Source organism: Mameliella sp. MMSF_3455, from assembly GCF_030733205.1.
Classification (GTDB): Bacteria; Pseudomonadota; Alphaproteobacteria; order Rhodobacterales; family Rhodobacteraceae; genus Antarctobacter.
This window is the reverse complement of sequence record NZ_JASHJL010000013.1, coordinates 56622-113187: the sequence shown is the minus strand read 5'-3', so window position 1 is coordinate 113187 and position 56566 is coordinate 56622. Positions and strand designations below refer to the sequence as shown.

The 56566-nt window shown below is 64.4% G+C and carries 52 protein-coding genes (2 of these 52 only partly in view); 19 read left to right on the top strand and 33 right to left on the bottom strand.

Translation table 11 applies throughout. The features are described from left to right. The 3 genes from RBB42_RS11905 to RBB42_RS11895 all read right to left on the bottom strand — a co-directional run. On the bottom strand, positions 1–202 hold the 5' portion of the coding sequence (locus RBB42_RS11905; protein ID WP_305967675.1) for an ABC transporter ATP-binding protein. 527 nt of this gene lie to the left of the window's left edge; 202 of the gene's 729 nt are visible here — the first part of the coding sequence; the start codon lies at positions 200–202; its stop codon lies beyond the left edge, outside the window. A 120-nt stretch (positions 203–322) separates the two neighbouring features. Next, positions 323–1411, bottom strand: coding sequence for a Gfo/Idh/MocA family protein (locus RBB42_RS11900; RefSeq protein ID WP_305967674.1), 1089 nt, complete (start codon positions 1409–1411; stop codon positions 323–325). After that, positions 1408–2124, bottom strand: coding sequence for a GntR family transcriptional regulator (locus tag RBB42_RS11895; RefSeq protein ID WP_305967673.1), 717 nt, complete (start codon positions 2122–2124; stop codon positions 1408–1410). The genes RBB42_RS11900 and RBB42_RS11895 overlap by 4 nt, the downstream gene beginning before the upstream one ends. 129 nt (positions 2125–2253) lie before the next feature. Here RBB42_RS11895 and RBB42_RS11890 point away from each other — a divergent pair, with 129 nt between their 5' ends. The 7 genes from RBB42_RS11890 to RBB42_RS11860 all read left to right on the top strand — a co-directional run bounded on the left by RBB42_RS11890 (position 2254) and on the right by RBB42_RS11860 (position 9156). Beyond that, positions 2254–3408 (top strand): LLM class flavin-dependent oxidoreductase, encoded by a 1155-nt coding sequence (locus tag RBB42_RS11890; RefSeq protein WP_305967672.1) that lies wholly within the window; start codon positions 2254–2256, stop codon positions 3406–3408. Next, positions 3408–4292 (top strand): aldo/keto reductase, encoded by an 885-nt coding sequence (locus RBB42_RS11885; RefSeq protein WP_305967671.1) that lies wholly within the window; start codon positions 3408–3410, stop codon positions 4290–4292. Before RBB42_RS11890 ends, RBB42_RS11885 begins: the two co-directional genes overlap by 1 nt. Further along, the gene (locus RBB42_RS11880) at positions 4292–4801 is read left to right on the top strand and encodes a flavin reductase family protein (RefSeq protein WP_371931724.1); all 510 of its coding nucleotides are present in this window, start codon (positions 4292–4294) and stop codon (positions 4799–4801) included. Before RBB42_RS11885 ends, RBB42_RS11880 begins: the two co-directional genes overlap by 1 nt. A gap of 77 nt (positions 4802–4878) precedes the next feature. Then, a complete protein-coding gene (locus RBB42_RS11875; RefSeq protein ID WP_305967670.1) occupies positions 4879–5475 on the top strand; it encodes a TRAP transporter small permease in 597 nt (198 codons plus the stop codon). A 1-nt stretch (position 5476) separates the two neighbouring features. Further along, complete coding sequence (locus RBB42_RS11870; RefSeq protein ID WP_305967669.1) at positions 5477–6994, top strand: TRAP transporter large permease; 1518 nt, start codon at positions 5477–5479, stop codon at positions 6992–6994. Positions 6995–7024: 30 nt separating this feature from the next. Then, positions 7025–8083 carry a TRAP transporter substrate-binding protein gene (locus RBB42_RS11865; protein WP_305967668.1) on the top strand — a complete coding sequence of 353 codons (1059 nt, stop codon included), beginning with the start codon at positions 7025–7027 and terminating at the stop codon, positions 8081–8083. Between the two features lie 170 nt (positions 8084–8253). Continuing rightward, positions 8254–9156: a diguanylate cyclase gene (locus RBB42_RS11860; protein WP_305967667.1), complete on the top strand. Its 903-nt coding sequence runs from the start codon at positions 8254–8256 to the stop codon at positions 9154–9156. Here RBB42_RS11860 and RBB42_RS11855 read toward each other — a convergent pair. The 4 genes from RBB42_RS11855 to leuS are packed head-to-tail and all read right to left on the bottom strand — an operon-like array spanning position 9153 to position 13815. Beyond that, positions 9153–9740 (bottom strand): glutathione S-transferase family protein, encoded by a 588-nt coding sequence (locus RBB42_RS11855; RefSeq protein ID WP_305967666.1) that lies wholly within the window; start codon positions 9738–9740, stop codon positions 9153–9155. The two genes, RBB42_RS11860 and RBB42_RS11855, sit on opposite strands and share 4 nt — an antisense overlap. 22 nt (positions 9741–9762) lie before the next feature. Then, entirely contained in the window at positions 9763–10788 is a 1026-nt protein-coding gene (gene holA, locus RBB42_RS11850) for a DNA polymerase III subunit delta (protein WP_305967665.1), read from the bottom strand. Beyond that, entirely contained in the window at positions 10785–11252 is a 468-nt protein-coding gene (gene lptE / locus RBB42_RS11845) for an LPS assembly lipoprotein LptE (RefSeq protein ID WP_305967664.1), read from the bottom strand. Before lptE ends, holA begins: the two co-directional genes overlap by 4 nt. A 7-nt stretch (positions 11253–11259) precedes the next feature. Next, entirely contained in the window at positions 11260–13815 is a 2556-nt protein-coding gene (leuS, locus tag RBB42_RS11840) for a leucine--tRNA ligase (RefSeq protein WP_306043689.1), read from the bottom strand. A gap of 182 nt (positions 13816–13997) precedes the next feature. Between leuS and RBB42_RS11835 the strand changes: the two genes are divergently transcribed. Then, the gene (locus RBB42_RS11835) at positions 13998–15257 is read left to right on the top strand and encodes a glycosyltransferase (RefSeq protein ID WP_305967662.1); all 1260 of its coding nucleotides are present in this window, start codon (positions 13998–14000) and stop codon (positions 15255–15257) included. A gap of 97 nt (positions 15258–15354) precedes the next feature. Here RBB42_RS11835 and RBB42_RS11830 read toward each other — a convergent pair whose 3' ends face one another. Then, complete coding sequence (locus RBB42_RS11830; protein WP_305967661.1) at positions 15355–15867, bottom strand: DUF3576 domain-containing protein; 513 nt, start codon at positions 15865–15867, stop codon at positions 15355–15357. Positions 15868–16157: 290 nt separating this feature from the next. On the opposite strand from RBB42_RS11830, the gene RBB42_RS11825 reads away from it, so the two are divergent. From RBB42_RS11825 to pdxR, 4 genes are all read left to right on the top strand, one after another. Continuing rightward, entirely contained in the window at positions 16158–17138 is a 981-nt protein-coding gene (locus RBB42_RS11825; RefSeq protein ID WP_305967660.1) for a porin, read from the top strand. Between the two features lie 94 nt (positions 17139–17232). After that, positions 17233–18693: a tetratricopeptide repeat-containing sulfotransferase family protein gene (locus RBB42_RS11820; protein ID WP_305967659.1), complete on the top strand. Its 1461-nt coding sequence runs from the start codon at positions 17233–17235 to the stop codon at positions 18691–18693. Continuing rightward, complete coding sequence (locus RBB42_RS11815) at positions 18684–19337, top strand: YggS family pyridoxal phosphate-dependent enzyme (protein WP_305967658.1); 654 nt, start codon at positions 18684–18686, stop codon at positions 19335–19337. Before RBB42_RS11820 ends, RBB42_RS11815 begins: the two co-directional genes overlap by 10 nt. A gap of 211 nt (positions 19338–19548) precedes the next feature. Continuing rightward, on the top strand, positions 19549–21024 hold the full coding sequence (gene pdxR / locus RBB42_RS11810) for a MocR-like pyridoxine biosynthesis transcription factor PdxR (RefSeq protein WP_305967657.1): 1476 nt from the start codon (positions 19549–19551) through the stop codon (positions 21022–21024). Here the strand turns inward: pdxR and RBB42_RS11805 are convergent. Further along, positions 21017–21514, bottom strand: coding sequence for a tetratricopeptide repeat protein (locus RBB42_RS11805; protein WP_305967656.1), 498 nt, complete (start codon positions 21512–21514; stop codon positions 21017–21019). The two genes, pdxR and RBB42_RS11805, sit on opposite strands and share 8 nt — an antisense overlap. Here RBB42_RS11805 and RBB42_RS11800 point away from each other — a divergent pair. Next, the gene (locus RBB42_RS11800) at positions 21488–22801 is read left to right on the top strand and encodes a cytochrome-c peroxidase (RefSeq protein WP_305967655.1); all 1314 of its coding nucleotides are present in this window, start codon (positions 21488–21490) and stop codon (positions 22799–22801) included. The genes RBB42_RS11805 and RBB42_RS11800 overlap by 27 nt on opposite strands. A gap of 58 nt (positions 22802–22859) precedes the next feature. On the opposite strand, the gene fcl is transcribed toward RBB42_RS11800, so the two are convergent. Continuing rightward, positions 22860–23831: a GDP-L-fucose synthase gene (fcl, locus tag RBB42_RS11795; RefSeq protein WP_305967654.1), complete on the bottom strand. Its 972-nt coding sequence runs from the start codon at positions 23829–23831 to the stop codon at positions 22860–22862. Between the two features lie 43 nt (positions 23832–23874). Then, on the bottom strand, positions 23875–24996 hold the full coding sequence (gene gmd, locus RBB42_RS11790; protein ID WP_305967653.1) for a GDP-mannose 4,6-dehydratase: 1122 nt from the start codon (positions 24994–24996) through the stop codon (positions 23875–23877). A gap of 579 nt (positions 24997–25575) precedes the next feature. On the opposite strand from gmd, the gene RBB42_RS11785 reads away from it, so the two are divergent. Next, positions 25576–28173 carry a glycosyl hydrolase family 28-related protein gene (locus RBB42_RS11785; protein WP_305967652.1) on the top strand — a complete coding sequence of 866 codons (2598 nt, stop codon included), beginning with the start codon at positions 25576–25578 and terminating at the stop codon, positions 28171–28173. Between the two features lie 13 nt (positions 28174–28186). On the opposite strand, the gene RBB42_RS11780 is transcribed toward RBB42_RS11785, so the two are convergent. From RBB42_RS11780 to RBB42_RS11725, 12 genes are all read right to left on the bottom strand, one after another. Beyond that, positions 28187–29005 (bottom strand): YdcF family protein, encoded by an 819-nt coding sequence (locus RBB42_RS11780; RefSeq protein ID WP_305967651.1) that lies wholly within the window; start codon positions 29003–29005, stop codon positions 28187–28189. A gap of 75 nt (positions 29006–29080) precedes the next feature. After that, a complete protein-coding gene (locus RBB42_RS11775; protein ID WP_305967650.1) occupies positions 29081–29821 on the bottom strand; it encodes a glycosyltransferase family 2 protein in 741 nt (246 codons plus the stop codon). 6 nt (positions 29822–29827) lie between these two features. Beyond that, on the bottom strand, positions 29828–31174 hold the full coding sequence (locus RBB42_RS11770) for a UDP-glucose dehydrogenase family protein (RefSeq protein WP_305967649.1): 1347 nt from the start codon (positions 31172–31174) through the stop codon (positions 29828–29830). A gap of 21 nt (positions 31175–31195) precedes the next feature. Beyond that, a complete protein-coding gene (locus RBB42_RS11765; RefSeq protein ID WP_305967648.1) occupies positions 31196–32167 on the bottom strand; it encodes a UDP-glucuronic acid decarboxylase family protein in 972 nt (323 codons plus the stop codon). Positions 32168–32278: 111 nt separating this feature from the next. Further along, positions 32279–33097, bottom strand: coding sequence for a glycosyltransferase family 2 protein (locus RBB42_RS11760; protein ID WP_305967647.1), 819 nt, complete (start codon positions 33095–33097; stop codon positions 32279–32281). 241 nt (positions 33098–33338) lie between these two features. Then, positions 33339–33893 carry an LbetaH domain-containing protein gene (locus tag RBB42_RS11755; RefSeq protein WP_305967646.1) on the bottom strand — a complete coding sequence of 185 codons (555 nt, stop codon included), beginning with the start codon at positions 33891–33893 and terminating at the stop codon, positions 33339–33341. Beyond that, on the bottom strand, positions 33890–35038 hold the full coding sequence (locus RBB42_RS11750; RefSeq protein ID WP_305967645.1) for a glycosyltransferase: 1149 nt from the start codon (positions 35036–35038) through the stop codon (positions 33890–33892). Before RBB42_RS11750 ends, RBB42_RS11755 begins: the two co-directional genes overlap by 4 nt. Further along, a complete protein-coding gene (locus RBB42_RS11745) occupies positions 35035–36087 on the bottom strand; it encodes a glycosyltransferase family 4 protein (RefSeq protein WP_305967644.1) in 1053 nt (350 codons plus the stop codon). Before RBB42_RS11745 ends, RBB42_RS11750 begins: the two co-directional genes overlap by 4 nt. Beyond that, positions 36084–37358 (bottom strand): glycosyltransferase, encoded by a 1275-nt coding sequence (locus RBB42_RS11740; protein ID WP_305967643.1) that lies wholly within the window; start codon positions 37356–37358, stop codon positions 36084–36086. Before RBB42_RS11740 ends, RBB42_RS11745 begins: the two co-directional genes overlap by 4 nt. Beyond that, the gene (locus tag RBB42_RS11735; protein WP_305967642.1) at positions 37334–38623 is read right to left on the bottom strand and encodes a hypothetical protein; all 1290 of its coding nucleotides are present in this window, start codon (positions 38621–38623) and stop codon (positions 37334–37336) included. The genes RBB42_RS11740 and RBB42_RS11735 overlap by 25 nt, the downstream gene beginning before the upstream one ends. Further along, positions 38623–39510 carry a hypothetical protein gene (locus tag RBB42_RS11730; RefSeq protein ID WP_305967641.1) on the bottom strand — a complete coding sequence of 296 codons (888 nt, stop codon included), beginning with the start codon at positions 39508–39510 and terminating at the stop codon, positions 38623–38625. Before RBB42_RS11730 ends, RBB42_RS11735 begins: the two co-directional genes overlap by 1 nt. Then, positions 39507–40667, bottom strand: a complete 1161-nt coding sequence (locus RBB42_RS11725; RefSeq protein ID WP_305967640.1) for a glycosyltransferase family 4 protein — start codon at positions 40665–40667, stop codon at positions 39507–39509. Before RBB42_RS11725 ends, RBB42_RS11730 begins: the two co-directional genes overlap by 4 nt. Before the next feature lie 350 nt (positions 40668–41017). Here RBB42_RS11725 and RBB42_RS11720 point away from each other — a divergent pair, with 350 nt between their 5' ends. From RBB42_RS11720 to RBB42_RS11705, 4 genes are all read left to right on the top strand, one after another. Then, positions 41018–41692 (top strand): CatB-related O-acetyltransferase, encoded by a 675-nt coding sequence (locus RBB42_RS11720; RefSeq protein ID WP_305967639.1) that lies wholly within the window; start codon positions 41018–41020, stop codon positions 41690–41692. Beyond that, positions 41689–42342: an acyltransferase gene (locus RBB42_RS11715; RefSeq protein WP_305967638.1), complete on the top strand. Its 654-nt coding sequence runs from the start codon at positions 41689–41691 to the stop codon at positions 42340–42342. The genes RBB42_RS11720 and RBB42_RS11715 overlap by 4 nt, the downstream gene beginning before the upstream one ends. A 78-nt stretch (positions 42343–42420) precedes the next feature. Beyond that, complete coding sequence (locus RBB42_RS11710; protein WP_305967637.1) at positions 42421–43122, top strand: sulfotransferase family 2 domain-containing protein; 702 nt, start codon at positions 42421–42423, stop codon at positions 43120–43122. Between the two features lie 9 nt (positions 43123–43131). After that, positions 43132–44457, top strand: a complete 1326-nt coding sequence (locus RBB42_RS11705) for a lipopolysaccharide biosynthesis protein (protein WP_305967636.1) — start codon at positions 43132–43134, stop codon at positions 44455–44457. Positions 44458–44463: 6 nt separating this feature from the next. On the opposite strand, the gene RBB42_RS11700 is transcribed toward RBB42_RS11705, so the two are convergent. Further along, positions 44464–46629 (bottom strand): polysaccharide biosynthesis tyrosine autokinase, encoded by a 2166-nt coding sequence (locus RBB42_RS11700; RefSeq protein ID WP_305967635.1) that lies wholly within the window; start codon positions 46627–46629, stop codon positions 44464–44466. 601 nt (positions 46630–47230) lie between these two features. On the opposite strand from RBB42_RS11700, the gene RBB42_RS11695 reads away from it, so the two are divergent. Continuing rightward, positions 47231–48004, top strand: coding sequence for a hypothetical protein (locus RBB42_RS11695; RefSeq protein WP_305967634.1), 774 nt, complete (start codon positions 47231–47233; stop codon positions 48002–48004). 195 nt (positions 48005–48199) lie between these two features. On the opposite strand, the gene RBB42_RS11690 is transcribed toward RBB42_RS11695, so the two are convergent. The 9 genes from RBB42_RS11690 to RBB42_RS11650 all read right to left on the bottom strand — a co-directional run. Next, positions 48200–48619, bottom strand: coding sequence for a lasso peptide biosynthesis B2 protein (locus RBB42_RS11690; protein ID WP_305967633.1), 420 nt, complete (start codon positions 48617–48619; stop codon positions 48200–48202). 2 nt (positions 48620–48621) lie between these two features. After that, entirely contained in the window at positions 48622–48900 is a 279-nt protein-coding gene (locus RBB42_RS11685; RefSeq protein WP_305967632.1) for a PqqD family protein, read from the bottom strand. 113 nt (positions 48901–49013) lie between these two features. Beyond that, positions 49014–50168, bottom strand: a complete 1155-nt coding sequence (locus tag RBB42_RS11680; RefSeq protein WP_305967631.1) for a 50S ribosomal protein L11 methyltransferase — start codon at positions 50166–50168, stop codon at positions 49014–49016. Positions 50169–50173: 5 nt separating this feature from the next. Then, a complete protein-coding gene (locus tag RBB42_RS11675) occupies positions 50174–50953 on the bottom strand; it encodes a hypothetical protein (RefSeq protein ID WP_305967630.1) in 780 nt (259 codons plus the stop codon). Positions 50954–51164: 211 nt separating this feature from the next. Further along, positions 51165–51326 (bottom strand): hypothetical protein, encoded by a 162-nt coding sequence (locus RBB42_RS11670; protein WP_305967629.1) that lies wholly within the window; start codon positions 51324–51326, stop codon positions 51165–51167. Positions 51327–51405: 79 nt separating this feature from the next. Then, positions 51406–53289, bottom strand: coding sequence for an asparagine synthase-related protein (locus RBB42_RS11665; RefSeq protein ID WP_305967628.1), 1884 nt, complete (start codon positions 53287–53289; stop codon positions 51406–51408). Then, a complete protein-coding gene (locus tag RBB42_RS11660; RefSeq protein ID WP_305967627.1) occupies positions 53286–54956 on the bottom strand; it encodes an ABC transporter ATP-binding protein in 1671 nt (556 codons plus the stop codon). The genes RBB42_RS11665 and RBB42_RS11660 overlap by 4 nt, the downstream gene beginning before the upstream one ends. Continuing rightward, the gene (locus RBB42_RS11655; RefSeq protein WP_305967626.1) at positions 54953–56125 is read right to left on the bottom strand and encodes a nucleotidyltransferase domain-containing protein; all 1173 of its coding nucleotides are present in this window, start codon (positions 56123–56125) and stop codon (positions 54953–54955) included. The genes RBB42_RS11660 and RBB42_RS11655 overlap by 4 nt, the downstream gene beginning before the upstream one ends. Positions 56126–56523: 398 nt before the next feature. Then, on the bottom strand, positions 56524–56566 hold the end of the coding sequence (locus tag RBB42_RS11650; protein WP_305967625.1) for a polysaccharide biosynthesis/export family protein. Its footprint extends 1316 nt past the window's final position; 43 of the gene's 1359 nt are visible here — the last part of the coding sequence; its start codon lies beyond the right edge, outside the window — the gene reads right to left on this strand; the stop codon is at positions 56524–56526.

The following is a 56566-nucleotide window of genomic DNA, read 5'->3' as shown; positions in this document are numbered from 1 at the left end:
GCCGGTCCAGCCCTCCGAGAATGTTGAGCAGGGTCGACTTGCCAGAGCCTGACGGCCCCAGCAGCACGGTCAGTTCCGACCCGTATAACTCAAGGTCCACACCCGCGAGCGCATGTACCTGCACCTCGCCGGTGGCATAGGTCTTGGTCAGACCCTGGGTACGAAACACCACCTCGCGGGTCCTGTCCTCGAATCGTGCCATGAGCCTCTCCGCGTGTCCCGTGCAAACTGCGCGGGACGCGTCATTGGCGTCATGATCCGTATCAAGGTCTGGCAAAAAATCCTGCCAGACGGCAACGCGGTGCCCGTTGCAATGCCGCCGCTACAGCAGCACCGCCTGCCCGGTCCGCGCGCTTTCCTGCGCTGCCAGCCCGATCCGCACGGCGGCCATGCCGTCGGACAGCGTCACCTCAGGCTCTCCCTCGCCACGCACCACGGCGTTGAACCCTTCATGCTGGTAGAAGGTCGACCCGTTGTGATCGCCCGCGGCCAGCAACTCGGCCTCCACCGGCACCTCGATCACGCGCGGCCCCTTGGGCACGCGCGGAGAGACGATGACCTGAGGCACCGGCGCCTCGCCCAGATGCCCGGGCCAGAACCGTCCCGGTCCGGGCACCAGCGCCTCGATCTTGCCACGGGGGCCAACGGCGCAGATCTCTTCCTGGTAGCGCGATCCTTCGGCGAACATGCAGAGTTCCAGCATCGCCCGCGCGCCGCCCGCGAAATCGAGGATCACATAGCCGTTGTCCCAAATGTCCGGCGCGCGCCCGTCATAGGTTTCATCCTTGTGGTTCACCGCCTGCCCGGCGCTGGCCATGACGCGCACAGGCTCGTCCCGCAGGATCAGACGCATGAGATCGAAGAAATGACAGCACTTCTCGACAAGGGTGCCGCCGCTGCGCGCGTTGAACCGGTTCCAGGCGCCAACCTTGGGCAGAAAGGGGAAACGGTGTTCGCGGATCGACAACATGGAAATCCCGCCCGTCGCCTCGGTCACCTCCTGGCGCAACAATGCCACGGGCGGCATGTAGCGATATTCCATCGCCACCCAGACCGGCGCCGGATAGCTGCGCGCGAACTCGGCCAGGAAAGCCTCGTCTTCCGGCGTGGTATACAGCGGCTTTTCGCAAAGAACCGGCAACGGACGCGCCGCCGCGATCTGGCGCAACTGCGGGACGTGGCAATCGTTCGGGCTGACCACCACCAGAGCGTCGAGTCCCTCAAGCGCCAGCAACTCGTCCAGCGTGGCGCAGACCTGTGCGCCACCCGCCAGGTCTGCGGCGCTCTGCGCCAGGTCCGTGACCGGGTCAAAGACCGCGACCACCCTGCCCTGGGGCAAGAGGTTGATGTTCTGGATATGCTCGCGGCCCATCATGCCACAGCCGATCACGCCATATCTGACCACACTCATCCCCTGCCGATCCTGTTGATATAAGTGACGGTTTCCGCGTCGAACCATGTGCGCGAGTATTCGACCGGCGCACCAGACTTTTCCCAGGCGATACGCTCGACATAGCCCGCGGTATCGCCCGCCCGGGGTGGAAACCGGGTGTCGCGCCATTCGGGCACCGGCGCAAAGCCGACCCTGTCCTCTGCCGAAAGGATCACCAGCCCCAACCGCTCTCGGTAGAACAGGTACAGCGATTCCAGAACGTCCTCGGCCGCGACACGGGCCGCCTGCGCCCCGTCCAGCCAGATCTCTTCCATGGCCGCCGGTACGCCGCCCAGGAACCGCAGCCGTCGAAACCGCCACCCTTCGGCAGAAGGTCCGAAAGCTGGCGCATCTGCCGGCTTCGCCAACCGCTCGACTCCCAAAAGCTCCGCTGTCGGCAACCCGCCCCCGGCCTTCAGCTCCAGCCGCAGCATGGAATAGATCGAAGCGACGCCGTCACGCGCGCGAACATAATTGCCAGAGCCCTGAACACGGTCCAGCAACCCCTTGTTGGCCAGCGCCTCCAGCGCCTTGCGCAACGTGCCGACCGCAATGCCCAGCTGTTCGGCCATCTCGCGTTCCGGCGGCAACCGCGCACCATCAGCCAACCGCCCCGACGCAATGTCACGGATCAGCATCTCGCTGATCTGGGCGTGCTTGGGCAACGCCGCCGAGCTTCTTCCCCGGGCCAAGACGATCTCCTCCCGCCGCGGTCCTGTTCGTGTCGCGGCAAAATTAATACACTATTGATGCATGAAATTCCGGATGCTACGCAAGAAGAAATCGACGCCGAATCCGGCGCACTTCCGGGAGGCCCTGAAATGACCGTCGTGCCCGTCACATCCCCAGATCTCGATGCGTCCGAGGTCAGCTGGTTCTCGGCGCTCTGCTCCGACGACTACCGCTACCTCGGCGTGCCCGAAGGCGATCTGCGGTCTTCCTTCGAGCATTGCCGCGACATCGTGCTGGAGGCGGAAAAGCAGGGCTTTCGCAACATCCTCGCGCCTTCTTCCTATCAGGTCGGGCAGGACACGCTGAGCTTTGTTGCGGGCATGGCGCCTTTGACCGACCGGATCAACATGCTGGCCGCCATCCGCTGTGGCGAGATGCACCCGATCATGCTGGCCCGTACGGTCGCCACGCTGGATCACATGATGAAGGGACGGCTGACCCTGAATGTGATCTCGTCGGATTTCCCCGGAGAAAAGGCCGAAAGCGCCTTTCGCTACCAACGCTCGCGCGAGGTGGTGCAGATCCTGAAACAGGCCTGGACGCAGGACGAGATCAATTTCCAAGGCGAGGTCTACAATTTCGAAGGTCTGACCTCCGATCCCGCGAAACCCTACCAGACCGGCGGTCCGCTGCTGTATTTTGGCGGCTACTCGCCCCCGGCGCTGGACCTCTGCGGCGAACACTGCGACGTCTACCTGATGTGGCCGGAACCCAAGGACCAGCTTGCCCAACGCATGAAAGACGTGAACGCCGTCGCCGAACGCTATGGGCGGACACTGGACTACGGGCTGCGCGTACACATGATCGTCCGCGACACAGAGGCCGAGGCACGGGAATACGCCGAAAGCCTGGTGTCGAAACTGGACGACGAATACGGACGCCTGATCCGCGACCGCGCCCATGACAGCGGCAGCCTGGGTGTGTCCCACCAGTCGCGCGCGCGCGAACTGGCCGACCAGTTCGGTTTTGTCGAGCCGCACCTCTGGACCGGGATCGGGCGCGCGCGGTCGGGCTGTGGCGCGGCGCTGGTGGGGTCCGCCGACCAGATCCTGAGCGAGATCGAGGAATACCGCAAGATGGGCATTCGCGCCTTCATCTTTTCCGGCTATCCGCACATTGACGAATGCCAGCATTTCGGCAAGTTGGTAATGCCGGAGCTGAAAACCTGTTCGCTGCCGCATGAATACGGCCGCGTCCCCGATGAAACCCCGGCAACGCCCCTTGGCGTAGGAGAGCGCAAGTAATGGACCGCGTAGATCTTCAAGAGGGGCTGAGCCTCAGCCGCATCGTTTATGGCATGTGGCGCCTTGGCGACGATGCCGTGACCGCGCCGGATCATGTCCGCAACAAGATCGCCGCCTGCCTCGACCAGGGCATCACCACGATGGATCAGGCGGACATCTACGGCGGCTACATGGCCGAAGAGATCCTGGGCGCGGCGCTGACACCGGACCTGCGCAAACAGATCGAGATCGTCACGAAATGCGACATCGTGGCCCCAGTGGGCCGCTACGCGGATGCGCCGGTGAAATACTATGATACCAGCCGCGCGCATATCATGGCATCGGTCGATCACTCGCTCAGACTCATGGGCATCAACGAGATCGACCTGCTGCTGATCCATCGCCCCGATCCGCTGATGGATCACCGCGAAACGGGCGAGACGCTGGATGAACTGGTGGGGTCCGGCAAGGTGCGCGCCGTGGGCGTGTCGAACTACAAGCTGCACGACTGGACCCTGCTGCAGTCGGCGATGAAAACGCCGCTGGTGACCAATCAGATCGAGCTCAGCCTGTCGGCGCATCAGGGCTTTACCAATGGCGACGTGGCCTTCCTGCAGGAACGCGGCATTCCGCCGATGGCCTGGTCGCCGCTGGGTGGCGGCGCGTTGATGACAGAGGATACCCCACTGGCGCAGGTCATGGACCTGGTGGCGGATGATTTCCTCGTTGACCGGGCTGCGGTGGCCGTGGCCTGGCTGCTGGCGCATCCGGCGGGCATCCTGCCAGTCATGGGCACCAACACGATCGAGCGGATCAAGGCGTTTTCCAAGGCCCTCGACATCCAGATGACCCGCGAACTCTGGTTCGAGCTATACACCGCTGCGCTGGGTCACGAGGTGCCCTGATGGACGGGGACCTGAGCCACTCCATGCAGACATTCGACCCGGCCGAAGACAGCCGTGCCTTTCGCGAGGCGCTTGGCAGCTTTGCCACCGGCGTGACGGTGGTGACGGCGCAGGGGTCCGAAGGTCCGGTGGGCATCACCGCCTCCAGCTTTGCCAGCGTCTCGCTGGATCCGCCGCTGGTGCTGTGGTCGCCCCAGAAATCCTCGCGCCGCTTTCCGCTGTTTCGCGATGCGCGCCACTACGCGATCCATGTGCTCGACGGCCACCAGCAGGAAATCTGCACCGCGTTCACCCGCGAAGCCAACGCCTTTCACGCCTGCGACTGGGTCGAAGACACCAACGGCGTGCCGCAGATCGCCGGTTGCCTCGCCCGCTACGATTGCACGCAAGAGATCACCCATGACGCGGGCGATCACATCATCATCATTGGCCGCGTGACCAGCGCGGCCTTCCGGCCCGGCCTGCCCCTGCTGTTCCAGGGCGGCCGGTTCGTCAGCCTCAAGGGCTGAAACCGCAGGGACCGGGGCACCCAAGATCCCGGCCTGAACAACAAGGGGCAAAAAGCCCCGCCAATGGGAGGAGCGCCATGCCGGTGCTGCTGACACTGCTTTGGCCGCTCGAACGGCTGAACACCGGTCTGCTTGCCGTGGGCCGCGTCATCGCGGTGCTTGCGCTGGCGGTGATGGTCTGCCTGATCCTCGGTCAGATATTTTGGCGGTACGTCCTGAATGACGCCCCAAACTGGACAGAAGAGGCGGCCCGCTTCGGAATGCTCTGGCTGGTGGGCCTTATGGCACCGTTGGCCTACCGGCAAGGCGGCTTCGTCGCCATCGACCTCGTCGAACGCGCCCTGCCCCGGATCATCGCCGTGGTCTTGTCGCTGGTGCTCTTGGGGATCTCGCTCTGGGTGCTGGTGATCGCCTGGGACAAGGGGCTGAACAACCATGTCGACAGCCTCTCGGGGCGCGGCTGTTCCTCGTCGCTGCGCTGGCCCTTCGGGATCGAGATCGGCAAGTGCAAGGCAAAGTTCGCCAACCAGTACCAGTACGCCGCGCTCTGGGTCGGGGTGAACCTGTTGATCCTCGTCAACGTCGAGCTGATCCTGCGGCAGGTCATCACCCTACTGGGCGGCGGCGACCGGTTGAAACCGCTGCACCATGACTCGATGGCGGGGGCCGACTGACATGCTGATCTGGTTTCTGCCCGTCTTCCTGGTGCTCATCCTGATCGGCCTTCCGGTGGTCTTTGCCTTGCTCGCCGCACCCTTTGGCCTGTTGGTGATGGACGATCAGAGCCGTCAGCTCTCGGTTCTCTACCGCAACCTCTACAACGGCATGGACAGCTTTCCGCTGATGGCGCTGCCCTTCTTCATGCTGGCGGGCGAGATCATGAACCGCGGCGGCATCACCATCCGCCTGGTCGAGTTCTCACAGGCCATCATGGGCCACCTGCGCGGCGGGTTGGCCCAGGTCAACATCCTGTCCTCGATCCTCTTCGCGGGCCTGTCGGGGTCAGCGGTGGCGGACACCTCGGCGCTGGGGTCGACCCTGATCCCGGCGATGGAAAAGAACGGATATTCCCGCCGCTTCGCCGCCGCCATCACCGCCGCCTCATCCGTCATCGGCCCAATCATCCCGCCCTCGGGGATCATGATCATCTATGCCTATGTCATGGGGGAATCCGTCGCCGCGCTGTTCTTGGCAGGCATCGTACCGGGCATCCTGGTGGGTGTCGGCCTGATGGTCATGGTCCGCCTCATGGCCGACCGCTACGACCTGCCCAAGGCCGAACGCATCGTGGCTCCGGGCCAGACGATCAGCACAACGGAATACTGGGTCAGCCTCATCCTCGTGCGGATCAACCTTGCCGGGCTGTTCTACGCCGTCGCCGCGGCGATCCCGGGCAATCCGGGCGGCTGGTCGGTCTATCTTGCCATGCTGGTCCCGGCGCATTTCCTGCTGATGTACTGGCGCCGCTCGGTCAGCCATGATTTCCGCATCGTCTGCAAAAAGGCCGTCGCCCCCCTGCAGACCCCGATCATCATTCTCGGCGGCATCCTCATCGGCGTCATGACCCCGACAGAGGCCAGCGCCGTGGCCGTGGCCTACGCGCTGGTGGTCAGCTTCGTCGTGCTGCGGTCCATGACCCTGCGCGACCTCTACCAGGTGCTGGCCCGCTCGGCGCTGTCCACATCCGCCGTGCTGCTGCTGGTCGGCGCGGCGGTCTCCTTCAAGACCGTGGTCTCGCTCAGCCACGCGCCCCAGATCCTGACGGACATCATCCTGGGCCTGTCGGAAAACCCGCTGATCCTGCTGTTCCTCATCAACATCCTGTTGTTCATCGTGGGCATGTTCCTCGATGCCGGCCCGGCGATCATCATCCTCGGCCCGATCCTTGGCCCGATCTTTGTCGAACTCGGCGTTCACCCGGTGCATTTCGCCATCATCATGAGTGTGAACCTGACCGTGGGCCTGGCCACGCCGCCGATGGGGCTGGTGCTGTTCGTCGCCTCCACGGTCAGCCGTGAGCGGGTGGAAACCATCGCCCGCGCGATCCTGCCCTTCCTCGCGGTGGAAATTCTCGTGATCTTCCTGATCACCTATTTCCCTCCGATCTCGATGACCGTGCCCTATCTCACAGATTTCATCCGATGCCCGGCCGATGCAGGCTTCATGGCCTGTATCAGCCCGGAACCAAGGTAAAGACAGACGACAGCATACGGGAGGTACAACATGCTGAAACAGTTTTTCACCGCAGCGGCCTTTGCCGCCGCCACGCTGACCGGGGGCGCCGCGCTGGCGCAGGACCCGATCAAGCTGGTCGCCACCGCCAACTCGAACGAAGCGGACGAGGATTACGCCGGCCTGATCGTCTTCAAGGACTTCGTCGAGGCCGCGTCGAACGGCGCGATTGAAGTCGAGATCTACATGGGCACGCAGCTCTGCTCGACTGGGGCGGAATGCATCGAAGGCGTGGCCGAGGGCTCGATCGACATCTACATCTCCACCTCCGGCGGCGCGGCGGGGATCTTTCCCTATGTCCAGGTTCTGGACCTGCCTTACCTGATGGCCAATGACCGCGTGGCCGAACACGTCCTGTCGGGCGACTTCGTCCGCACCATGCGGGACATGGCGCTGGAGGACAGCGACAACACCGTGCGCCTGATGACCATCGGCAACACCGGCGGTTGGCGGAACTTCGCAAATACCCAGCGCCGCATCACCTCGCCCGCCGACATGGAAGGGCTGAAGATCCGGACCGTCGTGGCCGACCTGCCGCAGGAACTGGTCAAGGCACTTGGCGCTGCGCCGACGCCGATCCCGTGGCCCGAGCTTTTCACCTCGTTCCAGACCGGCGTGGTCGACGGGTCCAAGAACGGCATCACCGACATCATGGGTATGAAGTTCCCTGATGCGGGCTTGCAGTACATCACCCTGGACGGGCACGCCTATATGGGCGCGCTGTGGTGGATGAACAACGAGAAGTTCCTGAACATGGACCCGGCGATGAAGCGCGTCGTGGTTGATGGCTTCTACGCTCTGCAACAGGCCACCTTTGCCGCCCCCAAACGCGGCGCGATCCAGGCCTATGCCGATTTCGTCGAAGGCGGCGGTGACATTTACGTCCCCTCGCCCGAGGAAAAGGCCGCCTTTGCCGAGGCCGCCAAGCCGGTGCAGGACTGGTTCCGCGAAAACGTGGAAGGTGGCGACAGGATTCTCGATGCACTGATCGAAGCGGTCGAAAAGGCAGAGGCCGACCTTCAAGCCGCCTATGATGCCGACCTGAACTGATCGGCCATCCGGGCAAGACGCGGGCCGGGCAGGCAAAGCCCGGCCCGTTTTGCGTTGAGGACCCACGCGGTTCGCCGTCTATTTGTCCCGAGGCGTTCGGCCCGGAAGCAGTAACCTGCCGTTAACATTTATTTACGATATTTATTAAAAGAACTCGCAAGGTACGTTTCATGGTTTTCTATCTCTGGCTCAACCGCCTGTTTCCCAACAGCTTCACAGCAAAGGTGTTTTTCGTGGCCTTCATCGGCACCCACGTGCCTTTGATCGCGGCGGTCGTTTATGCGCTGGTGCGCAGCGGCGGCCTGGCGGTGCATCTGGATGTGCTTGGCCTGTTGCTGGCCGCAACGCTGGTCGGCTGCGGTGCGACGCTGGCTGGTCTCTGGGCTTTGCTCGCCCCGACACGCCGCATTCGGGCCACGCTGACCGCCATAGAACGGGGCGAGGAGCGCCCGCCGCTGCGCGAGGACATCCGGGACGAGATGGGCCTGCTGATGCGGGGCACCAATGGAATGGCCGCCAGCATCGAACGCCGGCAGGCCGAGGCGCAGGTCGCCATTCTGACCGACCCGCTGACCGGGGTCGCCAATCGGCGCGGATTTGACGCGCATGTTCCGGACACCGGCACCGGGGCCGTCGTCTTCATCGACCTCGACCATTTCAAGCGGATCAACGACACGCTGGGCCATGTCGCCGGCGACGAGGTGCTGAAGGAAACCACCCGCGCAATACAGGGCGAGTTGCGCCAGCGCGACGTGCTGGCCCGTTTCGGCGGCGAGGAATTCGTGATCTGGCTGCCCGAGGCGGGTTCGGAGGATGCCTGGCGGGTGGGCGAACGGATCCGCGCTGTCATCGCCGACTCGTTGAACGTCAACGGACAGCCGGTGACCGCCTCCGTGGGGCTGGCCGCAGGCGAAGGGCACACGGCGATCAAGGCGCTGCTGAAACGGGCGGACGGGGCCCTATACGCAGCCAAGGGCAGCGGCCGCAACAAGGTGGCCGAGAGTGTCGCGGGCGCTTCGGACAACGACCGGTTCGTGTTTGCAACCGCGCCCCTGCAACAGGCGGCAAGCTAGGCCCCGGCGGCAACCCGAAAGGCCGGACGCGCATGCAAACGCGAGAGATAGTCCGAAAAGGCCGTGCCCCCGTCGGGAAATTTCGCCACCTGTGCCCACGTCCCGCAATGGCCGAGGAGGATGTCCGGCACCAATGGCGCGGTGCCCATTAGATAGGGCCCTTCGGCCTCTTCCATGATGCGGGCAATGTTGCGGCTATATTCCGCCGCGCAGGCCGGCTTGACCGCGGGGACACGCTCTGCCTCGGGCAGGACAAACGTGTGCTTGGACGCGGTCCAGAGCAGCGATTCCACCTCGTCCAGGATGCGGAACGTCCAGGCGTCCTGCCGCGCGCGCGGGATCGTGCCAGCCGGGTGGGTGAACCCGCCATGCTTGTCCGCGAGATAGGTCAGGATCGCGGTGGAATCGCGCAACACGGCGTCCCCGTCGATAAGCACCGGGATCTTGCCCAACGGGCTGACCTTGCGGATCTCATCCGACTGCGGACCGGCGGGCACATGCGAATAGGCGAGTCCGAGTTCCTGCAGCAGCCAGAGAACCCGGAAGGTCCGACTGCGCACCGCCCCGTAGACCGTATACGTCATCTGCTCTACTCCCCTGTCGCGCTCAGCGTCGGCCAAGATAGGCAAGCCGGACAAAGGCACGCTCGACCAGCGCCATCTGCGGCGCTTTCTGACCGGCGGAGCGCAGCGAAAGATCGGTATCCATCAACAGTTTCAGCGCCTCTTCCAGCCGCGCGGACGACCAGCCTTGCGCCTGGCGCAGCATCCTGTCACGGCGCTGACCGAAGATCGGCGGACGCAGCTTGCCTATGCCCTGCGCCGGGCCGCCCGGCGCCGAGGCGATGGTGAACAGCGTCCGAAAATGCCGCATCCCCATGATCAGCAGGGTCACCGGCGCCACGCCCTGCGCCGTCAGCCGCTGCATGACCGGCGCAATGTCACCGGTGCGGCCTTCGGCAAGGACGTGAAAGATCTCGTCCATCTGGGCCTCGATCGAAGCAGGCGCATTCAGCGTGACCTCGTCCGGGGTCAAGGGCGCCTCGTCGCCAAACTTGTAGAGCGCGATCTTTTCCAGTGTCTGACGAAAATCCCCCGGCGTCAGGTCGCGCGCAAGATGTTCCAGCGCCCCCATCGCCTCGCGGTCGATGCTCTTGAGACCGGCACGGGCCAGTTCCGCCTCGATCTCTGCACGGCCCATCGGATCGTTGTAAAGCGCCGCCGCATAAGCATTTTTCGCGCCTTCGAACAACTTGCGCAAGGACGAGCGTGCCGTCAGTTGCCCGGCGGTCGCGATGATCTGCGCGTCACCTTCACGCCAGTCACCCAGCGCGGATTTCATCGCCGCGCTGATGCCGTCAGCGGCCTCTTCGACCAGCACGGCGCGCGGACCCGGAAAAAAGCCCTGCGCCTTGACCGCGTCCAGCAATTGCGCCGGATCGCGGCGCAGATCGCCGCCCACCAGTCGGGTCAGCCGCATCTCGGCCTCGCCCTGTGGGCCGACGATGGCGGCGACGACCTCCTGTCGTTTCATCGCCACGCGCATCACGTCCTCGCCATAGATCAGCAAGCCCGCAATGCCCGGATCGGGCTTGCGGAAAAACGCATTCGCATCGCGCGGCGAAAGTTTCATGAAGCGGTGATGCCGGAAAGCAGCAGGTCGTCGATCACCTGATCCGCCAACAGGATCATCAGGCGTTCCATCGCGTCGGTTTCCGCCGCGCGGGTCGCTACGGTCGAGCCTGTGCTGGAGTAGCCGGTAAAGGCATTGGTCCGTCCCTGCAGCAAGGTCTTGGCCGTTCCGGCCTCGACCAGCGTGTAGAAGACACGACCGATCAGGCGGTAGCGCGTCGTCGTCCCGGCCGAGGTCGACCCCATGTCCTGCTCATCGGTCTGGATGCGGATATCCAGCCGGTAGGGGGCCGTCGGGCCGCCGCGGCCCAACCGCTCTTCGAACCGGCTGTTGAAGTGATAGCCCTTGCTGTCGTTCGGGTCCGGCAGCGCCACCGCGTTCAGCAATGCGCCGCCGCCGCCCTGCGGTCCGTAGACCGGGGTGAACCCGCAGGCGCCGAGGGCTGTCGCCCCCAGCAGGATCATTCGCCTGTCATACAACCACATTCACGATCCGCCCCGGCACCACGATCAGCTTTTTCGGCTGACCCCCGTCGAGGGCCCGCACCACAGCTTCGTGTGCCAGCGCCAGCTTTTCAACCTCTTCCTTGGGCAGATCCTTGGGCACCTCGATCTCGCCCCGGCGCTTGCCGTTGACCTGGATCGGCAGGGTCACCGTGTCCTCGACAAGCAGCGCTTCGTCGGCCTTGGGCCAGGGGGCCTCGGCGATCAGCCCCTCGCCGCCAAGCATCTGCCAGATTTCCTCTGACAGGTGCGGCGTCATGGGCGACATGAGTTGCGCCAGCGTCCTGGCCGCGAAGGTCTTGGTTTCCTTGCCCGCACGTGATTTCGACAGCGCGTTGGTAAAGGCATAGAGGCGCGCGATGGCCGCGTTGAAGCCAAAGCTTTCGACACCCACGGTAACGTCATGGATGCACTTGTGCGTCTCTTTCAGCAGAGCGGCATCCTCAGCGGTCGCGAGCGCCTCGCTGGCGGCAATCTCGGCGGCGATGCGATAGACCCGGCCAAGGTGCTTGTTGGCAGCCTCGGCGCCGGAGGCGGTCCATTCCACGTCACGTTCGGGCGGGCTGTCGGACAGGACAAACCAGCGCGCGGTGTCGGCCCCGTAGGTGGCGATGATGTTCATCGGGTCCACCACGTTGCTCTTGGACTTGGACATCTTGGCCGAGGGGATGATCTCGACCTCGGTGCCGTCCGCCAGATAGCCCTTGTCGCCTTCGAGCCGCACGTCTTCCGGGTAGTGATACACCGGACGACCGTTTTCATCGCGCGTCTGGTAGATCGCGTGCGTGACCATGCCCTGCGTGAACAGCGCGTTGAAAGGTTCGGCGGCGCTCTCTGGCAGGTGGCCGCATTCGATCATCGCCCGTGCGAAGAAGCGCGAGTAGAGCAGGTGCAGGATCGCGTGCTCGATGCCGCCGATGTACTGGTCGACGTTCATCCAGTAGGCGGCTTCCTCCATGTCCGTCGGCGTTTCCGCGCGGGGGGCGGTGAAGCGGGCGAAATACCACGACGAATCGACGAAAGTGTCCATCGTGTCGGTTTCACGCTTGGCCGGCTTGCCGCAGGACGGGCAGGCACAGTCGCGCCACGTCGGATGGCGGTCGAGCGGGTTGCCGGGGATGTCGAAACTGACATCATCGGGCAATTCGATCGGCAGGTTTTCCTTTTTCTCGGGCACCACTCCGCAATCGTCACAATGGACGACCGGGATCGGACAGCCCCAGTAACGCTGGCGCGACAGGCCCCAGTCGCGCAGGCGGAATTTCTCGACGTCCTTGCCCAGTCCCTTGCCTTCCATGAAGTCGATGGTGGCCTCGATGGCCTCATCTCCCGTCGCCTCGTCAAGACCCGCGAAATGGTTGATCCACTTCACCTTTTCCGTCTTGGGCGGCACAAAGGCCTCGGTCTCGACCGGCTTGGGATCGTCGAGTGCCACAAAGGTATCGATCACCGGCAGGTCGTACTTGCGGCAGAAATCGAGGTCGCGTTGGTCATGCGCCGGGCAGGCAAAGATCGCGCCGGTGCCGTAATCCATCAGGATGAAATTCGCGACCCAGACAGGGATCTCCCAATTGGGATCAAGCGGGTGCTTGACCGTCAGCCCGGTGTCGTAGCCCAGCTTTTCGGCCTTCTCCAGCGCCTCGGCGGTGGTGCCGCCCTTGCGCATTTCGGCCACGGCGGCAGCCAGTTCCGGGTTGTCCTTTTCCAACGCCTTGACCAGCGGGTGATCGGGCGAAACGCCAAGGAACGAGGCCCCCAACAGCGTGTCGGGGCGGGTGGTATAGACCTCGAGGCTGTCGAACCCATGCGTGGGCGTGCCCAGCTGCCACGAGAACTGCAGGCCGCGCGATTTACCGATCCAGTTCTGCTGCATCAGCTTGACCTTGGCGGGCCATTCGTCCAGCCCGTCGATGGCGTCCAGAAGCTCTCCGGCCATGTCGGAAATCTTGAAAAACCACTGCGTCAGCTCGCGCCGCTCGACCTCGGCTCCGGACCGCCAGCCCTTGCCGTCGATGACCTGTTCGTTGGCCAGCACGGTCATGTCGACCGGGTCCCAGTTCACCACCGCGTTCTTGCGGTAGACAAAGCCCTTTTCGAGGAAGTCCAGGAACAGCGCCTGCTGCTGGCCGTAATATTCAGGGTCGCAGGTGGCGAACATCCGCGACCAGTCAAGGCCAAAGCCCAGCGGCTTCATCTGGCCGACCATCGTGTCGATATTGTCGTAGGTCCAGGTCTTGGGGTGTCCGCCGGACTTCATCGCGGCGTTTTCCGCCGGCATCCCGAAGGCATCGAACCCCATGGGATGCAGGACGTTGTGCCCGGTCGACAGCTTGTAGCGCGCGATCACGTCGCCCATCGTGTAGTTGCGGACGTGGCCGATGTGGATGCGTCCCGAGGGGTACGGGAACATCTCCAGCACGTAGTACTTCGGCTTGTCGCCGGTGCGGCGCGCCTTGAAGGTCTCGGCCTGATCCCAGGCCTCTTGCCATTTCGGCTCGATCGTAGCGGGGTCGTAACGCGACATATGTCTCTCTCCGGCGGGCGGCTGTTGGGGGCGGGTGATAGGGCGCCGAGACGTCGAGGTCCAGTGCCCGCGCAAGATGGGTCGGGGTGCAGCCTTCCGAATGCGGGCGATTCCCTTTTCCGCCCCTGCCGTCTAGGATGGCCGCACAGGCTGCCCAGCAGAGGCCGCAAGAGGACGCGCAGATGAAGATTCTCCTGATTCACCAGAACTTTCCGGGCCAGTACAAGCATCTCGCCCCCGCGCTTGCCGCGCAGGGGCATCAGGTTGTCGCGCTGACCTGCAAGGTGAAGGAGGCGCAGACCTGGCAGGGCGTCCGCATCATTCCCTACGAGATCAAGGGCGCATCGACCAAGGGCATCCACCCCTGGCTGGCGGATTTCGAAACCAAGATCCTGCGCGGCACTTCCTGCTACCGGGGGGCCCTGGGCCTGAAGGAACAGGGGTTCGAGCCGGACGTGATCTGCGCGCACCACGGCTGGGGCGAAAGCATGTTCCTCAAGGACGTCTGGCCCAATGCCCGGCTTGGCCTCTATTGCGAGCTCTACCACCTGACCACGCATCCTTTCGTGGATTTCGATCCGGAATTCCCCAGCAAGAACCCGGCTGGCGACAAGCTGCGAATCCGGATGAAAAACCTCAACAACCGGCTGCACGAAGAGGTCATGGACGCCGGGATCTCTCCCACCCGGTTCCAGGCGGCGACCTTTCCCGATCACTGGCAGGACCGGCTGACCGTGGCGCATGACGGGATCGACACCGACCTCGTGCGCCCGAATCCGGGTGCACGGCTGGAGATCGAGGGCGGCCCGACGCTGACCCGCGACGACGAGGTCATCACCTTCATCAACCGCAATCTCGAACCCTATCGCGGCTACCACGTCTTCATGCGCGCCCTGCCCGAACTGCTCAAGCGCCGCAAGGATGCGCATGTGGTGATGCTGGGCGGCGACGGCACCTCCTACGGATCGAAATCGCCACAGGGAAAGACGTGGAAGCAGATCTTCATCGACGAAGTGCGCGGACGTATCCCCACGCCGCACTGGAACCGTGTGCATTTCCTGGGCCGCGTGCCCTACGACCGCTTCCTGGCGATGATGCAGGTCAGCCGGGTGCACGTCTACCTGACCTACCCTTTCGTCCTGTCCTGGTCCTTGCTGGAAGCGATGAGCGCCGAGGCCGCGATTGTGGCCAGTGACACCGCGCCGGTGCGAGAGGTCATGACCGAAGGCGAAACCGGCCTGATGGTGGATTTCTTCGACCGCGCCGCGCTGGTGGACAGGATCGACGCCCTGCTGGACGATCCTGACACGCGCGCGCGCCTGGGATCGAATGCGCGGGCGCTGGTGCGGGAACAGTACGATCTGCAAGGCGTCTGCCTGCCCCAACACCTTGACTGGGTGCAGAAGCTTGGAGAGCTGCCCGCGCGGCCGCCACGCGACTGAACACGGAAACCTGACTGCTACCGGCTTAAAATTCCAAGGGAAAAGGCCGGCACCCGAAGGTCCGGCCCTATACTCGGTGGCAGTCAGACCGCCAGGATCAGAACCTGCTGTCCTGTTTGCGCAGCTGGCGGGCGCGGGTCAGGATCGCATCCTCGATCGCGCGCACGGTGGCCGGATCGACCGGGCCAGAACGGGTGTGCAGCGCCAGGTTCAGAGACCGCGCATCCAGCGCCGGATCGCTGATGAGAATCGTCGCCCGGTAGGCCCGGCCACCGCCCGGCGGCGTGCCATAGCCGGTGGTGATGACACCCGAGAAGGGATCGACGGTCTGAACCGGCAGGAAATCCAGCACATCCAGCGAGGCATTCCACAGGTAACGGTTCACCGCGCCGACGCGGCCCGGATCCTCACGCTTCTTGAAGATGTCCCAAACCGAGCTGTCCGGCCGCGAACGACCTTTCTCTGCCTCGATATCACGAATGATCTCTTCGGCGGGCGGCGTATCGACCGGCTGACGCGGTTGGCCGTTGCCCCTTAGGGATCCGCAACCGGACGTCGCCAGCATCACCGCGCACAGCGAGGAGCCGATAAGGATTCGCGACGTGGTCATGGCAGTCCCTCTTGCGTCAACAATACTGTCGCCCTCCATACTAGCGGCGCGGACCTGCGGCAAGCACGGATCATAGGCGAGTTTCTGCCCAACAATTTGCGCAAGACGCTGCGATAGCAGTTAAAGATGGCGCCGGGCAAAAACCCTTGTGGCAATATCGCATCACTGAATTGCTTGTTGCCGAACAGCTTTCCCGATGGCTTGCATTGCCGCCCCCCCAAAGCGCATAGAAACCCCATCAAGGCCGGGCAATCGGCTTGGTACGTGCCTTTGAACACATGAGGGAAACAATGAAAAAGATCCTGTTCGCGACCACCGCACTGGTTGCAACCGCAGGCGTCGCCGCGGCCGAAGTTTCGCTGACCGGCTTCGCTGAAATGGGTGTGGTCGACGGTGACCACCTGGCCACCGCTCAGTTCCACACTGACATCGACGTCACCTTCACCCTGTCGGGCGAAGCAGACAACGGCCTGACCTTCGGCGCCACCATCGACCTGGACGAAGAGCTGGGCTTCAGCGCGTTCAACGGCGGCCCGGAAGCAGTCTTCATCGCATACGGCGGCGCGCGCCTGACCATGGGCGACACCGACGGCGCATTCGACTGGGCCCTGACCGAAGTTGGTATCGGCGGCGCACTGGCCGACGACCACACCACCCACGCCGGCTTCAACTTCAACAGCGGCCTGGACGGCACCTTCGACGGCCAGATCGCTCGTTTCGACTATGCCTTCGACGCATTCTCGGTCGCCATCTCGGCAGAAATCGACGACACCGGCACCGTTGACCCGATCTGGGGCATCGGTTTCAAATACTCCGGTGAACTGGCTGGCCTGGACCTGGGCGTTGGCCTCGGCTACCAGACCGTCGATCTCGATGCCTTGGGTAGCGTCGACGTCATTGGTTTGTCGGTCGACACCACCTTCGACAACGGCCTGCAGGCCATCGTGAACTACTCGGAAACCGACCTGAGCGACTTCATTGGCGAAACAGTCAGCCACTGGGGCATCGGCCTGGGCTACACCATGAACGCCCTGACCCTGTCGGCAAACTACGGTGAGTACAACGCCGACGGTTTCGACAAGAACAGCGGCTTCGGCCTGGCAGCCAACTACGACTTGGGTGGCGGTCTCGTCGTTCAGTTCGGCTACGGTTCCAGCGATGTTGGCACCCCCACCGCCGGTGGTCTCTTCGGCATCGGCGGCGGTACCTTCGACGCGATGCCGGCAGGCGACTACGACCAGTACTCGCTGGGTCTGGCAATGTCCTTCTAAGGACACCAGCCAACTGGCTTAGGGAAGAGCGGGCGCTTGCGTCCGCTCTTTTCTTTTGGTTGAACGAAGGTCGTAGCGGACAAGAGATCATTTGATGACGCCCCAGCAGATCAAGGCGCAGTTCGGTCGCGCGCTTACCCAAATCAGCAAGGGGCAACTTGACCCCGCCGAAACCACGCTGAAGTCCCTTCTGCTGCCGACGAAGGGCGCGCCGGAAGTGCATTACCACCTGTCCCGCATCGAAGAGGCGCGGGGGGACACCCCGGGACAGATCCGGGAACTGGACCGGGCGCTTGCCAAGAAACCCTATGAAAAGACGCTTCTCAAGGCCGCGATCGAGGCATATTCACGGCTGGATGCCTCCGACAAGGTATTGGCCCTGTATGACCGCCTGATTTCTGCGGATCCGCAATCCAATCAACCGCGCGGAGAAAAAGCCGTCTATCTTCAGCATCTTGGCCGCTTTGACGAGGCCGAAAAGATCCTGCGATCCCTCGTGAAACGCGTCCCCCGAAACGGCGAGATCTATCGCGTGCTGGGTTCGGGGCGGAAGATGACCAAGGGAGACCCTCTGCTGGACCAGATGCTGTCGCTCTGGAAAGACGACCAACTGCCGGACATGTCGCGCATGCACCTGGGCTTTGCCCTTGCAAAGGGGCTGGAGGATATCGGCGCCACCGAAAGGGTCTTTGCCTACCTCGACCGGGCCAATGCGTTGCAGCGCCAACAGGCGCCATTCGACCCGGCAGCACGGGACGCGGAATGGCGCGCCTACCTGGACGCGCAGGAAACCGACGACTACACGACCGTGGGCCCGGAACAGGCGCCACGGGCTGTTTTTGTCACCGGAATGCCCCGTTCGGGGACAACCCTTGTCGAACAGATCATCGCCAGCCACAGCCAGGCCCATGCGGGCGGCGAAATGGGCCACGCCCTGAAACAGGCGGTGGCCCAATTCGGACCGGCCCAGAAGATGGAACCGCTGGCCAAACTGTCCCCGACAAGGCTGTCCCGCTGGGCCGAAGCCTATACACGGCTGGTGCGCCGCGACACCGGTCAGACAGAGGGCGTCGTCACCGACAAGTCGATCCAGACGCATATGGTCTTTGGCCTGATCGCGCGCGGCTTGCCCGGCGCCCGGATCATCGTGGTGCATCGTGATCCCCGGGACACGGCGCTGTCGATCTACAAGAACCATTTCAAGCTGGGCACGCACCGCTACGCCACGGACCTGGCCGACATCGCCGAAGCGATCAAGATGTTCCGCCGGTCTGTAGCCCATTGGAAACAAAGGATTCCCGAGAGAATCCACGAGGTGCGCTACGACGATCTGGTCTCTGATCCCGAACCCAACGCGCGCGCGCTGGTGGATGCCGCAGGGCTCGACTGGGAAGAGGCCTGCCTGAACTTCCACACCTCGAAAGCCGGGGTCAAGACGCTGAGCCTGATGCAGGTTCGACAGCCGATTCATGCCGGGCGGCGCGAAGCCTGGCGCAAGTACGAGCGCGAACTGGCGCCCTTCATCGAAGCCTGGGGAGACGAACCGTGGGATTGAGCGAGATACAGGACAGGATCGCGAAGGCCTGTGCCGAGGCAGGGCGCGACACGAGCGAGGTCCAGTTGATCGCGGTGTCCAAGGTTCAGCCGCTGGACCGGGTCGAGGCCGTACTGAACGAGGGCCACCGCCTGTTCGGCGAAAACCGCGTGCAGGAAGCGGCGGGAAAATGGCCGGATTTCAAGGCCCGTTTCGACGGCGTCTCGGTCCATCTCATTGGCCCTTTGCAGACCAACAAGACTCGACAAGCCTTTGAATTGTTTGACGCGATTCATTCGGTCGACCGGCCAAAGCTGGCCAGGACAATCGCGCGCATCGCGCAGGAAGAGGGGCATTGCCCCGAGGTTTTCATCCAGGTGAACACCGGCGAAGAGGACCAGAAGGCCGGGGTGCTGCCCGCCGATGCGGATGGTTTCATCGCGGAGTGCCGCGAGATGGACCTGCCGGTGCGCGGGCTGATGTGCATTCCGCCGGTCGAAGAGACCCCGAGCCTGCATTTCTCGCTGCTGCGGAAGATCGCCGAGCGCAACGGGCTGGGCGGTTTGTCGATGGGAATGAGCAGCGATTTCGAACAGGCCATCGCGCTGGGAGCGACCCATGTGCGGGTCGGTTCGGCCATCTTCGGAGACCGGGTAAAGACCTGATCCGGGGCGCCGGCAGTTTGTACGTTTTGTACAAAACGTACGGGCTTTTCAGCATTTTGTACAAGCCGTCAGGATCTTGTTAACCTTCGGGCCCTGCCGGGTCTGCGCGCCGGCGGAGTGTTTCCGATCCGGAAACGACCGCCCCCCCCCCCCGCAGTCGCACGTTAAGGCCAGATTGCGCCCTGCATCAGTCCAGACTACTCTGCGCCGCATGGCAATCCCGGTCGAGACCTTTCACCTGTCCCCCAGCGCGCAGGGCACGCTGCAGGCGCGCATTCAGCAGATGGTGGCCGAGGGCATTCTGGACGGGCGGTTCCGGCGGGGCGAAAAGCTGCCGTCGACCCGCAAGCTGGCCCGGCATCTCGGCGTCAGCCGGATCACGGTCACCCTGGCCTATACCGAGCTGCTGGCGAACGACTATCTCACCTCGCGCGGGCGGTCCGGGTATTTCGTCTCTGACAACGCGCCAGAGCCGCCGGATTTCGGCAGGCCACCGGACCGGGCCGACAGGGTCGACTGGGACGAGGCGCTGGCACAGCGATTCGCCGACGGGCCGCCGCTGGGCATGGGCAAGCCCGCGGACTGGACGCGCTACAAGTACCCTTTCATCTACGGGCAGGCAGATCCGACGCTCTTCGATCATGCCAACTGGCGCCTGTGCGCGATGCAGGCGCTGGGGGCGCGGAACTTTGACGCGCTGACCCAGGACCAGTTCGACGCCGACGATCCGCAACTGGTCAGTTTCATCGCGCGCCACACCCTGCCCCGCCGCGGCATCCTTGCCCGCCCGTCGGAAATCCTGATCACGCTGGGGGCGCAAAACGCGCTGTGGCTGGCGGCGCAGATCCTTGCCACCGGGCGCGACGTGGCGGTCGAGAACCCCTGTTACCCGGCCCTGCGGCAGATCCTGCGGCAGGCGCGCAGCCGCCTGTCGCTGGTGCCGGTAGACGAAAAAGGGCTGCCGCCCGAGGCGGTGCCGCGCGGGACGCGGGTGATATTCACCACCCCAAGCCATCAGTGCCCGACCTCGGCCACGCTGCCCCTGCCGCGCCGCAAGGCCCTGCTGGACCGGGCGGCGGACCTGGGGGCGCTGATCGTGGAGGACGATTACGAATTCGAGATGTCCTACCTGACCCCGCCCAGCCCGGCCCTGAAGAGCCTCGACGAGGACGGGCGGGTGATCTACGTCGGTTCGTTTTCCAAGTCGCTCTTTCCGGGGCTGCGGCTGGGCTATCTGGTAGGCTCCGAGCCCTTTATCCGCGAAGCGCGGGCGCTGCGGGCCAGCGTGCTGCGCCATCCGCCGGGCCATGTGCAGCGCACCGCGGCGCAATTCCTGAGCCTTGGGCATTACGATGCCCTCGTGCGGCGCATCGGCAAGGCGCTGGCCGCGCGCCGGTCCGTCATGGAAGAGGCGGTGGCGCGGCATGGGCTGCGGGTGGCCGGGCGTGGCGCACATGGCGGGTCAAGCCTGTGGATGCAGGCGCCCGACGGTGTGGACAGCGCGAAACTGGCCGAGCGGCTGCGCGCGGACAGCGTTTTGATAGAGCCCGGCGCGCATTTTTTCGCAGGCGACCGCGCACCGCAACAGTTCTACCGGCTGGGCTACAGCTCGATCCCGTCGGAGCGGATCGGGGACGGGGTGCGCCGCATTGCCGGGGCGCTGGACGGCGGCGCCGACCTTACCTGAAGGGATACATCCAGACGCGGTAGTCATCGACCAGGGTCTCGGCCCGCTTGCGCTGTTCGCGGGTCATGCGCGGGGTCAGTTCCTCCAGCGAATCCGGCGCGTCCACGTCGCCGCCGATGGCCGACAGCGCGTACCAGAGGTAGGCCCGCACCAGATCCGGCGCGGGCAGGCCCTGGCCCAGTTCATAATACCAGCCCAGCCCTGACTGGGCGCCGGGATGGCCCTTGAGCGAGGCACGCAGATACCATTCGAAGGCCCGCTCGGGGTCTTTTTCAACCCCAAGGCCAAGGGCATACATGACGCCGATCAGTTCCTCGGCGTCGGCATTGCCCGACCGGGCGAGGACGCGGAACTGAGCCATCGCGGCGGGAAACTCCCCCGCCTCCATCAGGTCGCGCGCCTCTTCGAGGTCGGCGGCAAGAACGGGGCTTGAGAAGCCCAGCAACCCTGCCAGAATGACCGCATGCGCGCCTTTCGCCCTGCCCTGCATGTGTTCTGCCTCCTCTGGCTTGCTGTCGCGGCCCGCGCCGAGCCGGTGTCGATGGAGGATTTCATCGACGCGGACCCCGCGCAAGCCCGGCTGGGCCAGTTGCTGTTCTACGATCCCATCCTCAGCGGGAACCGAAACATCTCTTGCGGGACCTGTCACCACCACAGCCTGTCCAGCGGCGACGGGTTGAGCCTGGGGATCGGCGAAGGCGGCACGGGGTTGGGGCCAAAGCGCACTCCGGGCACCGGCGACCGGATGATCCGCAAACGCATCCCCCGGAACGCGCCGGCCTTGTGGAACCTTGGTCACAAGTCGGTGCGGGTGATGTTCCACGACGGGCGGCTGGAGGTGTCGAACCAGTTCGGCAACGGTTTTGACAGCCCGGCAGAGGAATGGCTGCCGCAGGGTCTGGACAACATCTTGGCCGCGCAGGCGCTTTTTCCGCTGACGGCGCAGTTCGAGATGGCCGGGAACGTGGGCGAGAACGCTGTGACTGGCGCGGTGCACGACCGGATCGATCTCGGCTGGCCGGTGCTGGCGAAACGCGTGCGGACGATCCCCGAATACGGTGAATTGTTTGTCGAGGCCTTCGATCACATCGACCATCCCAGCGAGGTCACGATCGTCGAGATCGGCAATGCGCTGGGGGCCTTCATCGCCGCCGAGTGGATCAGCATCGACAGCCCCTGGGACGATTGGCTGCGGGACGGCAAGCCCCTGCCCGCCGCGGCCGAACGGGGGCGGCAATTGTTCTTTGGCAAGGCCCGCTGCGACACCTGCCATTCCGGCCCGCTGCTGACCGATCAGGGGTTTCACGCGCTTGGCCTGCCCGCTTTCGGGCCGGGGCGCACGCGGGTCTTCGACCCGATGCCGCGCGACGTGGGCCGGATGGGAGAGACCGACCTGTTGGAGGACGCCTATCGCTTTCGCACCCCGTCCCTGCGGAACGTGGCGCTGACCGCGCCTTACGGGCACAACGGCGCCTTTGCCACGCTGGAGGGGATCGTGCGTCACCACCTGGACCCGAGTGCCAGCCGGATGGCGTGGCGGGAGGCCGACGCCCGCCTGCCCGAGGTGCCCTGGCTGGCGGCCGGGGATTTCGCGATCCGGCAGGACAGGATCGAGATGGCCCGGCAGACGCGGGCGCTGGACATCGTGCCGGTGGCCCTGACCGATGAGGACGTCGCGGACCTGCTGGCCTTCCTGGAGGCGCTGACCGGCGCCGGCGTGGATCAGCGTCCGCTGGGACGACCGGACCGGGTGCCCTCGGGGCTGCCGGTGGATTGACGGCCAAACGCAAACGCGCCGGACAAGGGCCCGGCGCGTCGGCAGATAGATCCGTGGATCAGCGGCGGAAGCTGTCCTGGTTGTCGAGGAACCACTGGTAGGTTTCGCGCACGCCGTTTTCCAGGTCGATCGAGGCTTTCCACCCCATGTCGGCGAGGCGGCTGACATCCATCAGCTTGCGCATGGTGCCGTCGGGCTTGGACCGGTCCAGTTCGATCTTGCCTTTGAACCCCGTCACCTCGGCCACCATCTGCGCCAGTTCCAGGATCGAGACATCGACGCCGGAGCCGACGTTGATGTGGCTCAGCTGCGGCTGGGTGTTGGCATCATAGGTGGCCTTGTCGAGGTCCATCACGAAGAGCGAGGCCTCTGCCATGTCATCGACGTGCAGGAATTCGCGGCGCGGCTTGCCGCTGCCCCAGATGACGACCTCGTCCTTGCCCTCTTGCGCGGCCTCGTGGAAGCGGCGGATCAGGGCGGGCAGGACATGGCTGTTTTCCGGGTGAAAGTTGTCACCGGGGCCATAAAGGTTGGTCGGCATGACCGACCGGTAGTCCACGCCGTACTGGCGATTGTAACTTTCGCAGATCTTGATGCCGGCGATCTTGGCGACGGCATAGGGCTCGTTCGTGGGCTCCAGCGGTCCGGTCAGCAGCGCGGCCTCACGCATGGGCTGCGGCACGGCCTTGGGATAGATGCAGGACGACCCCAGTTGCAGCAGGCGCTCCACGCCCGCCTCCCAGGCGGCGTGGATCACGTTACACTGCACCATCAGGTTGTCGTAGATGAACTCTGCCGGGTAGGTGTTGTTGGCCAGGATCCCGCCGACCTTGGCCGCCGCCAGAACGACGATGTCGGGCTTTTCCTCTTGCATGAAGGCCTTGACCGCAGCCTGGTTCGTCAGCTCCAGTTCGGCATGGGTGCGGGTGACGAGGGTGATGTCCTCCCCCGCCTCCTGGCGCTGCTTCAGTTTGCGGGTGATCGCCCCGCCCACCATACCGCGATGGCCTGCGACGTAGATCTTGGGCATAGAGTGCCTCCTGGCTTCGAATGGCGACCGCGCCGGATGTGCCTCAGCCGTTCTCCAGCGCGACAGGGATTTCGTAACCGTGCTCTTTCAAAAGAGCATGACGGCGGGCCACCTTGTGGTCGACGGCAACCATCTCGGCGCACATTTCCTGGGCCGTGATTTCCGGCACCCAGCCCAGCTTTTCCTTGGCCTTGGACGGATCGCCCAGCAGGGTTTCCACCTCGGCCGGACGGAAATAGCGCGGGTCGATGCGCAGCACCACGTCGCCCGGCTTGACCGCCGGGGCAAGATTGCCACTGACCGAGGCGACGGTGGCGATCTCGTTCACGCCCTCGCCGGAGAATTCGAGCTCGATCCCCAGTTCCTTGGCGGTCCACTGGATGAATTCGCGCACGGAGTATTGCACTCCGGTGGCGATGACGAAATCGTCGGCCACCTCTTGCTGCAGCATCATCCACTGCATGCGGACGTAGTCCTTGGCGTGGCCCCAGTCGCGCAGGGCGTCGATGTTGCCCATGTAGAGGCAATCCTGCAGGCCCATCGCGATGTTGGCCATGCCGCGGGTGATCTTGCGGGTCACGAAGGTTTCGCCGCGGCGCGGGCTTTCGTGGTTAAACAGGATGCCGTTGCAGGCATACATGCCATAGGCCTCGCGGTAGTTCACCGTGATCCAGTAGGCGTACATCTTGGCCACCGCATAGGGCGAACGCGGGTGGAAGGGCGTCTTTTCCGTCTGCGGGATTTCCTGCACCAGGCCGTAGAGCTCCGAGGTCGAGGCCTGATAGAAGCGCGTGGTCTTTTCCATGCCGAGGAAGCGGATCGATTCCAGCAGGCGCAGGGTGCCGGTGGCGTCGACATCGGCGGTGTATTCCGGGGCCTCGAAGCTGACGGCGACGTGGCTTTGCGCGCCAAGGTTGTAGACCTCGTCGGGGCGCACCTCGGACAGGATGCGCGTCAGGTTCGAGGTATCGGTCAGGTCGCCGTAGTGCAGGGTGAAGTTCTTACCGCTGGTGTGCGGGTCGTGGTAGATATGGTCAACACGTTCGGTGTTGAAAAGCGAGGCACGGCGCTTGATGCCGTGGACTTCGTAGCCTTTCTCAAGAAGCAATTCCGCCAGGTAGGAGCCGTCCTGACCAGTCACACCGGTGATAAGAGCTTTCTTCATCAATCAACCATTCTTTGCTGAGGCGGTCGCACAATCGACCGTTGTCCGCGTCGGCGTCCGCATATCGCAGTTTCGCACAGAGGCGCAACTTGAAAGCGGTTGCCCGGTCGAGGGTTCGGAGGACGGGCGAAAAAACGCCAAAAATTGTGGCCGGTCGATCCTCCCACCCTTTGCCAAAACGCCCGCATGTCCGGGGTATGGCCCCGTCCGCGACGGGGCATGATCCGAGCGGGGAATGCCGGGACCAGATTGGCCGTGCGAGCCCCCCGTGCCGAGGTCATCTTACCCGCAGCTCAGGCTGGAAAGCGACAGGGCATGGACATGACAGGACCTGTCCGGGCCAAACGCAAGATCAACCCTGGATTGCATCTTTCTGGTTCCGAAAACGGCTCTCGCGCCGTGATGACGCGGCGCAGGGCGGCTGACTGCCTTAAGGTGTTGCGTGAGACGGCAAGGCTGCGCGCGCTCCGGTAGCTGAAGATAAGGTTTCGCAGGGATTTTCTCCAAGACCGTCCGCACGCCGCCTCCAGCCGGAGGGGTGGTCGGACCGCATCTTTTGCCAAACCGGAGAAAGCAAGCATGGCCCTATTCAACCACGAAGCCGCAATCCGTGCCGTCGACAGCTCGGGCGCGGGCGTCAGGAACGCCGTCCGCTGTATCTATCCCAAGGGGTCGAACAGCATGGCGCCGCTCTATCGCGATCCCGACCTGACCGAACAGCAGACCTCGGACATGCGGTCGGACGAGAACGGTTTCTTCGGGCTGTGCTACCTCGAGGAAGGCGAATATCGTGTCGTGATCACGGACCCCGATGGCCGGACCGTTCTCTACAGCGCTGACGATGTCCTTGTCGGGAACACCACCCCGGTCCGGTCACAGCAGGATTACGCCACGCTTGACGCGCTGGCGGAAGACGGGCTGCTGTCCTACACCGCCGGCAATGGCCGGCTGAAGGTCTGGCCCGGGATGCGGGTGCGGGTGCGTTCGACAGACACCGATTTCTGCGTGCTGCCCGAAGGCGACGGTTCGGCGCAGGTCGCGACCACCGGCGGCGTAGGGCTGTGTGAAACCGGAACTCGGTTCAGTTCGGAGGCGCGGTTTGCGGCGGCAGTGGCGCGGGGCGAGCCGTTTTCGGCGGGAACGACGGTCATGGCCAACGGCGCAATCTACGTCTTTCTCGACGACGGCAACACCCTGCTGCCCGGACTGACCGGATGGCGCCGCGTGGTCTCGCCGCAGAACGAGACGGACCTGACCGACACCAAGGCCAAGACCGACCTCGTCTCGGTGACGCAGGCAGTGAACCTCGACGTGCTGCCAGCGCTGGTGGCGAACAGCAACACCTACGACAGCCTCGCCGCCGGCCTTGCCGCGACATCCTCTGGCGCGGCGTTTTTCGTGATCGCGGGCCCCGGTCTGCAAGTCTACCGCAACGAGTCCGGCACGGGGACCTTCCTCGGCTGGCACGGGGAGATCGCGTTCGAGACCGTGGCAGACCTGATCGCCGAGACTGTCGGGCTGCCCACCGGCGCCACGCTGCGCGCGCGTCGCGAGGGTTTCCGATATCAGGTCGCCCCGGCTGCGGCGACAGATCACCACCTGACCACGGCAGGCGGCACCAAGCTGTATGTCCAGCCCGCGGAGTCCGGACGCTACAACGTCAAGGCATTTGGCGCCAAGGGCGATGGCACCACGGACGACAGCGCGGCGATCCAGGCGGCTGTCGATCTGGGCAAGGCGACACCGGGCGTCACCATCTACTTTCCCAAGGGGGCCTTCCGCGTCGTGACGTCGATCGACTGCACCTATGCGGGAGTGGCTGGCGGGATCAGTGGCGGCTACTACGGGTTCACCATTGAAGGCTCTGACCAGATCAACACGCTCATCAAGTCGGAAACCGCCGGAACGCCGACATGGGACATGACCGGCAAGCCGCGCATGACCTTCCGCAACATCGGGTTTGCCAACTACTCGGACGGCGCGCACAACCCGTCATGTTTTCTGCTCTTGGCGCGGAACACCTCCAACGGTTACGCGGGCGGGCATGTCTTCGACCGGTGCACTTTCCGAGGCTACGTCACGCAGACCGGCGTCCAGTGCGCCTCGTCCGAGGTGAACAAGTGGTTCAACGTCGATTTCGAAATCTATTCGGCCACCTCGGGTCTTGAACTGACCGAACAGATCGAGACCACCGTCAATTCGGAATACATCGACCTATTGGGGCATGTCTTTTCGGGCGGCAACACCCGGCATCTTTTCGTTGGCTGCGCCTTCAATGGATCGTCCGTGCCGAGCGGCCCGCACTACGTCCGCTGTTCCGGCATCGACAACTCGCAATTCATCGGAGCGTATTGCCATTTTCATAACGGCGAAGCGGCGTTCCACTTCTCGGACAACTGTTCCAACGTCAGCTTTCTGGATGTTCGCGGTGAAGGACCCGGCGACTATTTCATCCGCTTGGGCGCCGGCGTCACCTTGACGTCGCTGACCGTGACCGGCCGCGGATCGTCTCCGATCCGGGGCGAGGACGCATCGGCTTTTGTCGGAGCGCGCATCGACACGTCCTTCCTTGCTACCGGGTCGGGGGCGACGTCCTACAGCTTTGACGCTTACGATGCGACCGATTGCGAGATCTCCGGCATGACCAACGGCGCGCGGGTCCGCAACAGCGCGCGGGGGACGTATTTCCGGGACTTCCATACCGCGGAGGCGTGGTCTCTGCCGACCGGGGATACAACGCAGCCCGAGGAATACGGGCTTGCCTACACCGGCGGCGCGTCGAACTATCGGCGCAGGGTGGAAAGCCGGTCCATCTATGACCGGCGCGAACTGGGCCGATCGCATATCAGCGGCCTCGTGACGCCGTTGAACATCGTCAATCCCGCCACCGGCACGCAGGCGATCAACTACAACGACGGTTGCGCGTGGGAATTCAAGGCCGCCGGTGCGCTGACGATTGCCAACCCGTCCTATGTAAACCTGGGCCCCGACGACCCGCGCGGCCAGCGGCTGACGATCGTCATCGTGCAGGACGCGACCGGCGGGCACACGGTGAATTGGGGCAACCAGTTCGACCTGCAAGGGGCGACCGTGGACACGGCGCCGAATGCGCAGACCGTGCTCGATTTCATGTTCATCAGCTCGAACAAGGGCAAGGCCTGGTGCCGGGTGAAATGATCCCCAGCGGACTTCAGCCCGGACCGGCAGCAATGCCGGTCCGGGTCTTCGTCTGTGCCAGACAGGTTTCAATAACCTGCTCTCCGGCCAGTTGCCCGCCGAGTCGATAGGCCAGAAGCGACAGGTATTCGCGGACCGCCGTATTCAGCAGGCTCATGTTGTAGGTCGGTTCCCACCGGACATTGGCCAACCCGCGGGAGCGGTGATCGACCGGCCATGGCACAAGGTCGCGCCAGCCCGCCTCGCAGAACATGCCCACGGCGCGGCGCATGTGAAACGCACTGGTGACAAGGAGATAGGGCCCTTCGGGTGGCGCCATGCCCAGCGAAAACCGCGCGTTTTGCAGGGTATTGCGGGACAGCGGTTCTATGGTCAGCCGCCCGGGATCGAGCCCGTTCCGCTGGAAGTAGGCCTGCGGCAGAAAGGACCCGTCCGGCAGGTGCATGCTTTGCCCGACAAACAGCACCCGCGCCTCGGGAAAGCGTCGTGCCAGCAGCAGCGCGGCCGTCAATCTGTCCGACCCGGGGGACAATTTGATCTGCCCGGTATCCGCGCTGATCATGCCGTGTTCGCCGCCGCTCAACACGACGATCGTCGAGGGTGACGCCACCTCGGGTGCCCGCGGGTAGCTGTCCTCTAGGGTCTCCAGCAGCACGGCACCGAACGGCAGCGGGCCGATCACCGCGAGGCAGAACGCGGCGATCGTCACAGCCGTCCGGCCGACCCGCCACCATCCCCGCCACAGCGCCCCCAGCCCGACGAGCAGGATGAGCACGAAGAAGGTCTCTGGCAGCAAGACCTTTACGGCCGCCTGGGCAAGGTGAAGGGTCATGTCACTCACCCGGGCACCTTTTGGCATCGCTTTGCGGCGTGCTGCCGGTGCGGACCCACTGACGGTCTCCTGGCCTCAAGTGAACTGCCCGATCTTGGAGAGGTTCTTCAGCGCGAGTGTGCGCAGGCCACCGACGCCGTTGGCACGGATCGCGCGATAGTCCTCGCGGCTTTTTGTCAGGATCTTCGACAGTGAGCGGTTGCTCTCGCCGCCGACCCGCATGCGCACAAAAACCTTGGGAACATAGGACAGGCGGATGCCCCCCCGCACCAGGTAGCGCAGCATGGCATCGTAGTCGGCAGCGATGCGGTAGGACGTGTCATAGGCGCCCCACGCCGCAAAGACCGAGCGGCGCAGGTAGAGCGTGGGATGCGGCGGCATCCAGCCGCGCCTCAGCTTTTCCGGCGCATACCCCCCCGAGCGCCACTTGCGGATGGTGCGGGACATGTCGCCTGTCGAAACATAGTCGAGATCGCCGTAGACCCCGTCGACCGCCGGGTCGTTCAGCGCCTCTGCCACCCGAGCCAGAACGTCGTCCGATGCAAAGACATCGTCGGAATGCATGAGCCCGATGACCTCGCCCGAGGCGCGCGCGATGCCACGGTTGATCGCATCGTAGAGGCCGTCATCGCGTTCGGAACAAAGCCGGATGCGGGGGTCCTTGCGCTCGGCGATACGCGCGAGCGTGCCGTCGGTAGAGCCCCCGTCCTGGATGACGTAGTCGATGTCGCGGTAGGTCTGCCGCAGGACACTGTCCACGGCATCGCCGACAACGGCGTTGCGGTTGTAGACGGCCGTGATGACAGAAATCCGCATGTCAGTTCACGTCTCCCGGGCAGCGGCGCCTCGCCCTTCGGCCCGACCCCTTCGCCCGATGCTCTCGTAGCCGGTGAAGCCGGCGGCCTCGGCGTCGGCGGGGGCATAGATGTTGCGCAGGTCGGCCAGTTTCGCTTGTGCCATGCTGCCGGCCAGGCGCGAGAGATCCAGCGCGCGGAACTCGTTCCACTCGGTCAGGATCACCAGGAGATCGGCGCCCTCGGCCGCGGCATAGGGATCATCCATCCAGGTCACGCCGGGCAGCAGGTGTTCGCCCTCCCGGCTGCCCTGCGGATCGACCACCCGGACCTTGGCTCCGCCCCCCACCAGCGCGGGCACGATGGTCAGCGAGGGCGCGTCGCGCATGTCGTCGGTGTTGGGCTTGAAGGTCACGCCCAGCACCGCCACCGTCTTGCCGTTGAAACCGCCGTCGCACAGGTCGACCAGCTTGTCGAGCATGCGCCGCTTGACGTCCTCGTTGACCTTGATGACCGTCTCGACGATCGAGATGGGCGCCGCGTGCTCTTGCCCGATGCGGGCCAGCGCCTTGGTATCCTTGGGAAAACAGCTGCCGCCATAGCCGGGACCGGCATGCAGGAACTTGTTGCCGATGCGGCCGTCCATGCCCATGCCCTTGGACACCGATTTCACGTCGGCCCCCACCTTTTCGCACAGCGCCGCGATCTCGTTGATGAAGGTGATCTTGGTCGCGAGAAAGGCGTTGGCCGCGTATTTGATCATCTCCGCCGACTCCAGGTCGGTGGTGACTATGGGGAAATCGCGCAGGTAGAGCGGGCGGTAGATCTCGGCCATAACGGCGGCGGCGCGGTCGGTTTCCACGCCCACCACCACGCGGTCGGGTTTCATGAAATCGTCGATCGCGGCGCCTTCGCGCAGGAACTCGGGGTTCGAGGCCACGTCGAAATCGAGCGACGGGTTGGCGGCGGCGACCGTCTCCTTGACCTTGCGGTTGGTGCCCACCGGCACGGTCGACTTGGTCACGACCACCACGTATTCCTTCGCCGCCTTCGCGATTTCCCCGGCCGCGGCCATGACATAGCTCAGGTCGGCATGGCCATCGCCCCGACGTGTCGGCGTGCCCACCGCGATGAAGACCGCGTCGGCCCCGTCGATGGCGCTGGCCAGGTCCAGCGTGAAGCTGAGCCGCCCGGCCTCGACGTTCTTGTGCATCAGCAGGTCGAGGCCCGGTTCGTAGATCGGCACCTCGCCGCGCTCCAGCATCTCGATCTTGCGCGGGTCCTTGTCCACGCAGACAACTTCGTGACCGAAATCCGAAAAACAAACCCCGGAAACAAGACCGACGTAGCCCGTTCCGATCATCGCAATCTTCATCTGTCAGCCTCCTCGGTGTGCTCAGGACGCCGCCATGGTTTTCAGAAGCGACTCGAAGTATTCGACCGTGCGTCCCAGACCCTGGTCCAGTGCGATCCGGGGCTCCCAGCCCAGAACGGACTGCGCCTTGGAGATGTCGGGCCGCCGCTGCTTGGGGTCATCATGCGGCAGGTCGTGGTAGACGATTTCGGATTTCGAACCCGTCATCGCTACGACTTTCTCGGCCAGTTCCCGGATGGTGAATTCGCCCGGGTTGCCGATGTTGATCGGGCCGGTGACGCTGGCATCGCTTTCCATCAGCCGAATGAAACCTTCGATCAGGTCGTCGACGTAGCAGAACGACCGCGTCTGGCTGCCATCGCCGTAGATCGTGATCGGCTGACCCGAGAGGGCCTGCACGATGAAGTTGGACACCACGCGCCCGTCGGCATGGTGCATCCGCGGTCCGTAGGTGTTGAAGATCCGCACCACCTTAATCTCGAGGTCGTGCTGGCGGTGGTAGTCGAAGAACAGCGTCTCGGCGCAGCGCTTGCCCTCGTCATAGCAGGACCGGATGCCGATGGGATTGACGTTGCCCCAGTATTCTTCGGGCTGCGGGTGCACGGAGGGATCGCCGTAGACCTCACTGGTGGAGGCCTGGAAAATCCGGCATTTCAGACGCTTGGCCAGGCCCAGCATGTTGATTGCACCATGCACCGAGGTCTTGGTGGTCTGCACGGGATCGTGCTGGTAGTGCACCGGCGAGGCCGGGCAGGCCAGGTTGTAGATCTCGTCCACCTCGACGTAGAGCGGCAGCGTCACGTCGTGGCGCATGAACTCGAAGCGCGGGTGGTTGTGCAAGTGGTCGATGTTGCGCTTGGTGCCGGTGAAGAGATTGTCGACGCACAGCACCTCGTGCCCCTGCTCCAGCAGTCGATCGGTCAGATGAGAGCCGAGAAAGCCCGCGCCGCCGGTCACCAGGATGCGTTTTCGGCTGTCGTAAAGTCTGGCCATGATTTTCTCCGGCAAATCTGTATTCAAATTGTCTCGGGTCACCTAGTGGCGACGGTGGGCGATGTTGTCAATGTGCGCAAGAGTCCACGCCGAGAGGCGGGCACGCTTAGTTTATTCCTTCAACATCAAGCGTATAGTCTGAAAATACCAAGCCTTGTAAAAGGCATATTCCAACCCGGCGGCACCATCACGAAACCCTCCCTTTCCGACATAAGTGCCCAAGAAATAGAACCACGGATACCACCAGCGGCGCAGGTGGCGGTATTTGAACTGCTGGCGCCGCGTCAGATTTTCCCAAGCCGTCTGATCTTCCTCCAGCGCGCGCAGGCGACGCGCCTCCCATCGGGCGTAGTCGACGTGGCGTGTGAGGAAGCGTGCCAGACCCCGGTCATCGCGGTGCTCGATCTGCGCGGCGATCTCTCCCACCGGACCGTCAACGATGGGGTGTTCGTGGATCTCCATGTCCAGTCCGCTCCAGCCATTCTCGTCGATACGCTCGTAGAGCCCGCGCCCGACCCGAAAGAGCGCAAGTTTGCGCTGCTGCAGGCCGTGGCGCAACGGGCGGCCAAGGAAGGTGTTGGCATAGCTCAGCCAGTAGCCGTCGCAATCGCCCCTTTCCAGCGCTTCGGCGAGGGCGTCACAAAACGCATCGTCAACGATCTCATCGGCATCAAGGAACAGGACCCAAGGCTGCGCCGGGGGATGGTTGAGCAACATCCAGTTGCGTTTCTTGGGATAGCTCCCATCCCATGTGAACTGCAGGACACGGGCACCAAAGCCTTCGGCGATCTCCACCGTGCGGTCTGTGGAACCGCTGTCGATCACGACGACATCGGCAAAGCGGGACAGGCGTTCGAGGCAGGCAGGCAGCCCCTTCTCCTCGTTCCTGACCGGGATCGCGACGGTTACGGGCAATTTGTGATCGGTCATGATGGGCCTTTGTTGAAGTCTGTGCCTGCGCTCATTTAGGTCGCCCCACGCCCAAGCCGCAGATGCCACGGCAGCCCGCCTCTGGCCAAAGGGGTGTGTACGTCCGGGTCGCATCGACGATCTCCCCGACCGTGGACGCGAAACCGGTTATCGGCCATGCCTGCCGCATCGGGCGGCGGGCCATCTGCGTGAATGCTGGCAGCCTTTCGAGAACGGTCGCCGGGAAATACCGGGGTCACTTTCATCCTGTCGTGCTCCGAATCGGCCGCGCCGGGTTTCCCGCGAGGATCGCATGCGGAGGGCAATCCTTCATGACAACCGCTCGGGCGCCCAGGATGGCGCCCTCGCCCACCGTCACGCCGGGCCCGACGAAGGCATCGGCGCAGACCCAGGCATCGGCGCCCACGGTGATCGGCGGTTTGATCAGCGGGCGCGCCGGGTCGCGCCAGTCGTGGCTGCCGGCGCAGAGATGGGCAAATTGGCTGATCGCGGCACGCGGCCCGAGACGGATCGGCCCCAGCGCGTAGAGTATCGCCCGGTCGCCGACCGCGCAGCCTTCCTCCAGCACGAGGTTCCACGGAATGGTGATGCGCACCGTGGGATAGACATGGACGTCCCGCCCGACCTGCGCCCCGAACAGACGCAGCATCGCCCGCCGCCAGCCCCACAGAGGCCGCGGACTGTACCGGAACAGCGGCGAGGCCAGCGCCCAGAGCACCCGTCCGGCCTGCTCGCGGCGGCTCCACTTCCGCGCCGCGCGGTTGGCGGTGACGTCGATTTGCGATCCCTGGCTCATGTCACCACGCACTCCGGTCTGTCCGCCTCGCCGCGGCACCAGGCATAGACCTCGGCCATGCGCGCGGCGATGTTGTCCCAGCCAAAGTCACGGGCCATCCAGTCGCGTCCGCGCAATCCCATGGCCAGACGTTCGGCCCCGGGGGCCGAGAGGGCAGCCCGCAGCGCCGGCACCATCGCCTCGGCGCCGTAGTCCACCCACCAGCCGCAGCGCGCGCTTTCCAGCCCTTGCCAAGGCGCGCCCTTTGTCGAGATCACCGGCGTGCCTGCCGCCAGCGCCTCGGCCACCACCATGCCGAAGTTCTCGTGCCGGGTGGGCAGCACGAAGAGCCCGGCCTCACGGTAGGCGCGCCATTTCTCCGGCCCGTAGAGAGGCCCGTCGAAATCGACCCGGGGCGCGCCCAGTTCCGCCACCTGCGCCTCGAGCGACTCGCGGCAGCCGATCTCGGAGGGTCCGACGATGCGCAGTCGCCAGTCAGGGAACTCTGCCGCAACGCGCGCCCAAGCCGCGACCAGCTGGTCGATGCCCTTCTTCGGATGCAGCCGCCCCAGGTGCAGCACGGTGCGGCCCGGCGCGGGATCGCCCCCGGCGATGTCGATGCCGTTGGGGATCACCGCCACCGGGGCGGTCAGACCCATTGCGCGGATGTCCTCCAGTTCGGCCTGGCTGGTGGCGTGGAAACAGGTCACCGCCTCCAGCGCGCGGCGTTGGGCCAACGCCCACATGATCCGCTTGCGGCGGGACGAAAAGGCCAGCGCCTCGGCCCCCAACATCCCTCTGGGCGAGATCACCAGCGGCGTGCCGTGCCGCCGTGCCGCGCGGGCGGGATACAGGTTCGGCATCAGCCAGAGCCCGTGGCCGTGCAGCACGGCGCCATTCCCCGCCGCCGCGTCAAGCGCGCGCGCCAGGCCCGGAGAGAAGGCGAGCCGTGACAGTACCGGCACACCGGTCAGTGCGGGCGCGAAGGTTTGCCTCTGGACACCGGCGCGCACCGCGACGCGCGGCACGTCGGCCAGGCTCCAGATGCCGGTCGAGAGACCACGCGCAGCCTGCGCCTCGGCCAGACGGGTGACCGAGTAGCTGGGTCCCGAAGCTTCGTCCTCGATCGAAGCGACGACGTGGAGATGCGACGGATGCTGCGTCATGCCTGACCTTCCAGAAAGGCCGTTGCCTGGCCGGCCCAGTCATCGACGGTGAGCCCCTCTGCCCTTGCCCGGCTGGCCCGCGACATGGCCGCCAGCTCTGCATCTTCGAGACTGTCGATGCGCGCGATGGCCTCGACGAGCGCCTCCGGCGTTACCTCTGGCAGAAGGATGCCGTTGTCGGTGCCGAGGAACCGGTCCGCCGCCCCCACCCGGGACGACAGCACCAGCGGAAAGCCGGCAAGCGCGAATTCCTGCACCACGAGGCCCCAGGGCTCGAAGGTACTGGGCAGTACGAAGACACCGCCGCCGGCCAGAAGCTCACGGAACTCTGCAGGCTGGACAAACCCCAGGTGCCGGATCTTCGGGTGGGCAGGTTTCACCGAGTCCAGGGCGCCGGCGCCGATGCACCACAGCTCGAGGGTGCTGTCATGGCTGGCATGGTAGGATTGGAACGCCTCCCATAGCACGTCGAGTCCCTTTTCCGGCACATAGCGCCCGGTGAAGACCAGTCGCCTGGTCGGTGCGCGCCCCTCAAGCCCCGTCCAGATCGGATCGAAATTGGCCGCGTTGGCGACGTAGAGTCCTTCGTGGATCTGCCGTTCCGCAAAGCCCAGCTTGCGGGCAAAGCGGTGCTGGCGGGGTCCCGGAACCCAGACATGATCGAACAGCGGCTGCAACCGGAGCCGCGACCAGACCAGACCGAGGCTTTGGCGCAGGGTGCCCAGCCATTGGTTGTCCATCGTCATGACCGCCGGGCACGACGGCTTGCGGTGGCGCACAACCGACAGGTAATCCTTGTCCATCCAGCCAAAGCACAGGATCAGTTGCGGGTCGAGGTCCCGGACCAGCGCCTCCAGGCCCTCCGCGTCGAAATCCTCGCGCTGGTAGAACCGGAGTCCACCCTCCGTGGAATCGAACCGGAACGGAGCATCGCTGTCCACCTTGCGGCGGACAATGTGCAGGTCGACCCCCGTCGTCTTCTGCCAGTGAGTGACACAGTTGAGCATGTAATCCGACAGGCGGCTCATCAGGATCAACGCGCGGGTCATGCGGCTACTCCGGTCAAAAGGCGCCCCAGCCGCCGACCGACAGTCTCGTAGGAGAAGGCCTCGACGGCATGTGTGCCAGCGTTGTGTTGCAGTTCCGCGACTCGCTCTGGCCCGGTTGCCAGACGGTCCAGATGGGCGGCGATCTCCTTGGCCGAGAGATCGTCCAGCAGAACCAGTGCGTCCCGGGGCAGCTCTCCAACGTCGCCGACCGGCGTGGTGATGACGGCTTTGCCGTGGCCGAGGAATTCGTAGATCTTGGAGGGTGTCTTGAAGTCTGCGTAGCGCCCATCGGGGTCCTGAAGAACCACGCAGACATGCGCGGCGCCAAGCAGTTCAGCGTACTCTGCCCTGCTCACGAAACCGTGCTGCGTCACGGGTAGGTTATCCAAGGTCGCCAGGCGTCCTGCCACCCAGTCCGACATCGGTCCGGCCCCCGAGATGTCGGCCCTTAGCCGCGTGGCGGCGCCGGTTCTGTCAAGCATTTCCAGCGCCTCGACGAACTGCACGATGCCGTGCTCGCGTTCGACCTTGCCCGCGTAGAGCACTCGCAACGGCGGAGGCGCCGGTACGTCGTCGGCCTGCGACGGGATGTCGATGCAGCCGGTCACGACCTCGACGGACACGGACGTCTTGCGCGGCAGATAGGACAGGAACCGGCGTGTCGGCACAAGGTAGGCGTCCGACATCCGGGCAACCAGGTGCATGCAGAGCCAGAAAACCAGTTGCTGAACGGGGCGCGCCTCTGACCTGCGCGACCAATCCGACAAGACGGGCACCGAGACATCCTCGACGTTGTTGACGATGCGCAGTCCCGACGTCATTGCCAGCCATGCCGTCAGCAGAACCAGTCCGGGCGAGAAATTGTAGACGATACCGCCTTTCAGCGGCCGGCGCCGGATGCGCCGCATCACCGCGAGCTGGAAGAACGGTGCCGTCAGCATGTTCAGCCCGATCACGTTCAGCGCGGGCGCGTGGACGACGGCCATGCCTCCCCGGCGCCGCACTCGCGCCGGATGCAGCCAGGGCCCGCCCTTGCGCACCGCGCGCAGGCTGGTGGCCGGAGACAGCAGGATCGGCCGAAAGCCGGCCCGCCTCAGCGCCTGCGACAGGCGCTGCATGCGGTTCGATCCGGCGGCATTATGTGACCTCAGCCCGCGCTCTGCGACGATCGCCTCGTCAAGGAAGGAGCCCAAATACAGAACACGTCCCCCGGCGTCCGTTGTGGAGACCGGCCGCGCGCCCGCTGTCAGGTATGAACGGGTTTGGTCCATTGGTACTTCCGTGCGGCAAAGGCCAGCACGGCTCCCCAGAAGATTGTGATTGCGAACCCCGGGGACACGACGCTGTTCTGGATCGTCGTGAAGCTGCCCAGAAAGCACTGGACCGCGAGCACATGCCAGAACAGGCCGCGCCCCGGATAACGAGAGGTGACGAATTCCAGCAGGAAGGCGATGACGCCGATGCTGAAGAAAACGGCCCGCTCGCCGAAGTCGAAGATCAGATCCGGAAGAATGGACCTGGGGATCACGCGTGCAGGATCATAGGTGTCTTCGAAATCCAGAAGGACATTGCGCATCACGCCCTTTGCTTCCGAAATATCGATCAGTTTCAGGCGCGCGGCGAAATCGGCGACCCAGCCAAAACTGTTCAGGCCATAAGTCCGGTCGCTGGCGATCGCGGCGAACACCCAGGTGTCCATCGCCTGAAAGGTCGAGACCGGCCAGATGATCACCGCATAAAGGACATTCAGTTCTTCGCCGTAGCCGCCCCGAACGTAGCCCATGACGGCGAAGATCGTCAGCAGGAAGGTGATCATTCCGCCAATACTGAGAAACTCCTGCGCGCTGAGTGCAAAGGGATGGCGTGAGAAGTTGGAACGACAGAGCAGCAGGCTCGCGACATAGGCCAGCGTATAGCTCATCAGAAAGGTCCGCCCGCCATTCGCCAGCCCCAGCGGCGCGCCCGCGGCAATGGTGATCAGCAGGCCGCGGATGCTGACGCCGTGATAGGAATCCCGTATGCCCCGGATCACGATAAAGGTGGTCATCAGAACCGACAGGTGCGACCCGATCCGCAGCAGCGCGCCGCCTTGGCGCTGGTTATAGACCCCGCGCACCTCGCTCAGGTAGTCGAAGCTGAGGCCCACCGTTGCGACCCGCTGCGCAAAGAACGCCCCGCCGACCAGGAACAAGGCCCAGAGCACCTTGCGGCCATAGGTGTCGAGCAGGTGCTCGGACAGTTCGACCAGTTCGAGGTAGCGCTGCCGCGGCTTGCCGAAAGCTCCGACCAGGGTGCCGATCAGGAAGCCGGTGAAGGCGCCGTGGAACAGCATCTCGATATAGGGCGCGGAATAGAGCTCGATCTCGCGCCAGCCCCTTTCCACCACCAGTTCACCGCCGGACACGAGAAACCACCAGCCAAACCAGAAGGCCAGCGACGCCGAGATCGCCGGTTGCCGAAGCACGATCCGCAAGGCGAGATTCAGCCCGCCATAGATGTAGATCAGCCGCAGGAGAGAGGCGAAGTCCTCTTCCATCAGAGCGCCGGCAGCCCAATGACGCCACCGTGCTGGCGTGCGTCGGGTGTCTGGAAACAGTTCATCAGCCCGCCAATGTCCAGGCAGAGGGTCTGCAAGGGTGCGAGCTGGCGCAAGATGTTGGCCGAACCTATGCCCGCCGCCACCAGGGCGATCTCGATGTCGTCATCGACCCCGGACAGGTCCAGCCTCTCGGTCAACGAGGAACTGGACGAGATCGGCAGGAAGCGGACCGCGCCAGCCCCGTAGGCGGTCAGCGTCTCCTCGATCCGGGCCTGTTTTTCCGGCGTCAGTCCCGTCACGATCAGGATCTTGCGCCCTTGCAGGAAATCCTGCCACCCCGGGCTGACCAGAAGCGAAGGCGCGAAATGGAAAGGAATGTAGTTGCCGTCGTGCAGGCGGATGTCATGGCGCGCCAGCAGGTCCTCGAGCACACGGTTATACTCGACAAAGGCATCAAGTCCGTTGTCGTTGATGTAACACGCAAGGTAGCCGCGTTCCGACAGATCGCGCACATGCGACATCAGTTCCGCGCGCAGCCGGCGGGTCTCGGCCGGGGCGTAGGTTTCTCCCCACGACGTTTTCCAGCGGTCCGGGTTCTTGATCCGCAGCCTCTCGGCACCGACCGCCAGCAGTTCCCGCGCAATGTTCTTGCGGGACCAGTTGACGCGCCGACCGAACATGAACCGGTATTCACCGTCAGCCATGCGGTAGATCGGCAGGTAACGACTGCGAATCGCCGACAGGGCGTCCTGCCGGAACTGATCGAACCAAGTCCGCCCGTCGGTGTCGCGGAACGACCAGGCATGCAGGTGGCCACCGTAGGCGGCGCCGGCGTTGCCCAGCCCGATGAAGTCGATATCGACTCTGTGTCTCATGGAGCTCATGATTGCCACGCCTCGTTCGCCCGTGCCACGTCTGCGCCCACCGCCGCGCCATCCTGCGCCCGCTCCGCAACGATGCGTCGGATATTGGCGGCGTATCGGTCGCCGTAGTCCGCCCAGGTCAACCCGTTGGAGACCCGGGCCTGCGCCCGCCGCCCCATCTCAGCTGCCAGGTCGCGATTCTCGTACAGATGAAGGATGCGCGCCTTCAGCGCCTCGACGTCGCGGATCGGCACGACATGGCCTGCATGTCCCTCACCGCCGATCAGGTCCGCCCCCCCGGTGTTGGTGGTGCAGATCAGCGGCAGCCCGCAGGCCATTGCCTGGCACTGGACCATGGCCATGCCTTCCTCGATCGAGGCCAGCGCAAAGACCGAGGCCTGGGAATAGAACTTGTAGAGCTGATCCTGAGGCTGGTGACCGTGAAAGGTGCACCGCTCGTCGGCATATCTCTCGATGACGGGGCGCATCTCGGGACTGACGGACCCCACGTGCCAGAACTCGGCATCCGGCAGGTCGAGCTCGGCAAATGCCTGCAGCAGGTAGTGCGAGCCTTTGCGACGGTGAAAGCCGCCGACATTGATCACCCGGAACGTGTCGTCGGTCTTTTCGACCTTGCGAAATGCGCCGAGGTCGACCCCATAGGCATTCACCAGCAGCTTTTCCGCGGGCACGTTGTGCTTGAGGAAACTGTCCCGCACGAAGGTGGAGGGGACGGAAATGAAGTCCGCAAGTTCGTACTCCATAAGCTCACGCTGCCAGAAGAAATACATCTCGTCGAAGGCCTGCCCAAAGCGACGGCTTTCCTCGCGCATCAACGCGCGCCATTCGTTGCAGTGGCTGCTGCCGCGTTCGAGGATCGTGATCTTTCCGGCCCCGCGCGCCGCGATCAGGGCTTCGAGGCTGGACCCGCTCCAACCGATGAAGACGTCGTTGTCGGCCACCAAACGACGGGCGTTCCGCCCATGCCGCACGGCCAAATACTCCTGCAACCGCTGCTGATCGACCAGTTTCTGCCGGGGGCCGAAGCGCCGAAGCAGTTCGAGAGCGGGCTCGCCCAAGATCCTGTCCCGATCGATTCCCCAGCGCGCAGTGATGCGGGCCGGATAGGTGCTGAGCAACTGGCCGAGGAGATGGTGTCTCTGCAGTTCCCGCGCCATGTCAAAAGCATGAAACCGCCCGACGACGGCAACCCCGACCCGTATTTCGCGCTCCACGCCGGGCGCGGGTGCAGGGCAGGACTGGGAGGGAGCGCAGCTGGCCGGCATGCTCGTCAAAGACCTGTTCCCCTGTCGCTCAAACCGTCGTGCAAAAAAATCCGGATGGCCGGTCTTGTCTCTGGTCGGCCTCCCGACAGGTGCTGTCTAGCGCGCCACCAGACGCAGGGCAACAGGCCTTTGCAGGTGCAGCATTACCTTGCATAGCAGGACCTGCGGGCCTAAAGCATGGGGCGGGCCATGGCGATTCAGGCCAACTTGGATCGAGACAGGGACAGGGACAATTTCGCGACATGCGCCTAGGCCGGAATCTGATCGCCTCGTGCCGCGAATTGCTTGCGCAGCTTCTGCGGTCGACACGCGCAGCGCGCCGCTACCCACATGTCAGCTTTGGCCACAACGCCGCCATCGCCACTGACTGCAGTTTCGGCAAAAACGTGCGAGTCTACGAGAATACCCGCCTCGCCGCCGCCAAGATCGGTGACTATTCCTATGTCGGCGGGGGTAGCAGGCTGCAAAACGTCACCATTGGCAAGTTCTGCTCGATCGGCCCGGACGTAAGAATCGGGCTTGGCGTGCACCCGGTGGACCATGTCTCGACCTACCCGGGGTTCTATTCGACCACGGCCTCGGGCTGCACCGCCTTCACGACGACCAGCCTCATCAAGGAACACACCCCGATCGAGATCGGACACGACGTCTGGGTCGGCGCCGGCGCCACACTCATGGATGGGGTAAACATCGGCCACGGCGCGGTGATCGGCGCTGGGGCGGTCGTGGCCCGCGACGTGGCCCCTTATTCCATCGTCGCTGGTGTCCCGGCGCGCCGCCTGCGCGACCGGTTCGACCAAGAGATGGTCGCCTTCCTGCTGGACTTCGCCTGGTGGGACCGGGACGAGGCCTTTCTGCGGGAAAAAGCACCGCTTTTCGCCCGTCCTTCGGCCTTTCGCGACGAGTTGCCATCATGACCGGAAAGTCCCTGAGTGACATGCCGCATTATGTGCGCATCGTGCTGCAGATGGCGCACCAGCGGTTCTCGACCACTCGCATGCGCCTGGCCGCCCTATACTGGGGCGTATCATTGGGACACGGTTCTGGCTTTGTCGGCATGGCCTCTCTGTTGCGCTGCCGGCAGAGCAGTATCCGGATCGGCCCCAATGGACGGTTCCTGTCTGCCACCAAATCGAACCGCCACGGGTTGAACCGGCCGGTGATGATCAGCACGCTGCGGCCGGGGGCGGAAATCGTGATCGGATCTGACGCAGGCCTGAGCGGCACGGTGATCTGCGCCGCCGTCTCGGTACGGATCGGCGACCGGGTCATGCTGGGCGCGAACACCACGGTGACGGACACGGATTCGCATCCCCTGGACCACCGGCACCGTTTCGCCGCGCACTACGGGCTCGACCCTCGGCTGGCGGACAGCGCAACCGCTGTGGCCCCGGTGGTGATCGAGGACGATGTCTTTGTCGGCATGCATTCGATCGTGCTGAAGGGCGTCACCATCGGCCGGGGGGCCGTGGTCGCCGCCGGCAGCGTCGTGAGCCGGGACGTCCCGCCCGGCGCCATCGTCGGAGGCGTCCCCGCGCGGGTGCTGGGGCGGGCGCAGGCCGAATGAGCGCAGGACTGATCAGGTTGATTGCATCGGCGTCCACCCCGGGACCTTTGGTCTTTTAGAGATAGGGACAAGTTTGTCATGCCCATTTTCCATGATCAGAAACTGATTTTTGTACACATTCCGAAGAATGCCGGAAAATCTGTGGAATCCGCCTTTTTGGGACCGGGCGGGCCGGTGTCAGGAAAGCGCAGTTCGCTCAACGCTGCTTGCAAACTCTTGCTGCGCTGGACGTCGAGCGCCATTCCAAACCGAGAACTTCTCGGGAGCCTTGACTACACCTTTGCCGCACAGCACATGACTTTTCGTGAGATGACGGACTATGGTTTTGTTTCAGAAGAAAGATGTCCAGGCTATCGCAGCTTTGCCGTTATACGAAATCCGTTCGATCGCGCCGTATCTTCGGTCTTCCATCACTTCGCGGCGGACCTGCAATCCGGCACCCGTCGGATCGATGATCCGGCCTCTTTCACAAGGGCTCTGCGGGATTGGCTGGACAACATGCCGCGCGACCACAATCAGGTTGCGCACAAGAGAAGCCAGTCGGATTTCCTCAGCCTCGATGGCCGCAGCATCGGCGTGGATGAACTGATCCGCTACGAACATCTTGGCGAAGAAATCGCAGCCTTTTGTGATCGCAACGGCCTGCCCCCCGTAGAAATCGGATGGTCGGGCCGAAACAAGAGGAGCCGCGACTACCGGGACTACTTCTCCCCCGAGGCACGAGAAGTCCTGAAGATCCGGTATGAAAATGATCTCGACCTTCTCGGATATGCTTTTTAGGCGAACAGAATGATCCGAGGAAAATCCTCATCACCCGCCGCCGCCTTTCTGGGCACCTCTTTCTCCAGCATCCTCGTCGCTGTGCTGACCTTCGTGTCGGGGGTGCTGATCGCGCGGGCCCTGGGGCCGGAGGCGCGGGCGGAATACGGCACCGTTCTATTGATCGGCCAGACCGTGGCGGCGCTTGGAAGCCTGTCGTTCTTCGACGGCGCCATCGTGCGGCTGCGTGAGGACCCCGGACTGCTCGGCAGCGTCTTGCCCTCGATGGTCCTGGCTGCGCTGGCGATCAGTCTCGGCTCGACCGCGGTTGCGATTGTTGCGCTTGCGGTTGTCGACACCGGTCTGGTGGAGGTGACAGAGGGGCAGGTCCTGCTGATCAGCGCCCTTCTCATCCTGTCCGCGCTGATTTCGCAATGCTTCAGCGCCGCCGAACGCAGCCGGATGGATTTCTTCCTGGTCAACCTCTCGCGGGTCACCGGTCCGGCGATCTTCAGCCTGTTGATCGTGATCGCCTGGGTCGTCCAGGACGGCGACCTCTCGGCCTATGTCGTGCTGATGCTCTTTATCCTGGCCAAACTGCCTGTCCTGACGATCTGGTTGATCCGCTACGCGCGGCACATCTTCGGCCCCCTGTCCTGGAGTTTCCTGCGCGACACCGGGCGCATCGGGTTGAAGCTGCACATGGCAATCGCGGTCGGGGCGATCGCCGGGCAGATCGACCGCCTGATTGCCATCGGTGCCTGGTCGAAGGACCTGCTGGGGCTGTATTTCGTTGCTTTCTCTGCCGTCGGCGCGGGGTACGGAGTGATCACGACCGCGATCAACACGGTGCTGTTTCCCTACCTCGCCGGGATGGAGGCCGGGGAACGGCAGGATCGGGTCCACCTGATCATCCGGCTCACGCTGCTGATTTCCCTGGGCACGGTTCTGGTGGGGTTCTGCATCCTGCCCTTCGCCATCCCGCTGCTTTACGGGGACGACTACCTTGGCGCCACGCCGATGGCGCTGGGGCTACTCGGAGCGCTGGCGGTGCTGCCGCTCCGGGCGGTGGTGCTGGAGGCCGGTCGTTCGTTGGGCAAGGGGCGCCCCTCGGTCGAAATGGCGCTGGTTTCCATCACGGTCATGATGGGCCTCTACGGCCTGACCGGTTTTGCCACGCCCGCCCAGTTGATCGTCTCGCTCGGGCTGGCGAACCTGCTGTCGATGCTGGCGGGGGCGCGGCACCTGGTGCGGGACGGGGTGATCCGTCCGGGATGGCACCTGCTGCCGGGCATGGCGGATGCCCGGCGGCTGTCGTCGATGATCGCGGAACGCGGTGGGCGGCGCCGCCGCTGAGACCCGTCAGTCACTCCGACCGTAGTAATTGCTGCCGTAATTGGCATAGGCCCCGTAACGGTTGCCGTAGCCGTACCGCTTCATGCCCTTGGGGTCGATCTGGGTCAGGACCGTGCCCGCTACGTTCACGCCGTCAGACTGCAAGAGCTTGAGACCGTCCTGAATCTGGTGCGGCGGGGTCTTGTCCCAGCGCGACAGGTAGATCGAGGTATCGGCCTGCATGCCGATCAGTCGCGCATCTGGCACCACCAGCACCGGCGGCGTATCGATGATGATCACGTCATACCGTTCCCGCAGGTCCCGCATGAGGCCCGCGTACCGTTCCGAAGTGAACAAATCGGCAGCATTGTAGGTCGAGCGATCCGCCAGAAGGAGATCGAAATCCATGTCTTCGATATGCGTGATGCTCTGTTCGATGGTTGCGTCACCCAGCATGACCGACGTGAAGCCGGTCTTTGACGGGTTGTCGACATACTCCCGGAAGGTGCGACGCCGGAGGTCGGCCTCAACCAGCAGCGTGCGCTTGTTGATGGCCCCGAACTGCTGCGCCAGATAGAACGCGAGGGTCGTTTTGCCTTCGCCGGGCACGGAGGAGGTCAACATGATGACCTGCGGCGGGTGGTCGATGTCGCTCAACAGCAACGAGGTGCGCAGGTTGCGGACCGCCTCGGCAATGGGCGCCGTGGGATTGTTCCGGATAAAGCGAAACAGCGCCTTGCGCTTGCGCAGCTTGATCCGGGGAATCTGGCCGACGACAGGCATCGCGGTCATAAGTTCCAGTTCTCCGGCAGTGCGCATTCCCGAGGGCATGAAATGCCGGGCCATGACGATCGCGATCCCGATCAAGCCACCAACCAGCGTCCAGAACAGGGCGATGCGGGATTTCTGCGGCGCGACCAGCCGGGCATCGACCGCTTCTGACAGGATGCGGCTGTCGGCCCGCTGCAGCTCGGTCTGTACCGTGGCCTCTTTCAAGCGCGCCAGGAATGTCTCGTAGAGGATCCGTGTCGCTTCGCTTTCGCGCAGGAGGTCGTTCAGATTAAGCAGGTCCGCGGTCTGCTCGCGGCTTTCCTCCGCCAGCGTCGCGGCACTCTCTCTCAGGGCGGTCAGGCGCGTTTCCTCGCGCGTGATATCCTGTTCAAGGTCGGCAAGCACCGTATCGATCCGGGCAGAGATCGCGGGGTTGCCGATCTCGATGCCCCGGTTGATGAGTAGCCGGAGTTGCGGGTCGTTGAGCCGCGTGATCAGGTCGTCGATCCGGCCTTCGTCGCGCAGGGCCCGGGCCTCGGTCAGACGGTTCCGCATCTGATCCAGATCCGCCGCGGCATCGGCTGCCCGCCGCTCGGCCTCTCTCAGGCGAACGTTCAACTGGTCAAGCGCCTCGGGACTGATCAGGTCGCTTTCGGCGCGCAACGTCTTGACGGCGTTCTCCTGATCTTCCAGCTCGGTCTTGAGTTCGGTAACCTGGTTCGACAGGAAATCGATCGCAAAGCGGGTAGCCTCGAACTTCTTGCGGACCTGGTCTTCGATGTACAACTCGGCCAGGCGGTTGGCCAAGGTCATGGCCTTCTTTGGGTCCTGCGTGCTGACCGATACATCGACAAGATAGGTGTACCTGGGCGCCGTCGCCTTCACCGTACGCTGTACTACGGTCACGGTGCGCTGGATTTGCTCCTCGCGGCTCGCGGGCGCTTCGGGCTCGGGGGGGGCCCGGTCGCGTATGTAGTTCAATGCCAAGCTGATCAGCTGACGTAGCGAAAAACCACCGCCGGTCCCGAGGTAGGGATTGAAGTCCGGATCATTCACCAGGTCGAGGTCACGCACCAGTTGCTCGACCAGCTTGCGGGAAGCGATCACCTCCAACTCGGTGTTGATCGAGGCGTAATCCATGGAGAGCCCGGAGGCGACGCTTTCCAGATTGACGACCTGCGCGTTCTGACCACTCAGCATGAGCCGTGTGGAAGCCGAATAGATCGGCGTAGCCGTCATCGCGACATAGACGCCATAGACCGCCAGCATCAGGGCAAAGGCCGCGATGATCATCTTGCCACGCCACAGGATACCTATGAGGTTCAACAGGTCGAAGCTGGGGGCTTCCTCGGACTTGAGCGGATCGATCCGCGCACCGGCACCAGCCAATTTCCTTGGAATGCCTGTCGATTCGGAATTCATCTCTGACCTTCGTTTAGGGATGGAGCGACCCAGGCGATCCCACACTGGAAATGGCACATTGCAAGTCGTGGGCTGGATAAGGGCTTTTGCCCTTCCTGTAAAGCCAACAGACCCGGCGTGCACCCCCTGTCAACATCGGCTGCCGCGTTTCCGTCCCCCCTTCAAATTTCGAATGCCAGCCAGTGCTCGTACTCATCGACTTGCGATGCGCGGCTGGCGGCCACTGGCCGGACCGTATCGGGGGTGGAGCACGGATTTTCGGATCGCTTCAGCATCGAGCGAACAGGGCCGACCCATCCCGCGCAAGCGGGGCTTTTCGGCGCCGGAATTCATGGCAGTCGCCAATCGCAACAAGCCGCTGGTCCGCTCTCCGGACTCGGACGGCCAGAGGCTGGATCTGGTCGCTTGTCGCGGGGTGACGGACAGGCAAAGCACGTCACCGTGCGTTGTTGCAGACCGCTCCGACCGGTGCTAGCCCGGCTCAGGATTGCAGGCTGCGCAGCGGCCCTGGCCGCTTGCAACAGCTGTTCCATTCGGCAAGACTGACGCCGGCGTTTGACCACTTGGAAAACGTCGGATGCATTGAACTTAGGAGAGGCTCTTGAAGGTAGCCCAGCGTTTTCCCTGGTACGACAGCCCCTGGATGAACCGCTACTTCGCAGCGCGAGAGTACTTGGCGGCGCACAATCCGGAGAAGTTGAAGACCTTCGAAGCCGCAATGGACAAGCTTCGGACACGGCAGGACTTCGAAGTGATCGAGATCGAGAATTTCCTCGATCAGAAAGATCACGAAGCCGCCAAGGCTGTCATCCGCGAGACCGGCAGGGACCGCTACGAGATGCACGAGCTCAAGCAGTTCGGGCGTTTCGTCGTCCACAACCACGAAACCTTCAACGACCTTCAGGCCCGCATGGCCGACAGGATTGGCGAGTTGGTCGGTGAAGAGGTCGAACCTTGCTACAATTTCCTTTCCATGTATTGGGCTATGGGCGTCTGCCCAATTCACATGGATGCACCGCTGGCCAAGTGGACCGTGGACATCTGCATCGAGCAAACCGACGTTTGGCCGATCCATTTCAGTCGCATCGTTCCCTGGCCCGAACCGCTGGACAAGATTTCCGAGACCTGGGAAGAGGATCTCAAGAACGATCCCGACCTGGACTATCGGTCGTTCGAGTTGCAGCCCGGCAATGCGATCATCTTCTCCGGCAGTTCGCAGTTTCACTACCGCGACCGCATAACCGGTGCCGTTCCGGGCAAGGATGCCTTCTGCAACCTGGTTTTCCTGCACTACGTCCCCAAAGGCACCGCAGCTTATGTGGACCCCAAGGACTGGGCCGAGTACTTCGGCGTTCCCGAACTGGTTTTCGAGTAAAATCAGCGGCTTGACAGCGGCGGCGCCCCGGCCCGGCTCGTCGGGTTCGGTCGTGCGCCGCCCTGTTCGGCTGTTCGTGCCAGCACACTGACCGGCAAGGGCGCTGTTGATGGGCTGGCCCACGGGCGGCCTCGTTCCGGCCGAGGCGACCCGCCTCTCGACCTCCAAACCGTGTGCGGCTCCGGGCAGGCCGTCTCAGGCCGTCTGGAAGGCGCGGTAGCGCGTCACGTCGCCCCCCGTCACCGTGATCCCATGACTGAGAAGCCAGGCATGGGCTTCGAACCGGGGGCCCTGCTGTCCGGGAACACCGATCACCAGGCGGCTGTCGATGCCCTGCGCAGCAAGCCAGGCACGGGCGGCCAGCGCCTGAACGAGGCAGTCGCTGCGCCAGGGCACGAAACGGGCCGCGACCGCGACGGCCCAGGCGGTGCGATCAATGGCACGGCGCTGCGCGGCGCTTGGCTGTGGCGAGGGTGGCTGCCGGTCAGCGATGGCCCCGACCCAGGCCTGGCTGCCCTGCCTGGTCCGCAGCCGCGCCTGTCCAAGCAACGCTGCGGCCCGGGCCACGTCGACCAGCCGGCGCGGCGTGACCTTGCGCACCCCCCTCAAGTTCAAGTTCAGCCCTCCTGCGCGACGATCAGGGACTGGGCGTCGAGATCCGACATGACGGCCCGGATGTCCTGGCGCAGCACATCCTCGGGCACGTCGTATTCCCCCAACAGAGCCGCGCACAGTGTATCCACCGACGCGCCCTGCCCCAAAAGATCCCACATACGGGCCCCGACCGGGTTCAGACCGTAATAGGTGTCGGTCCTGAAGCTCAGCAGGACAATTTCATCCCCGGTCGCGGTCGAGACCACCTCAGGATGGGTTTCATAGTGGGTTTTGTCATCCATTTCAGGTCCTTCCAAGCTTTGGCAGAAGATTACCAAGGCGCCGCTGTCCCGACAATCTCTGCCAAGGCGGCAATTGCCATCATGTTTTCACGCCTGCCGATGCTGTCCCGTTGTCAGCTCACAGCATGATACCGTTCGGCCAGATCGGCAACGTAGACCAGCGCTTCGGCCTCGGTCTGGAAACGGTCGGGGGCGCGTTCCACCACCTCGCGCGCGATGGCGCTCAGCGGGGTCGCGCCGTCAAAGCGCGTCAGGCAGTACCGGTCGAGTTCCACGCTTGCGCTCACCGGCGGGCAATAGGAACCGGAACGACGGCGCAGATCCGCGGCGGTGACGAAATCGCTGAGCGCCGTGGATTGCGCGTACCGCAGGTCGGGCGCCCCTGCGCGCGTGATCCGCGATTTCCAGGAAATCGGATAGCCGCCGGAGGAATAGCAGAAATCCAGAGACACCTCCGCGGTGTCGCCGGGGCTCATGTCGACCGGGTGCTCGAAGGGCAGGAAAAGTTGACCATAGGTGAGAGGCGGCGCCTCGGGCGCGTTCGAGAACCCGAACCCGCCCGCCAGTTCCGCGTCGAACCAGACGAGCACCCCGTGCGCCTGCGCCGCCCGGGTCGCGGAAAGCGTCACCTCGCCCGAAAAGCTGGGATCCGAGATCCTCGCGTAGTCCAGTTCGCCCAGATCCGCAGCGTCGGAAATCTGTGCCTCGGCGGTGACACTGACCTTGTGCGTATTCGCAACGGAAAAGCGGCGACCAAGGGACAGGTCGACCCCGAAGGGATTTGTATCCCAGGGGTCGAATCGCTCGGCAAGTGACCCATCGCTGACCAACGCACACCGCAGCCTGTCGCGCTGCGTCACCAGCACGCCCTCCGGCGCCAAGAGCCGTGTACGGGCATCGACGATGGTGGGGATGTGATGTGTGAACAAGGGAATCGAGCCGCGCAGGTCGGCGATGATCACATCGGCGCGGCAGTCCTCTCCCAGCTCTCGGGAGACACCCCGGACGAAGGTGATGCGGTCGGCGCAGCCGTTGGCGCGCGCCAGTTCCGGACCCAGTTCGATCGCCCCGGCCGGTTCCACCGCGATGACCCGTCCAGCGCCGTACTGGCAGGAAAGAAGAGAGAAGAAACCAAAGCCGGCGCCGAGGTCCAGCACGGTACAACCGGGGGTGATCACACTGCGCAGCGCCTTGGCATAGGCGGTCATGCGCGGGCTTTTTCGGATCATCCTGCCGTAGCTGGCCACGGAATATGTGCCGTAATTCATGCCTGTCAGGGCAGCGCAATCGGGGCTGCCATCTCCTGTCTTGTGTTGGTCCCGACCCGGTCAAGCGTGTCGCGGACAAGGTCGATCACCTCGGGCAACCGGGCGTAGTCGCGCGGGTAATTCAAGGCAAAGCCGGGCACCGCAGCGGCGACGGCGCTTGCCGCGCCAAGGCGGCCATGCGCGGCGGCCGGATCGACCGGATCAAGGGCAAAGCTCTGCCGGACCAGGGCCATGCAGAGCGTCAAAGCGGTCAGCGGCCGGACCGCGACCTCGTTTGTGCCATCTTCGCCGCCCAACAAAAGGACGGCCCGCAGGCGGGTTGTCTCTGCCGGATCGGCCGGGTCGCCAGGGTCGAGGCGGTACTTGTCCAGGTAATCGGCCACCGGCGACATCCCGGCGGGTGGCTCGGGAAACAGCTGTTCGAGGGAATCGGGATGCAGCCGCAGGCTGGGATAGATCGCGCTGGCAGAGACCCCCGGGCCGTCGTTCAGCAGTTCCATCGCGTCGTCGCCCAGCAATCGCCAGCCCGCACCGCGCAAGGCCGCCGACAAGGTCGACTTGCCAAGCCCGGAGTCGCCCAACAGGCAGATCGCATCCTCGCCCCGGGCGACCAGCGCCCCATGCACCACAAGCTCGCCAGCATCGGCGATCAGGCGTGGAAACAGGATATCCAGGACAAAATGTTCGAGGGTCGCGGCAGAGATGTCGGGGACCAGAGGGTAGACCCGCACCGTTCTGTCAGTGCGCGACACCTCGGCACGGACCAGATCGGGGAAATCGACCATCAAGCCATCGCCCCCGCTGTCGGGGGTGGCGACGGTCAGATTTCCAAATGGACAGGTCCAAAGAACCGTGCGGGCGCCTTGGCCCGCACCTTCCGAGTACCGAGAGAATGACATCTCCCAGCCCCGCCGGCGAAGTGCACCATGCAGTTTCGAAAGGCCGCCGGCCACTTCCATCACGGTCAGTCAGGGCTGTTCGCGGGTCGCGATCGCCTCAGTTCATCGTTCCGGTCGGGAAGCTGCCGGTTTCCATGCCGGCCTGCGACCCGGATGCGGTCAGGGCCGAAACTTCGCCAAAGATCTCAAGCTTGGGCGCGGCATATGTCTTGAGAGCACGCTGGTCTGCTTGATCGGTGTTCTTGTCAACGCTCGCCATGATGTCAGTCTTTCTTTGATTCAATTTCAAAACGATGTCTGCGTGCCTGGGGTCAAAAGCGGATCGCACTCCGACTTGTTCACGCACCATACACTTCTAACCAGCTTTGGAGGAACACGATTTCGCTCCAGATTTCAAGATCTGTCGCATTGTCCAGAACGCATTTATGCGGAATTGTGCCGGGCCGCAGGAAACGTTGCGCCGTTTCCGTGCCGGGGAACGTCCCGGGCAGCAGGTCAGGCGCCGAGGTAAAGACCGCTCTGGTGAAATCCCAACCGTGGTGATCGCGGACCCGGTTCCAGCGAATCGAGTCCGGCAGGCGCCCGTCCATCGCGCTGCGCAGGATGAACTTTGCGTATCCGTTTCGCCAGATCTGGCTGTCGGGCAAGGACAGGCAGAACTTCAGGACGCGCATGTCGCGGTACGGATCGCGCGACTCGACCCCCTGCGCCGCCGCAACCCGGTCGTAGCGCTCGGCACCGGCCATCACGTAGTCTGCCGTCATTCTCGACGCGCGCTCGGCGGCCAGCGCCAGCCCCTCGGGGTAGTTGCGCGCCCGGTAGCGCGCCCGGCGACCCGCGAAATCGTGTTTCACAAGCAATTCCGGCGCGGCCAGAGAGCGCGAGATGTGCCGCCTCTCGCTCTGCTCGGTCAGCCAGGCATGGCGCCTCTGGCGAAGCCCCGCCGGGACCACGCGCCCCCAGGCCGCGCGCAGCAGAATCCACCAGAAGTCCTTTTGCCGCCGCTTGGCCCGGGCCTCGCCCCGGGCAAAGCGCAGGATGTCGCGCCACCGTCCGTCGCGGATGGCCGCCTCGAGGACGTTGCCGCGGGCAAAGGCCGTATCGCCGGAAACCCCGTCCAGCACGACCTTCACTCCTGCCTGTGCCGCGGTCATGTAGACGGCGGCGATTATCGTCATGTTGCCGTCAAACGGATCGTCCAGATCGTCAATTCGGGCCCGCAGCGCGGGCAGCAGCGGCCCCAGCCTGTCACACCGGATGGCCGTGGGGGCAATGCCCGGCAGCCCCATCGCGTCGTCGATCAGCCGCGTTTCGACCCGCGCAGGGTCGGGCCCCGTGCCCGAAAACGTCGGCAACGGCCCCCGGCCCTGCGCCGCCAGCAGATCCGCCGCCACGGCGGCGACCGACCCCGAGTCCATCCCCCCGCTCAGCATTGCCCCGGGGGTCTCGGGGCTGCGCAACCGGCAGCGTACGGCCTCGGTGAAGACCTCGGTGAAGGCCTCGGCATAGGCGGCATCCGACGGCAGGCATAGCCGTTCTTCCGGCTCCAGCCGCCAATAGCGCCGCAGCCGCAGGCCCCTTGCATCCACCGTCATGGAATGCGCGGCGGGGAGGCGCAGGACCCCCTCGAAAAAGGTCACCTCGCCGTCCACCCCCTCGATTTCGCAATCGATGAAATCCAGCACCCGCGCCTCGTTCACGCGCGCGGGCACGTCCGGCAGTGTCACCAGGGCCCGCGCGTCGGTGGCGAAGGCAAAGAGCGCCCCGGGCCGGTGGGTATAGATCAGCTGCCGCATGGCCATGCGGTCGCGGGCGCAAAAGATCGCCTGCCGCCGGGGGTCGCGGATCGCGAAGGCGAAATCGCCCAGCAGGTGGTCCACGCAGTCCTCGCCCCAACGCAGGTAGGCGCGCAGGATCAGCTCTCCATCGCCCGGGGATCGCGCCTCCGGCCCTGCTCCGAGCGCCGTCAACAGTTCTGCGCGGTTGTCGAGACGGGCATCGGCGGTGATCGTGCATCCGGTGTCCGAGTGGGTCAGCGGCAGGACCTCGTAGAGCGCCTCGGGCGTCGTGGCGAGGTTGCAGTGGCCGAGCGCCACCGGCCCCTCTTGCCAGGCATGCGATCCGTCCGGCCCCCGGCGGCGCAGCCTGTCCATGACCGGCGCCAGCGGATCGGGCCGCAGCGCGGCGCCGCTCAGGTCCCAGTACCCGCAAATGCCGCTCATGACCCGGCGCCCATGTCCAGGTCTCGGCCGGAGGGCACGATGCGCCCCTGTTCCAGGCGCACCGTGGCATCCGCCAGAGCCAGGCTCGCCGGGCGATGGGTGATCAGGATCACTGTCCGACCGGCCAGCGCCTCGCGCGCCGACTCGACAAATGCCGCCTCGCCCTCGGGGTCGAACATTGCGGTCGGCTCGTCGAGGATCAGGATCGGCGGGTCCTTGATCAGGCTGCGTGCCAGCGCGATCCGCTGGCGCTGCCCCCCCGACAGGCGCACCCCGCGCGACCCGATGGTGGTGTCGAACCCCTCGGGCAGCGCACGGATGAATTCATCCGCATGAGCCAGTCGGGTGGCGCGGTGCAGCGCCTCTTCCGGGACATCCTGCCGCCCGAAGAGAATATTGTCGCGGACCGTGCCGTCGAACAGCAACGTCTGCTGTGGCACCACGCCGATCAGACCGCGCAGCGCGGCCAGGTTCAACTCGCGAATATCGGTGCCATCCAATAGCACCCGGCCCGCATCCGGCTCGTTGAACCGCAGGATCAGGTCGACCAGCGTGCTCTTGCCTGCGCCGTTCTCGCCGGTCAGGGCCAGCACCCGTCCTGCCGGAACTGTCAGGCTGACACCGTTCAGCGTGCCGCGCCGCCCGGTATGGGAAAAGGAAACCTCATCGAACCGGATCTCGCCGCTGACGGTGTCGGGTCGCAATCCGGTGGCCAGATCCTCGCCCGGTTCGTCCAGCACGTCCTCGAAGCGCTGAAGCGAGCCGCGAACCGATTCCGTCCGTCCCCAGAAACTGGCCAGGTCCGAGATCGGCTGCGTCAGCAGCCCGGCATAGAGCAGAAGGCTGACCAGTTCGCCGATCGGCAGATCCCCGGACCGCACCCGTTCGCCAGATAGCCAAAGCACAAGGATCACCGCCGAGGCCGCCACGAAACGCATCATCGGGCCGGTCGCGACCTGAAGGCGGCCAACACGAATTCCCAAGTCCTTCTGGCGATGCGTGAGGCGGGCATAGCGGGCCGCTTCGCGGGCCTCCTGCGAGAAACTCTTGATCGCGGGCAGAATGGCGAGGTTTTCTTCGGCCAACGAGATCGCCGCGCCATATGTGTCGCGCAGGTCCATCGACAGCGGACGGATGCGGCGGTAGGCCAGCTTGGAAACCAGGACAAAGATCGGCACGGCAAGCGCCATAGGCCATGCCAGTGCCGGGTCGAGGCGCAGCATCAGCACCAAGGCTCCGAACAGCGTCAGCACCGTCGGCAAGAGCGCAATGACGTCGCCCGTCAGATAGTCGGCGATGGTATCCACGTCCCGGGTCAACACCGATATCTGGTCGCCGGGCCGCCGATTTTGGAAATACCGGACCGGCAGGCTCTGGAAATGGTCGTACAGGCGGGTGCGCATGTCCGCGAGGATCCGCTGTGTCGTCGTCAAGAGCGCCAACCCGTTGGCGATCCTCAGCGCCGTACGCAGCGCGATCAGCCCGATCAGGGCCAGGACGATGGCCCCCACGCCGATTTCGGCGCTGTCGATCAACCCGCCGACCAGCCTGCCGCCGACCCAGGGGATCGCCAGCGCGATGCCGGTTTCGAGCATCTGCAACGCCAGGGCGAGCGCCAGCCTCCCTTTGTAGGCTGTCCCGAATTGCAGGACCCTTGCCAGCTTCACGCGCCGGGCCTCCCCTTCCGCGACAGCGCTCCAAGACCGCGCACAATCCGTCGGAAGTAGAGCCTCGTCAGCGTTTCATCGCTCCCGGCACGGCCAAAGGCCGCGCGCATGTAGGCGGCCGGCGGAAAGACCGTTTCCCGCAGAAACCCGATCTTCTGACCAAACCCGGGCGTGGCAGCCAAGTCAGCCAGCAACTTGCCGACGCGCCCGGCCCCGAGAAACCGCAGCGGTGCTTCGTTCGGCGGCGCCTGTTCGAGCGCCTCCAGCACATTCGCGGGCAGGTCAAGCCCTGCCCGGTCACGCGCCGCGACGAGCGAGGCGTGGCAGATCCGCAAGAGACCCTTTTTTCGGGCGCGCTGCACAAAGGTTTCCCAGTCCTGCTGCGAAAGGACACGCCCGATCCGAACCATGTCCAGCAGCCAGATCAGGCGGTTCCGGCTGAGGTGCCACCTGCCCGCCACGGTGATCGGGACGTCGATATGCATGAACCGGTGATAGCAGGCGAACAGCAATGCATCGACGTTGCCGGGGCGTAGCAGCGCCGGATGGAGCCCGTCCAGCGGTTCGGCCCGCGCCCGCAACTCGGGATAGGCGAACACCGCGGCCAGCGCCGCGTGGTTGTTCGTCTGTCGGTGAAGATCGATCACATGGTGCAGCCCGTGCGCGTCCCGCATCGCGTAGCAGCGTTGCGACCTGACGATCCGTCCACCGGGAGCCGAGGCAAGGGAAAATCCATGCGCCGTCAGGACTTCCGCGGCCCTGTCGAAGTCCGCTTCTGCAACCAGGATGTCCGTGTCGCCCCGGGGGCGGAGAAACGGCTTGTCATAGACCGAATAGGCCAGAGCCACCCCTTTCAGGACCATCGGCTCGATCCCCTTGGCGGCAAAGTCTGACGCGAGTTGGGTCAGGATCCGCCCGTGCGCCAGTTCCTGAAAGGCATGACCGCGGGCAACTTTGCGCATCTGCTCCGCCAAATCGGCGGGCTGGGCCCGCATCAATTCGGCGTCCTCAACCAAGGTGCCGACGATCCCGTGATAGGCCATGCGGTTCACCAGTTCGGCGGCCTCCCAATCCGGCTTTGGCGGGACCGCCTCGAAATCCCGGCGCAGGCAGGCGGACAGCCAGGCATCGACGACGGCCACCTCCTCCGCGGTCTCCGATTGTGTCATGGCGTCTCCATCCCGTCGCCTTGCCGCCGGTGGCGTTCGACCAGTCCCCGCCAGCGTCGCAAACCGGGGTCAGGGAAAAGGCACAGGCTTGTCAGTTGCCTGGCCAGATCCCCCTGCAGGGCTTCTTGTCCGCCTCGCAGGTCATCAATTCAAGCACCATTTTTCGGACCGGTATCCGTTTCGATGGCCATAGACGCATGCAGGGGCAACCGGATGTGACGCGCCCTCTTGCGTTGTCTGCTGTCCTCAATGGACACCGCAAAAATCCGGGGGATGCAGAGTGCCAAACCTGCGGTCCGCGAAAGTGCCTCAATCGCGGAGTGTCACATCTTTACCGCTCGGGGACGCGCGATTCCGGGATCAAGATCCCGAAACCGTGCGAAACGCCCGCGTTCACCTCAAAGCGCAGCCTGGCTGGCCGAGTTCAAGATCGTCGGGAAG

What these genes read in the sequence shown, in the direction of transcription:
- RBB42_RS11890 (WP_305967672.1), top strand. Translation starts at nt 2,254, where the DNA reads ATGACCGTCGTGCCCGTCACATCCCCAGATCTCGATGCGTCCGAGGTC.
- RBB42_RS11880 (WP_371931724.1), top strand. Translation starts at nt 4,292, where the DNA reads ATGGACGGGGACCTGAGCCACTCCATGCAGACATTCGACCCGGCCGAA.
- RBB42_RS11770 (WP_305967649.1), bottom strand. Translation starts at nt 31,174, where the DNA reads ATGAAGATTGCGATGATCGGAACGGGCTACGTCGGTCTTGTTTCCGGG.
- RBB42_RS11825 (WP_305967660.1), top strand. Translation starts at nt 16,158, where the DNA reads ATGAAAAAGATCCTGTTCGCGACCACCGCACTGGTTGCAACCGCAGGC.
- RBB42_RS11720 (WP_305967639.1), top strand. Translation starts at nt 41,018, where the DNA reads ATGCGCCTAGGCCGGAATCTGATCGCCTCGTGCCGCGAATTGCTTGCG.
- gmd (WP_305967653.1), bottom strand. Translation starts at nt 24,996, where the DNA reads ATGAAGAAAGCTCTTATCACCGGTGTGACTGGTCAGGACGGCTCCTAC.
- RBB42_RS11865 (WP_305967668.1), top strand. Translation starts at nt 7,025, where the DNA reads ATGCTGAAACAGTTTTTCACCGCAGCGGCCTTTGCCGCCGCCACGCTG.
- RBB42_RS11655 (WP_305967626.1), bottom strand. Translation starts at nt 56,125, where the DNA reads ATGACACAATCGGAGACCGCGGAGGAGGTGGCCGTCGTCGATGCCTGG.
- RBB42_RS11685 (WP_305967632.1), bottom strand. Translation starts at nt 48,900, where the DNA reads ATGGATGACAAAACCCACTATGAAACCCATCCTGAGGTGGTCTCGACC.
- RBB42_RS11745 (WP_305967644.1), bottom strand. Translation starts at nt 36,087, where the DNA reads ATGACCCGCGCGTTGATCCTGATGAGCCGCCTGTCGGATTACATGCTC.
- RBB42_RS11830 (WP_305967661.1), bottom strand. Translation starts at nt 15,867, where the DNA reads ATGACCACGTCGCGAATCCTTATCGGCTCCTCGCTGTGCGCGGTGATG.
- RBB42_RS11860 (WP_305967667.1), top strand. Translation starts at nt 8,254, where the DNA reads ATGGTTTTCTATCTCTGGCTCAACCGCCTGTTTCCCAACAGCTTCACA.
- RBB42_RS11755 (WP_305967646.1), bottom strand. Translation starts at nt 33,893, where the DNA reads ATGAGCCAGGGATCGCAAATCGACGTCACCGCCAACCGCGCGGCGCGG.
- RBB42_RS11725 (WP_305967640.1), bottom strand. Translation starts at nt 40,667, where the DNA reads ATGGCGCGGGAACTGCAGAGACACCATCTCCTCGGCCAGTTGCTCAGC.
- RBB42_RS11740 (WP_305967643.1), bottom strand. Translation starts at nt 37,358, where the DNA reads ATGGACCAAACCCGTTCATACCTGACAGCGGGCGCGCGGCCGGTCTCC.
- RBB42_RS11760 (WP_305967647.1), bottom strand. Translation starts at nt 33,097, where the DNA reads ATGACCGATCACAAATTGCCCGTAACCGTCGCGATCCCGGTCAGGAAC.
- RBB42_RS11800 (WP_305967655.1), top strand. Translation starts at nt 21,488, where the DNA reads ATGCGCGCCTTTCGCCCTGCCCTGCATGTGTTCTGCCTCCTCTGGCTT.
- RBB42_RS11805 (WP_305967656.1), bottom strand. Translation starts at nt 21,514, where the DNA reads ATGCAGGGCAGGGCGAAAGGCGCGCATGCGGTCATTCTGGCAGGGTTG.
- RBB42_RS11885 (WP_305967671.1), top strand. Translation starts at nt 3,408, where the DNA reads ATGGACCGCGTAGATCTTCAAGAGGGGCTGAGCCTCAGCCGCATCGTT.
- RBB42_RS11870 (WP_305967669.1), top strand. Translation starts at nt 5,477, where the DNA reads ATGCTGATCTGGTTTCTGCCCGTCTTCCTGGTGCTCATCCTGATCGGC.
- leuS (WP_306043689.1), bottom strand. Translation starts at nt 13,815, where the DNA reads ATGTCGCGTTACGACCCCGCTACGATCGAGCCGAAATGGCAAGAGGCC.
- RBB42_RS11820 (WP_305967659.1), top strand. Translation starts at nt 17,233, where the DNA reads ATGACGCCCCAGCAGATCAAGGCGCAGTTCGGTCGCGCGCTTACCCAA.
- RBB42_RS11675 (WP_305967630.1), bottom strand. Translation starts at nt 50,953, where the DNA reads ATGGTCGATTTCCCCGATCTGGTCCGTGCCGAGGTGTCGCGCACTGAC.
- RBB42_RS11835 (WP_305967662.1), top strand. Translation starts at nt 13,998, where the DNA reads ATGAAGATTCTCCTGATTCACCAGAACTTTCCGGGCCAGTACAAGCAT.
- RBB42_RS11775 (WP_305967650.1), bottom strand. Translation starts at nt 29,821, where the DNA reads ATGCGGATTTCTGTCATCACGGCCGTCTACAACCGCAACGCCGTTGTC.
- RBB42_RS11710 (WP_305967637.1), top strand. Translation starts at nt 42,421, where the DNA reads ATGCCCATTTTCCATGATCAGAAACTGATTTTTGTACACATTCCGAAG.
- RBB42_RS11785 (WP_305967652.1), top strand. Translation starts at nt 25,576, where the DNA reads ATGGCCCTATTCAACCACGAAGCCGCAATCCGTGCCGTCGACAGCTCG.
- RBB42_RS11665 (WP_305967628.1), bottom strand. Translation starts at nt 53,289, where the DNA reads ATGAGCGGCATTTGCGGGTACTGGGACCTGAGCGGCGCCGCGCTGCGG.
- fcl (WP_305967654.1), bottom strand. Translation starts at nt 23,831, where the DNA reads ATGCCCAAGATCTACGTCGCAGGCCATCGCGGTATGGTGGGCGGGGCG.
- RBB42_RS11705 (WP_305967636.1), top strand. Translation starts at nt 43,132, where the DNA reads ATGATCCGAGGAAAATCCTCATCACCCGCCGCCGCCTTTCTGGGCACC.
- RBB42_RS11780 (WP_305967651.1), bottom strand. Translation starts at nt 29,005, where the DNA reads ATGACCCTTCACCTTGCCCAGGCGGCCGTAAAGGTCTTGCTGCCAGAG.
- pdxR (WP_305967657.1), top strand. Translation starts at nt 19,549, where the DNA reads ATGGCAATCCCGGTCGAGACCTTTCACCTGTCCCCCAGCGCGCAGGGC.
- RBB42_RS11855 (WP_305967666.1), bottom strand. Translation starts at nt 9,740, where the DNA reads ATGACGTATACGGTCTACGGGGCGGTGCGCAGTCGGACCTTCCGGGTT.
- RBB42_RS11735 (WP_305967642.1), bottom strand. Translation starts at nt 38,623, where the DNA reads ATGGAAGAGGACTTCGCCTCTCTCCTGCGGCTGATCTACATCTATGGC.
- RBB42_RS11750 (WP_305967645.1), bottom strand. Translation starts at nt 35,038, where the DNA reads ATGACGCAGCATCCGTCGCATCTCCACGTCGTCGCTTCGATCGAGGAC.
- RBB42_RS11900 (WP_305967674.1), bottom strand. Translation starts at nt 1,411, where the DNA reads ATGAGTGTGGTCAGATATGGCGTGATCGGCTGTGGCATGATGGGCCGC.
- lptE (WP_305967664.1), bottom strand. Translation starts at nt 11,252, where the DNA reads ATGATCCTGCTGGGGGCGACAGCCCTCGGCGCCTGCGGGTTCACCCCG.
- holA (WP_305967665.1), bottom strand. Translation starts at nt 10,788, where the DNA reads ATGAAACTTTCGCCGCGCGATGCGAATGCGTTTTTCCGCAAGCCCGAT.
- RBB42_RS11765 (WP_305967648.1), bottom strand. Translation starts at nt 32,167, where the DNA reads ATGGCCAGACTTTACGACAGCCGAAAACGCATCCTGGTGACCGGCGGC.
- RBB42_RS11680 (WP_305967631.1), bottom strand. Translation starts at nt 50,168, where the DNA reads ATGAATTACGGCACATATTCCGTGGCCAGCTACGGCAGGATGATCCGA.
- RBB42_RS11670 (WP_305967629.1), bottom strand. Translation starts at nt 51,326, where the DNA reads ATGGCGAGCGTTGACAAGAACACCGATCAAGCAGACCAGCGTGCTCTC.
- RBB42_RS11715 (WP_305967638.1), top strand. Translation starts at nt 41,689, where the DNA reads ATGACCGGAAAGTCCCTGAGTGACATGCCGCATTATGTGCGCATCGTG.
- RBB42_RS11730 (WP_305967641.1), bottom strand. Translation starts at nt 39,510, where the DNA reads ATGAGCTCCATGAGACACAGAGTCGATATCGACTTCATCGGGCTGGGC.
- RBB42_RS11875 (WP_305967670.1), top strand. Translation starts at nt 4,879, where the DNA reads ATGCCGGTGCTGCTGACACTGCTTTGGCCGCTCGAACGGCTGAACACC.
- RBB42_RS11700 (WP_305967635.1), bottom strand. Translation starts at nt 46,629, where the DNA reads ATGAATTCCGAATCGACAGGCATTCCAAGGAAATTGGCTGGTGCCGGT.